The following is a 56088-nucleotide window of genomic DNA, read 5'->3' on the forward strand; positions in this document are numbered from 1 at the left end:
CGCATTCGGGCGCGACCAGGGCCGCAAGACCGGTATGCAGCCGTGTCCCGGTACGCCCGGCTAGCTCCAGCTCCATGCCGCCCTGGATGGGCAGCACCAGCTGCGCGAAGGCATGGGCGTGGGGCTGGTGTTCGCCCTGATAGCGCTTGATGGCGAGGCGAGGGGTCAAGGCACACCTCGTTGGAGAAACGGGAGGTCGAGAACCTTGATCCTAGCACGCCACATCGGACCTTTCGGACCTCAGCGCACCGGCTGCAACGGCAATTCCACCTCGCCACCGCTGCCGAGGTCCACGACCACGGGTTCCTGGGTCAGGTACAGCGGGCGACCGCCCAGCAGGATGCGGCCGCTGAGCAGATAGCGCTCGCCGCTCTTGACCTTGGCCGGGGCGTAGTCGAGGCGGAAGGGCACCTGATCCTGCTGCTTGACGAACAGGGTGCGCTGGGCCAGGCGGCCGCTCGGCGTGTCGCCGGCGCTGGCGCTGTACAGGCTGATGGTGAGCTTGGCGGTGGGCGGTACCGGCTCGCTGGCGGTAAAGGTGGCCTGGCCGCTGAGGCTGGTCATGCTTGGCTGGGCAGGCACGCCGGGAGTGGTGGTCTGCGGCTGCTCGGTAGGCGGCAGCGGCTGGCCGGCCGGGGACGGCGGTGTCGCGGGACCGGGGCGCAGCCCGCTACAGGCGCTGAGCAGCAGCGAGGTGGCGAGCAGGGTGACGATTCTTTTCATGGATGAATCCTAGGTTGAAATCGACTGCTGTGACCGGTGCCGGCGCGCTTAGTTGCTGGCAACGGGTAGGGTTTCAGGGTCCGGCAGGTCCGGGGCATCGGGTCTATCCAGGGCCACCTGGCGGATCGACAGGCGAATCTCCGCGGGCAGCACCCGCTTGCCTGCGCCCTCGGCCAGTTCACCCAGCAGTTCGTGGTGGCCCAGGGTGCCGTCGTCCGCCTTGCGCAGCACCCCCTCGGCCAGCAACGTCTGGATGAAATGGCGGAACAGCGACTTGTCGAAGAATTCCGGCGCATTGAGGCCATGCAGCACCGACAGCCGCTGGGCCATCACCGTGCAGAGCTCCTCCAGCTGCGGCGCGGTCAGGCTGTTCTGGCCATGGTTGAGGATGAGCGCGGTCGTCATGTAGTAGCGCTGCAGGGTCTGCAGGATGGCCCGCGCCAACAGGGTGAGGCGGACGAACTGCCGCGAGCTGGGCGCGGCGCGCACGAAGACGTCGTCTTCGATGCGCAGCAAGCCGCGCTCCACCATGGCCTCCAGCCAGCCGTCCAGCACCAGGGGTAGCTCGTCGCGCTCCCAGTGGATGAACAGCTCGGCCTGCAGGTAGGGATAGAGTGCCAGGGCGAAGCGGTGGATCAGCTCGCGGGTCATGCGCCCGGTGTTCTGGAAGAAGCTGGCGATCAGCGCGGGTATGGCGAAGAGGTGCAGGACGTTGTTGCGGTAATAGGTCATCAGGACCGCGTTCTGTTCGTCCAGGTAGAGGATGCGCCCCAGGGCGTCCTGCTGCTCGGCGAGGAATCCCAGGCCACGCACCTCCTCGATGATGGCCTGGCCGTCGCCCTCGGGCAGGGTGACACTGTTGGAGTAGGGCACCCGCCGCAAGAGGTCCAGATAGAGGTCGATGGCGCGCACCAGGGCGCCTTCGTCGAGGGCCTGGCGGTTGGTCGACAGCAGCGCCAGGGCCACCAGGTTGACCGGCGTGACCGCCGCGGCGGCATTGATGCGGCGCACCACCCGCTCGCCCAGTTCGTGGGTGACGGGGTTGAACCAGGCCGGTTTCAGGTCTTCGTCGAGGGGTTCGTCGCGCCAGCCGGGGCGCCGCGCATCGAGGAAACCCTGCAGCGGAATGGGTTCGCCGAAGTTGACCCAAACCCGGCCGAAGCGTTGGCGCAGGGCGCCAAACACCTTGACCAGATCGAAGAGGGATTCCTTCTTCTTGGTTGCGCCGCGCAATTCGCCCAGGTAGGTGCGGCCTTCGAAAACCTTTTCGTAGCCGATGTACACCGGTACGAAGACGATGGGTCGCCGGGAGTCGCGCAGGAAACTGCGCAAGGTCATGGCCAGCATGCCAGTGCGCGGCTGCAGGGTGCGCCCTGTGCGCGAGCGCCCCCCCTCGACGAAGTATTCGGTGGAGAAACCGCGGCTGAACAGGCTGTGCAGGTATTCGTTGAACACCGCCGCATAGAGGGCGTTGCCCTTGAAGCTGCGCCTCATGAAGAAGGCCCCGCCGCGGCGCAGGATATTGCCCACCACCGGCATGTCCAGGTTGATGCCGGCGGCGATGTGCGGCGGCGTCAGGCCGTTCTGGAAGAGCAGATAGGAGAGCAGCAGGTAGTCGATGTGGCTGCGATGGCAGGGCACGTAGACCACGGTGTGGCCGGGCGCCATCTCCTGGATCCGCTCGATGTGGCTGACCTTGACGCCGTCATAGATGCTGTTCCAGAACCAACGCAGGCCGACGTCCAGGCAGCGCACCACCGGATAGGAGAAGTCCGAGGCGATCTCCCGCGCATAGTGCGCCGCTTCGTCTTCGATACGTCCCGGCGTGGCCTTGCGCTGGGTGATCTCCCGGGCAATGGTCGCCCGCACCTGGGGCGCGCGGAGCAGCCCACGCAGCAGGGTGCGCCGGTGCGACAGGTCGGGGCCGATCACCGCCTGGCGTACGTTGCGGAAGTGGATGCGCAGCCGGCGCATCACCAGACGCTCCAGGCGCTGCGGATCAGGGCGCTGAGCGGCCAGCTCACCGAGCGACAACGGCTTGGAAAACTGCACCCGGGTCAGGCGGCCCAGCACCAGGATGCGCGCCAGCTTGCGCAGCCGTCCGGTCACCACCCAGTTGTCCGCCCAGAGCAGCTTCCAGGGACTGGTTTCGCGATCCGGCGACTGGCCCCAGAAGACGCTGACAGGTACCAGCTGGACGTCCGCCAGACCCTGTTCGGTTACCGCTGTCACCACTCGGCGCAGGGTGGGCGGTACCGAGCGCCGTGCCGGACGCCCGCGCCAGTTGGCTTTGCCGACGGCGTTGAAATAGGCCAGTGGCTCGGTGCGGCTACCCAGTACCAGCGGGCGCAACGGGCGCGGCAGTCCGGCCTTGCGGCATTCGCGGTCAAGCACCGCCAGATCGCTCAGCGAGGCCTCGGGGAGCACATAGAGCACCGGCTTGCTGGGGTCGATGCGGCTGAGCAGGCTGGCCGCCTGGGTCGTCTCGGAGCGAACCCAGAGATAGAGCAGGCGCTTGAGCAGCGAAAAGGCCAGAAGGCGCAGCGGCGAACGAGTCATGGAGGGCTACCGGATGGACGAGGCGGCAGTGTGCCGGATGGCCTGGTGGGCGTAAAACCACCCGCCTTGTTCTGACTTCGACCCGGCAGTCGGCACCTTGTCCCCGCCGTCGAAAAAATGCCGTCTAAATCGTCGAAAACCCGTCGCCAGTGCGGCTTTCAGCCATGATGGCACTTTGCGTAAAGAACGTTGCTTTTGCCGGGAAAGCCATGCTTCATAAGGTGTCGGCAGGTTCTTGCCGATGGTCGGAAACGGGCTGCCAGCCTGGCGACCGGTCCGGCGAGCGATCTGTACCGATATAACAAAGCAACCCGATCGCCCACCTTGTGGCGAGCGGGGATAGGAAATCCAGAAAGCTTCGGAGAGATGTGATGGGTGAGCAACGCGAAACCGGGACCGTCAAGTGGTTCAATGACGCCAAGGGATATGGATTCATTCAACGCGAGGGCGGTGCCGACGTGTTCGTTCACTACCGCGCCATCCGCGGTGAAGGTCACCGTTCCCTGATCGAAGGCCAGCAGGTGGAGTTCTCGGTGATCGAGGGCCAGAAGGGCCTGCAGGCCGAAGACGTCGCCCGGGTCTAAGACCCGTTTCGCGAGGGGCTCAAGGCTCCTCGCGCCTTCAGATCACTCGGTACGCCAGACGATTTCCTCGACACCCTCGTCCGTGACCTTCAGCCAGCGATCGGCGGCTTCGTCCTCTTCTTCCTCGCTCCAGCCACTCGGGGCACAGCGCACCTGCACCTGCAGGGCCGCCTGGGCGTCACGCGCGCAGGCCAGGTCGTCAACCCAGGGCGATACATCGCTTTCCAATAGCAGGCTGTGCCACTTGCCGACCGCCTTGGGCAGCCAGGTGACCGGAATAGGCTCGCCACCATAGCGCAGGGTGCACTTGAAGGTCTGCCCGCGGGCCTGCCAGGTACAAGGCATGGCGAACACCTGTTCGAGCCAGGCCGAGACGGCGTCCTGGTCGACGTCCTTGAGATAGATTTCGATATCGGGCTGGCGCATGGGGCTTAGGCTCCGGATTTGACGATCCAATCGTAACGTACTGCCACCCGCACCTCGAAGGGCTCGGCCAGGACCCGCTCGCGACGCTCGGCGTTGACGCGCCAACCGTGGGGCGTCATGGCCAGTAGGTCTTCGCGGGTCTGGCGCTCGGCCAGCGGCAGCACGAATTCGAGCCCTTCGCTGTGGGCCAGTTCCAGCCCGGGCGGCAGATCCTGCAGGTGCTTGTCTTCGGCATAGTCACGCACCTCGTCATAGAGCCGCTGGCGCAACTCCAGCAGGTGGGCGCTGGCCGGGCCCAGGCGCAGGATGCCGCCACCGGGTGCCAGCACGCGCAGGGCCTCGGCCCAGTCGATGGGGCTGAAGACACTGGCCAGCAGCTGGCAACTGGCGTCCGGCAGCGGCAGGCGCGCCATGCTCGCCACCAGCCAGGTCAGCGCCGGGGTACGTCGGCAGGCGCGGCGCACCGCTTCGCGGGAGATGTCCAGGGCATAGCCGTCAGCGGCGGGCAGGGCCTGGGCCAGGCGTGCGGTATAGAAGCCTTCGCCACAGCCCACGTCGATCCAGCGCTGGGGCGCGCGTTCGGCAGCCAGCTGCGCCAGGCGCTCGGCCAGGGGCGCATAGTGACCGGCATCGAGAAAGCGTCGGCGTGCCTCGACCATGGCGGCGTTGTCACCCGGATCCAGGCTCTTCTTATGCTGCACCGGCAGGAGATTCAGGTAGCCCTGACGGGCGCGGTCGAAGCGATGGCCGGCTGGGCAGCCGACGCCACCTTCGAGTTCGGCCAGCGGGGCCTGACAGAGCGGACAGATGAGCTTCATGCCAGCAACCGTACCAGGGTGCCGTAATAGACCTCGGTCAGGAGATCCAGGTCGCTGGCCAGCACGTGCTCGTCCACTTGGTGGATGGTGGCGTTGACCGGACCCAGTTCCACCACCTGGGCGCCCAGGGTAGCGATGAAGCGACCATCCGAGGTGCCGCCACTGGTTGAGGCCTCGGGGCGATAGCCGGTGACCGCCTCCACGCTGGCCGCGACGGCGTCGAGCAGGTCGCCCGGCTCGGTGAGGAAGGGCAGGCCGGACAGGGACCAGTCGATGTGCCAGTCCAGGCCATGGCGGTCGAGGATGGCCTCGACGCGGGCCTGCAGGCCTTCCACGGTGGATTCGGTGGAGAAGCGGAAGTTGAACAGCGCCTGCAGTTCGCCCGGCACCACATTACCGGCACCAGTGCCGGAGTTGAGATTGGAAATCTGGAAGCTGGTGGGCGGGAAGAAGGCGTTGCCGTCGTCCCATTGCTCGGCGGCGAGATCCGCCAGGGCCTGGGCCGCCAGGTGGATGGGATTGCGCGCCAGGTGCGGGTAGGCCACATGGCCCTGCTTGCCGCGCACGGTCAGGCGGCCATTGAGCGAACCGCGGCGACCGTTCTTGACCACATCGCCCAGCAACCGGGTGCTGGAGGGCTCACCGACGATGCACCAGTCCAACCGCTCGCCGCGCTCGCGCAGGCGCTCGACCACGGCGCGGGTGCCGTGCAGGGCGGGGCCTTCCTCGTCACTGGTGATCAGGAAGGCGATGGCGCCGTGATGATCCGGGTGGTCGGCGACAAAGCGCTCCACGGCGATGATCATGCTCGCCAGGCTGCCCTTCATGTCGGCGGCGCCGCGGCCGCGCAGCATGCCGTCGGCATCCACATGGGCATTGAAGGGCGCCTGCTGCCAGGCCTCCAGCGGTCCGGTGGGCACCACGTCGGTGTGGCCGGCGAAGCACAGCACCGGACCCTCGCCGCCACGTCGCGCCCAGAAGTTGTCCACCTCCTCGAAGCGCAGGGGTTCGAGGGCGAAGCCCAGGCGCTCCAGACGCTGCATCATCAGGGCCTGGCAGCCTTCGTCCAGCGGCGTGACCGACGCTCGGCCGATCAGGTCGCAGGCGAGTTCCAGGGTGGGGGTGAGGGCGGTGGTCATGGCGGGTCCCGGGAGGCAGCTAGGGTTCAGAGGGAGCGGTATGGTAAAGGAAAACCTATACTGTGGCTTTTGTGGAAAGCTTTCATGACGTTCGATGAACAACGCTTCGGCGGGATTGCCCGGCTCTATGGGCAGGAGGCCGTCGAGCGCCTGGCCGCCAGTCACGTCGCCGTGGTCGGCATCGGCGGGGTAGGTTCCTGGGCTGCCGAAGCCCTGGCTCGCAGTGGCGTCGGGCGCATCAGCCTGTTCGATCTGGACGACGTCTGCGTCAGCAACACCAATCGCCAGGTGCACGCCCTGGAAGGCCAGGTGGGCCGGCCCAAGGTCACGGTGATGGCCGAGCGCATCCAGGCCATCAACCCGGCCTGCGAAGTGAAGGCGGTGGCGGACTTCGTTACCCGCGAGACCATGGCCGACTACATCACCGAGGATCTCGACCTGGTGCTGGACTGTATCGACAGCGTGGCCTCCAAGGCGGCGCTGATCGCCTGGTGCAAGAGACGCAAGATCGCCATCGTCACCACTGGCGGCGCGGGCGGCCAGATCGACCCCACCCAGATCCAGGTGGTGGACCTCAATCGCACCTACAACGACCCCCTGGCCTCGCGGGTGCGTTCGCTGCTGCGTCGCGACTATGGCTTCTCGCGCAATCCCAGCCGCCACTACAGCGTGCCCTGCGTCTTTTCCACCGAGCAGCTGCGCTACCCCAAACCGGACGGCAGCGTTTGCCAGCAGAAGAGTTTCGTCGGCGAAGGCGTGCGCCTGGACTGCGCCGGCGGCTTCGGCGCGGTAATGATGGTCACCGCCACCTTTGGCATGGTCGCCGCGGCCCGGGCTGTGGACAAGCTGATCCAGAAGCCGAAGAAGTAGCGCTTTTCGCAGGTTAGGCTGAGCGCAGCGAAGCCCAGCGCTGCCCAGGTCGAGCCCACATGTTGGGCTTCGGCGATGGAGCTGCCTCAGCCCAACCTACGTCCTGAGGGCGAAGGGGCGCTTCGGTAGGTTGGGCTGAGCACGGCGAAGCCCAACGCTGCCCAGGTCGAGCCCGCATGTTGGGCTTCGGTGATGGAGCTGCCTCAGCCCAACCTACGTTCTGGAGGGCGAAGGGACGCTTCGGTAGGTTGGGTTGAGCGCAGCGAAGCCCAACGCTGCCCAGGTCGAGCCCGCATGTTGGGCTTCGGCGATGGAGCTGCCTCAGCCCAACCTGCGTTCTGGAGGGCGATAGCTGCGTAGGGTGGGCAACGGCGCAGCCTTGGCCACGCGGGGTGATGCCGGATGCCAGTGGAAAACGCTGCGCGGTTTTCCACGCTACGGGCTTCGTTTGGCTAGACCCTCACCCCAGCCCCCGAGGGAGAGGGGGCAGTATCGTGCCTCACATATCCTGCGGCGTTTCCCGGGCGGGTCGGTAGTCGGCGATGGCGGGGACGTGCAGCTGCGTAGGGTGGACAACGGCGCAGCCTTGTCCACGCGGGATGGTGCCGGATGCCAGTGGAAAACGCTGCGCGGTTTTCCACGCTACGGGCTTCGTTTGGCTAGATCCTCACCCCAGCCCTCTCCCCGAGGGAGAGGAGGCAGTGTCGTGCCTCACATATCCTGCGGCGTTTCCCGGGCGGGCCGGTCGTCGGCGATGGCGGGGACGTGCAGGCCGGTCTTGGCCAGTTGCTGGCCTTCCATCTGCGGCTGGGTGGTCCAGGTGAGGATGTCGTAGTAACGGCGCACGTTCTGCACGAATTCCACTGTCTCGCCGCCGCGGGCGTAGCCGTAGCGGGTCTTGCTGTACCACTGCTTTTGCGCCAGGCGCGGCAGCATCTTCTTCACGTCCAGCCAGCGATCCGGGTCCAGGCCCTGGGACTCGGCCAGGCGGCGGGCGTCGAGGATGTGGGCGATGCCGATGTTGTAGGTGGCCAGGGCGAACCAGGTACGATCCGGTTCCTTGATGCTGTCCGGCAGGTCGTCGCGGATCTGGTCGAAGTACTTGGCGCCGCCGGTGATGCTCTGCTCCGGGTCCAGGCGGTTGGATACCCCCATGGCCTGGGCCGTGTTGTTGGTCAGCATCATCAGTCCGCGCACCCCGGTCTTGGAGGTGGCGTCCGGCGTCCACAGCGATTCCTGGTAGCCCATGGCGGCGAGCAGGCGCCAGTCCAGCTGGTGCTTCTGCGCCACCTTGCGGAAGTGCTTCTCGTACTTGGGCAGGCGTTCCTGCAGGTGCTGGGCGAAGGTATAGGCACCGACGTAGCCAAGCACGTCGACATGGCCGTAGTAGCGCTCCTTGAGCTGCTGCAGGGTGCCGTCGCGGCGGACCTTGTCCAGGTAGGCGTTGACCGCATCGAGCAGGCTGTTGTCCTCACCGGGTTGCAGGGCCCAGGCCTGGCCCTGGTTGTCGCCCAGGTCGAAGGCCACCCGCACGTTGGGGAAATACACCTGGTTCATGGCCAGCTCGTTGGAATCCACCAGGGTCAGGTCGATCTGGCCCTCGTCGACCATGCGCAGCAGGTCGCTGACCTCCACCTGATCGGATTCGTCGAAGGCCAGCCCCGGCACCTGGGCCTGCAGCGCCTTGAGCTGCTGGGCCTGGCTGCTGCCCTTGAGCACCAGGATGCGCTTGCCGACCATGTCCTTGGGGGTGCTGGGACGAACGGTGCCGTTGCGATAGATGACCTGGGGCACCACGTCCAGATAGCTGCGGGAGAACTTGAGATTCTGTCGATTGACCGAGGGCGTGAGTCCGGCCGCGGCGATCACCGGTCCGTCCGGCGCGGTCAGGCGATTGAAGAGGTCGTCGAGGTTGTCGGCGGTGCTAATTTCCAGGCGCACCTTGAGGGATTCGGCGAAGCCCTTGACCAGTTCGTATTCGAAACCGGTCTCGCCGTTGCGGTCCTGGAAGTAGGTCGCCGGACTGTTGCGCGTCACCACGCGTAGCACACCCGCCTGCTGCACCTGCTCCAGCGCGGTCGGCTTGGGCGGCACAGGCACGTCGGCCTCCCCGCAGCTCATGAGCAAGGCGAGGAAGGGCAGGGTAAGCCAGGCGAATCGCTTGAAGGCTCTATTCAAATGGGCTAGCTCGGCCATACGGCATCAAAACGGCACTGGCGCCTTGCTGACGCGCCTCATCGGTCGGCCCCTCCGGGCACTCGTTATGGTCGGGACGCTCCGCGCCACCGGTCCGGCCAAAGGCTCTATCCTGAGCCCAATGGGGAGCCGCGTCCATGGGGCGCGGCAGGCCGTAACGGCGGGCAGTATACGCGAGAAGTGGCAAAGCGCCCATTTTATACATACAAGGGTGGTGGTAAGGCTGCATGAACCCTCGTCGCCGGAAGGTGTCCCCGGCGCGCCTTTAGTCTAGAATGCACGGCCCCAAAGTGACTTGGCCCCGAGGCTGTCCCCGATGCTGATCCTGCGCGGCGCTCCCGCTCTTTCTTCGTTCCGTCACGGCAAACTTCTCGACCAGCTGACTCGCCTGGTTCCCGGTGTTTCCGGGCTCTATGCCGAGTTCGTTCATTTCGCCGAAGTCGCCGGCACCCTGAGCGCGGAGGAAGAGGGCATCCTCGGCCGACTGCTGCAATACGGCCCCAGCGTCCCCCAGCAGGAACCCAGCGGCGCGCTGTTCCTGATAGTGCCCCGCCTGGGCACCATTTCGCCTTGGTCGAGCAAGGCCACCGACATCGCCCACAACTGTGGCCTGGCGCAGATCGAGCGCCTGGAGCGCGGCGTGGCCTACTACGTCGCCGGCGAACTGGACGCCGCTGCCCACGAGCAGCTGGCCGCGGCCCTGCATGACCGCATGACCCAGCGCGTGCTGCCGACCCTGGACGCCGCCGCCGACATCTTCAGCCATGCCGCGCCCAAGCCGCTCACCGCGGTAGACGTGCTCGGCGGTGGTCACGCTGCCCTGGAGCAGGCCAATCTGGAGCTGGGCCTGGCCCTGGCCGAGGACGAGATCGACTACCTGGTCAAGAGCTTCACCGCCCTGGGGCGCAATCCCCATGACATCGAACTCATGATGTTCGCTCAGGCCAACTCCGAGCACTGCCGGCACAAGATCTTCAATGCCAGCTGGGACCTCGACGGCGAAAGCCAGGAGAAGTCGCTGTTCGGCATGATCAAGAACACCTACGAGATGAACCGCACCGGCGTGCTGTCCGCCTACAAGGACAACGCGGCGGTCATGGAAGGCTTCACCGCCGGGCGCTTCTATCCCGACGCCGACTCCCGCGAGTACGGGGCGCACAGCCAGCCCGTGCACATCCTGATGAAGGTGGAGACCCACAACCACCCGACCGCCATCGCTCCCTTCCCCGGCGCCTCCACCGGCTCCGGCGGCGAGATCCGCGACGAAGGTGCCACCGGCCGTGGCTCCAAGCCCAAGGCCGGCCTGACCGGCTTCACCGTCTCCAACCTGAACATCCCCGGTTTCGAGCAGCCCTGGGAGCAGCCCTACGGCAAGCCCGAGCGCATCGTCACCCCACTGGACATCATGATCGAAGGCCCGCTGGGCGGCGCCGCCTTCAACAACGAATTCGGTCGTCCGGCCCTGGCCGGCTACTTCCGCACCTTCGAACAGCAGGTCGAGACCCCGCGTGGTCCCGAGGTGCGTGGCTACCACAAGCCGATCATGCTCGCCGGCGGCCTGGGCAACATCCGCGCCGACCACGTGCAGAAGGGCGACATCTCGGTGGGCGGCAAGCTCATCGTGCTGGGTGGTCCGGCCATGCTGATCGGTCTGGGCGGCGGCGCCGCCTCGTCCATGTCCACCGGTGCCAGCTCCGCCGACCTGGATTTCGCCTCGGTGCAGCGCGAGAACCCGGAAATGGAGCGCCGCTGCCAGGAGGTCATCGACCGCTGCTGGCAGCTGGGCGAAAACAACCCCATCACCTTCATCCATGACGTAGGCGCGGGCGGCCTGTCCAACGCCTTCCCCGAACTGGTCAACGATGCCGGTCGCGGCGGCCGCTTCGAATTGCGCAACGTGCCGAACGACGAGCCAGGCATGAGCCCGCTGGAGATCTGGTGCAACGAGTCCCAGGAGCGCTACGTGCTCTCCGTGGACGCCGAGAACTTCGAGACCTTCAAGGCCATCTGCGAACGCGAGCGCTGCCCCTTCGCCGTGGTCGGCGAGGCCACCGAGGAGCGCCAGCTGACCGTGGCCGACAGCCACTTCGGCAACAACGCCGTGGACATGCCGCTGGACGTCCTGCTCGGCAAGCCGCCGCGCATGCACCGCAGCGCGACCCGTGAAGCCGAACTGGGCGACGCCTTCGACGGCGCCGGCCTGGACCTGACCGAGTCGGTCGAGCGTGTGCTGCGTCACCCGGCGGTGGCCAGCAAGAGCTTCCTGATCACCATCGGCGACCGCACCATCACCGGCCTGGTCGCCCGCGACCAGATGGTCGGCCCCTGGCAGGTCCCGGTAGCCGACTGCGCCGTGACCGCCACCAGCTTCGACGTCCACACCGGCGAAGCCATGGCCATGGGCGAGCGCACCCCGCTGGCGCTGCTCGACGCGCCCGCTTCCGGCCGCATGGCCATCGGCGAGACCATCACCAACCTGGCCGCTGCGCGCATCGAGAAGCTCGGCGACATCAAGCTCTCCGCCAACTGGATGGCTGCCGCCGGCCACCCGGGCGAAGACGCGCGCCTCTATGAAACCGTCAAGGCGGTAGGCATGGAGCTGTGCCCGGAGCTGGGCATCACCATCCCGGTCGGCAAGGACTCCATGTCCATGAAGACCCGCTGGCAGGACGGCGGCGAAGACAAGAGCGTCACCGCACCGCTGTCGCTGGTGATTACCGGCTTCGCCCCGGTGCAGGACATCCGTCGCACCCTGACCCCCCAGCTGCGCCTGGACAAGGGCCAGACCGACCTGATCCTAATCGATTTGGGTCGTGGCCAGAATCGCCTGGGCGGCTCCATCCTCGCCCAGACCCATGGCAAGCTCGGCCAGCAGGCTCCCGATGTCGACGAAGCCGAAGACCTCAAGGCCTTCTTCGCGGTGATCCAGGGCCTCAACCAGGACGGGCTGCTGCTGGCCTACCACGACCGTTCCGATGGTGGCCTCATCACCACCGTGGTGGAAATGGCCTTCGCCGGTCACTGCGGCCTGGCCCTGCGCCTGGACGCCCTGGCCGCCGACCGTGACGAACTGACCCGTGCGCTGTTCGCCGAGGAGCTGGGCGCCGTCATCCAGGTGCCCCAGGACTTCACCCACGAGGTGCTGGCCCAGTTCAGCGCGGCCGGTCTGGAAGATTGCGTGGCGGTGATCGGTAATCCGGTCAACGGCTACGAGATCAACATCCACTACCACGACGAGCACCTGTACCGAGCCGAGCGGCGCATGCTGCAGCGCGTCTGGAGCGAGACCAGCTTCCAGATCCAGCGCCTGCGCGACAACGCCGACTGCGCCCAGCAGGAATTCGATGCCCTGCTGGAAGAGGATCATCCGGGTCTGTCCGCCAAGCTGGCCTATGATCCCAACGAGGACATCTGCGCCCCCTACATCAAGAAGGGCGTGCGGCCCCAGGTCGCCATCCTGCGCGAGCAGGGCGTCAACGGTCAGGTGGAGATGGGCGCGGCCTTCGATCGCGCCGGCTTCGCCGCCATCGACGTGCACATGAGCGACATCCTCTCCGGTCGCATCGACCTGGCGGACTTCAAGGGCGTGGTCGCCTGTGGCGGCTTCTCCTATGGCGACGTGCTCGGCGCCGGCGGTGGCTGGGCCAAGTCCATCCTGTTCAACGCCCGCGCCCGTGACGGCTTCCAGCAGTTCTTCGAGCGCACCGACACCTTTACCCTGGGCGTGTGCAACGGCTGCCAGATGGTCGCCAACCTGCGCGAGCTGGTGCCCGGCAGCGAATTCTGGCCGCGCTTCGTGCGCAACCGCTCCGAGCAGTTCGAGGCGCGGGTGGCCATGGTTCAGGTGCAGGATTCGCCCTCCCTGTTCCTCGCCGGGATGGCCGGGTCGCGGCTGCCCATCGCCATCGCCCACGGCGAAGGCTTCGCCGAGTACCCGAACCAGCAGGCGCTGGTTGCCGCCGATGTGTCTGGCACCGTGGCGCTGCGCTACGTGGACGGTCACAGCAAGGTCACCGAGGCCTATCCGGCCAACCCCAACGGTTCGCCGCTGGGCATCACCGGTCTGTCCAGCCAGGACGGTCGCGTGCTGTTGATGATGCCGCACCCAGAGCGCTGCTTCCGCGCCGTGCAGAACTCCTGGATCCCGGCCGACTGGCAGGGCGAGGACGGCGGCTGGATGCGCCTGTTCCGCAACGCCCGGGTCTGGGTGGACTGAGTCCACGGCTTGCGCCTGACGAAACCCGCGCCTCGGCGCGGGTTTCGTCTTTCTGGGAAGGGATTAAGCTGAAGGGACCGTCCAGCGTCTCCGGAGTCCTCGATGTTCAAGCTGTGTTTCTATGTTCCCGACTCGCACCTCGATGCCGTCAAGCAGGCGATCTTTGCTGTCGGCGGTGGCCGCCTCGGGCTCTATGACAGTTGCTGCTGGCAGGTCCAGGGCCTCGGTCAGTTCCGTCCACTGGCGGGCAGCCAGCCGCACCTGGGCGAGCAGGGCAGTCTCGAACAGCTAACGGAATGGCGAGTGGAGCTGGTACTGGGCGATGAGCAGGTCGCCCGCCAGGCCGTGGCGGCGCTAAAGGAGGTGCATCCCTATGAAACGCCGGCCTACGACGTGGTGCAGGTGCTGGATTTCTAGCTGTCAGGGATAGCCGAGAACGGTCTTGATCCGCGCAAGCTCACGCTCCACCCAGCGTGGATCCACCGCGCCCCAATCGCGGATCTCGTAGCCGCCCGCGTTGTTGCGCGCGCCGTCGCCCTGCACGAACTGGCAGTCGATATCCAGATCGGCCAGGGCCAGCAGGGTGTCCTGGGCCGTACGCCGCGGCATGCCGGTGGCGGCCATCAGCGCGGGTACGCTGGTGGCGGTGCCGCTGGCCACCAGCCAGGCCACATAGAGCCGGCGATAGAAGCTGGTCTTGGTCTTGCTTACGTCCATGAAAATCTTCCGGTCAAGAAAAAGCCCACCGCGAGGGTGGGCTTCAGGGGCATCAGAGGGTGGCGATGCGCTGCCGCTGTTCCACCATCTTGGCCAGGGCCTGCTCGGCTTCGGCCAGTTTGGCGCGCTCCTTCTCCAGCACCTCGGCCGGGGCCTTGGCGACGAAGCCTTCATTAGCCAGCTTGCCGCCGACGCGCTTGACCTCGCCTTCCAGGCGGCCGATCTCCTTGTCCAGGCGCGTAAGTTCCGCGTCCTTGTCGATCAGCCCGGCCATGGGCACCAGCACTTCCATCTCGCCCACCAGGGTGGTGGCGGACATCGGCGCTTCCTCGCCGGCGGCCAGGACACGGACCGATTCCAGCTTGGCCAGCTTGTTCAGCAGCGGCTCGAAGTCGGCCAGGCGACGCTGGTCCTCGGCGCTGGTGTTGGCGACGATGATGTCGATGCGCTTGGCCATGGAGATTTTCATCTCGCCACGGATCTGCCGCACGCCCAGCATCAGCGCCTTGACCCACTCGATGTCGCCTTCGGCGGCAGCATCGATGCGCGCCTCGTTGGCCACCGGCCAGGGTTGCAGCATCAGGGTCTCGCCCTGGACACCGGCCGGCGCCTTGAGGCGCTGCCAGATTTCCTCGGTGATGAAGGGCATGAAGGGATGCGCCAGGCGCAGCACCACTTCCAGGACCCGCGCCAGGGTGCGGCGGGTGCCACGCTGACGCTCGATGGAGGCGTTCTCGTCCCACAGCACCGGCTTGACCAGTTCCAGGTACCAGGCGCAGTACTCGTCCCAGACGAATTCGTAGAGGGCCTGGGTAGCCAGGTCAAAGCGGAAGGCGTCGAGCTGACGGGTCACCTCGGCCTCGGTGCGCTGCAGCTGGGAGATGATCCAGCGATCCACCGAGGAGAGCTCCACGGGTTCGTCATTGACGCCGGTGTCCTGGCCTTCGACGTTCTCCATGACGAAGTTCGCCGCGTTCCACAGTTTGTTGCAGAAGTTGCGATAGCCCTCGACGCGACCCATGTCGAACTTGACGTCGCGGCCGGTGGTGGCCAGGGAGCAGAAGGTGAATCTCAGGGCATCGGTGCCGTAGCTGGCGATGCCGTCCGGGAATTCAGCGCGGGTCTGCTTGGCGATCTTCTCGGCCAGCTTGGGCTGCATCAGGCCGCTGGTGCGCTTCTCCAGCAGGGTCTCCAGATCGATGCCGTCGACGATGTCCAGCGGATCGAGCACGTTGCCCTTGGACTTGGACATCTTCTGGCCCTGGCCATCGCGCACCAGGCCATGGACGTAGACGGTCTTGAACGGGATCTGCCCGGTCAGGTGGGTGGACAGCATGATCATCCGGGCGACCCAGAAGAAGATGATGTCGAAGCCGGTCACCAGCACGTCGGTGGGGTGGAAGGTCTTCAGCGCCTCGGTCTGCTCGGGCCAGCCCAGGGTGGAGAAGGTCCACAGGCCTGAGCTGAACCAGGTGTCCAGCACGTCGTCGTCCTGACGCAGGGCGATGTCACCGAGGTCGTGCTTGGCGCGTACCTCGGCCTCGTCGCGACCGACGTAGACGTTGCCGGCCTGGTCGTACCAGGCGGGAATGCGGTGGCCCCACCAGAGCTGGCGGCTGATGCACCAGTCCTGGATGTCGCGCATCCAGCTGAAGTACATGTTCTCGTACTGCTTGGGCACGAACTGCACTTCGCCGCTCTCGACCACGCCGATGGCCTTCTCGGCCAGGGGCTTGGTGGAGACGTACCACTGGTCGGTCAGCCAGGGCTCGATCACGGTGCCGGAACGGTCGCCCTTGGGCACCTTGAGGGCGTGGTCCTCGATCTTCTCCAGGCGGCCGGCGGCGTCCAGGTCGGCGACGATACGCTTGCGCGCCTCGAAGCGGTCCAGGCCGGCGTAGGCCTCGGGCAGGGTGGCGTCGAACATGCCGTTGACGCTGCCGTCCAGGTTGAACACCTGGGCACCGGGCAGGATGGCCGCGTCGGCATCGAAGACGTTGATCAGCGGCAGGTTGTGGCGCTTGCCGACTTCATAGTCGTTGAAATCGTGGGCCGGAGTGATCTTGACGCAGCCGGTGCCGAATTCGGGGTCGCAGTAGTCGTCGCCGACGATGGGGATGCGGCGGCCCACCAGGGGCAGTTCGACGTACTGGCCGATCAGATCCTTGTAGCGCGGATCTTCCGGATGCACGGCCACGGCGGCATCGCCCAGCAGGGTCTCGGGGCGGGTGGTGGCGACCACCAGGTGGTCCATGCCCTCGGCGGTGCGGGCGCCGTCCGCCAGGGGATAGCGCAGGTGCCAGAGGTGGCCCTTCTCGTCATGGCTTTCCACTTCCAGGTCGGAAATGGCGGTGTGCAGCTTGGTGTCCCAGTTGACCAGGCGCTTGCCGCGATAGATCAGGCCGTCCTCGTGCAGGCGTACGAAGGCTTCCTTGACCGCCTCGGAGAGGCCGTCGTCCATGGTGAAGCGTTCGCGCGACCAGTCCACCGAGGAGCCCAGACGGCGGATCTGCCGGCTGATGTTGCCACCCGATTCGTTCTTCCATTCCCAGACCTTTTCCAGGAATTTTTCCCGGCCCAGGTAATGGCGCGACAGGCCCTCGGCACCGATGCGGCGCTCCACCAGCATCTGGGTGGCGATGCCGGCGTGGTCGGTGCCCGGCTGCCAGAGGGTGTTGCGACCCTGCATGCGGCGGAAGCGGATCAGGGCATCCATGATGGCGTTGTTGAAGCCATGGCCCATGTGCAGGCTGCCGGTCACGTTCGGCGGCGGGATCATGATGGTGTAGGGCTCGCCCGACCCCTGGGGCGCGAAGTAGCCCTGGCGTTCCCAGGTCTGGTACCAGGAGGTTTCGATGGCGTGCGGCTGGTAGGTCTTGTCCATGGAGGGGGCTTTTGTCGCTGGAAGAGGAAAGCCTCCGAGTATAGCGACTCCAGCCCGCCGACGGCAGGGCGCCTTGCCCGTCGGCTCAGGAGCGTTGCAGGAGTTCTTCCAGGCGTTGTGCCAGGCGGCGCTGCAGTTCGGCTTCCAGGCGCGGCAGCTGCTCGTCGAGCAGTTCCTGCAGGATGGCCGGTGCCTCCTGGCGCAGGCGGACGTGGGCCAGGTCTTCGCGCGGCGCGCTGGGCGTCACGTCTTCGATGGACTCCGGCACGATCTGGTCGAGCAGTGGCGGAATGGCCTTGAGGCGCTCGGCGCTGGGGGCGATGACATCGGACAGGATGGGGATACCGTCGGCGCTGCTCGGCTGGACCGTGTTACGGCTCTTGTCGAGCACCTGGCGGATGGCTTCGAGGTCTTGCAGGACGTGCGCGGGAGGCTTGGTGCTGGTCATGGATATCAGACACGCGACAACTGATGGTCCTGTAGAGCATAGCCAAGCTTGCGGTAGAAGCGAAAACCTTCGCGCATCGCCTGGCGCACGTCGGGGGCCTCGACGACCACCTCGGCGATCCGGGCGAAACCCGCATGGCAGGGCGGTGGGGCCAGGGTCAGGTTGATCAGCAGTTCGCCCGTCTGCTCGGCGGGCGTGGTCAGGCCGAGTACCACCGGACTGTCACTGGCGGTTTCCGCCAAGTCGTGGGGAATGAAGCTGTCGGGGCGGAAGGCCCACAGCTGTTCGTCCAGGCGCTGACGCTGCTCGGTGTCGGCGCAATGCACATAGACCGGCATGCCCTGCTTCCAGGCCTTGTCCACCAGCCGGCAGGCGAAGGCCAGCCGCGCCGCGGGATCGGTGGAGGGCAGGACATAGAAGTCGACACGGGTCATGGAGGATCACGCAGAGAAGAGGGAAACGGCAAGGCCGCGACGTAGGGGCGTCGCGGCCTTGGGCAGAGGCTTAGGCCTCGTTGCTGCGGTCGAGCAGATACTGCACCAGCAGCGGGACCGGACGACCGGTGGCGGCCTTGTCCTTGCCGCCGCTGATCCAGGCGGTGCCGGCCACGTCCAGGTGGGCCCAGGGATAGGCCTTGGCATAGCGCGCCAGGAAGCAGCCCGCGGTGATGGTGCCCGCCTTGGGACCGCCGATGTTGGCCATGTCGGCGAAGGGGCTGTCCAGCTGCTCCTGGTACTCCTCGTGCAGCGGCAGTTGCCAGACACGGTCGTCGGCACGATCGCCGGCCTGCTTGACCTGGTCGATCAGGGCATCGTCGTTGCCCATCAGGCCGGAGACCAGCGAACCCAGTGCGGTGATGCAGGCGCCAGTCAGGGTGGCGATGTCGATCACGGCCTTGGGCTGGAAGCGTTCGGCATAGGTGAGGGTGTCGCACAGCACCAGCCGGCCTTCGGCGTCGGTGTTGAGGATCTCGATGGTCTGGCCGCTCATGCTGGTGACGATGTCACCCGGACGGGTGGCGGTACCGCTGGGCATGTTCTCGGCCAGGGCCAGCAGGCCCACCACGTTGATCGCGGGCTTGAGCTCCATGAGGGCGCGGAAGGTGCCCAGGACGCTGGCAGCGCCGCACATGTCGTACTTCATCTCGTCCATGCCGGCGCTGGGCTTGATGCTGATGCCGCCGGTGTCGAAGGTGATGCCCTTGCCGACCAGGGTGTAGGGCTGGGCATTCTTGGACCCGCCCTTGTATTGCAGCACCACCAGACGCGGCGGCTGGGCGCTGCCCTGGGCCACGGCGAGGAAGGAACCCATGCCCAATTCGCGCATCTTCTTCTCGTCGAGCACCTCGACGGAGAGGCCGGCGTCCTTGAACTGCTTGCCCAGGGCCTTGGCCTGATCGGCCACATAGACCGGATTGCAGACGTTTGGCGGCAGGTTGCCGAAGTCCTTGGCGTAGGCGGTGCCGTGGGTGATCGCCAGGGCGTGGGCCAGGGCACGCTCGGCCTCCGGCTGGGAGGCCTTGGTGGTGACCAGGGTCAGCTTCTTCAGCGGCCGCGGCTCGGCCTTCTTGCTCTTGAAGCGGTCGAAGACGTAATCGCCATCGGCCAGGGTCTCGGCCAGCAGGCGCAGGCGGGCATAGCCGTCGCGATTCTTGACCGGCACATCGCCCAGGGCGATGGCGGCGTCGCTGCCGCCCAGGCTCTTGAGCACGCCCAGGGCGCCACTGGCCAGCTTGCGGTACTGACGGTCGGAAAGGCCTTCGGTAGCGCCGCTACCCACCAGCAGCACGCGCTCGGCCTTGATACCGGAAAGATTGGTAAGCAGCAGGGTCTGGCCGGCCTTGCCGGCGATGTCACCACGCTTGACCGCCGCGCTCAGGGCGCCGGAGGTGGCAGCGTCCACGGCGCTGGCCGCTGCGTCGAGCGCGCCGCCTTCACCGACGGCCACGACCAGCGTGGCGGTTTTCAGGGTTTCCGGACGAGCGTTTTTGACGACGAATTCCATTAGGAGAAGCTCCCCAAGACAAACACATGAGTTCGCAGGATATAATGCGGGGCTTTCGCCAGGACCTTTCCCGGCGATCGGCCTTCAACGGGTGGGCCTTGCGACGCCAGCCTTGCAACCGAGCTAGTGTGAGCGTTCGCGCCAGAGCCTGACAACCCTGGAGAATCCTGTTTGATCGTCTTCCGCTATCTGTCTCGAGAAGTTCTCACCACCCTCGGTGCGGTCAGTGCCGTGCTGCTGGTGATCATCATGAGCGGCCGTTTCATCAAGTACCTGGCCCAGGCGGCCCAGGGCCTGCTGGATCCGGGCGTGCTCCTGCTCATCATGGCCTACCGGATTCCCGGCTTCCTGCAGTTGATCCTGCCGCTGGGCCTGTTCCTCGGTTTCCTGCTGGCCTACGGCCGGCTGTACCTGGACAGCGAGATGACCGTGCTCACCGCCACCGGCCTGAGCCCGCGCCGCCTGCTGGCCTACAGCATGGCCCCCGCGGCGGTGGTCGCCCTGGTGGTCGCCTGGCTGAGCCTGTCGCTGGCGCCCCTGGGCGTGCAGAAGGTCACCAGCATCCTCAACCAGCAGGATGCCATGACCGAGTTCGACACCCTTGAGCCGGGACGCTTCCAATCCTTGAGGGACAACTCGCGGGTCACCTACACCGAGCGCCTGTCGGCGGATCGCAGCCAACTGGGCGGTGTCTTCATTTCCGAGCGCAACACCTCCGCCGCGGGCGGCAAGGACCGCGGCGTAGGCGTGCTGGTAGCCGATACCGGGCGTCAGGAAATCCATCCCGATGGCAGTCGCTACCTGATCCTGCAGAACGGTTTCCGCTACGACGGCGTGCCGGGCCAGGCCGACTACCGTGCGGTGCAGTACGACACCTATGGCGTCCTGCTGCCCAAGCCGGAGGTGAGCGAAGACATCAGCGAGCGTGACGCCGTCACCACCGGCGAACTCATGCGCAGCAACGAGCTACAGTATCGCGGCGAGCTGCAATGGCGGCTGTCGCTGCCGATCCTGGTATTCGTAGTGACCCTCATCGCGGTGCCCCTGTCCAAGGTCAATCCGCGCCAGGGCCGCTTCCTCAAGCTGCTGCCGGCGATCCTGCTGTACATGGCCTACCTGTCGCTGCTGATCGCCGCTCGTGGTGCCCTGGACAAGGGCCGCCTGCCGCCGGCCATCGGTCTGTGGGGCGTGCACCTGCTGTTCCTGGTGCTGGGCCTGCTGCTGGCCTTCTGGGAACCGCTCACGGCGCGTCTGCGCGGTCGCAAGCCGGAGGTAGCGGCATGAACAAGCTCGACTGGTACATAGGTCGCACCGTCTTCGTCAGCATCCTCGCGGTGCTGGGCGTGATCGTCGGTCTGGCCCTGCTGTTCGCCTTCATCGACCAGCTCGGCGACTTCGATGACAACTACGGCGTCGCCGAGGCCCTCAAGTTCGTCCTGCTCACCACGCCGCGGCGGGCCTACGAGATGCTGCCCATGGCTGCGCTCATCGGCTGCCTGATCGGCCTGGGCACCCTGGCCAGCAGCAGCGAGCTGATCGTGATGCGCGCCGCCGGCGTTTCCCTGGGGCGCATCGTCTGGGCAGTGATGAAGCCGATGTTCGTGCTGCTCATCGCCGGCATCCTGGTCGGCGAGTACGTGGCGCCCTGGTCGGAGAACCTGGCCCAGAGCGGTCGCGCCCTGGCGCAAAGCGCCGGCAAGGCGCAGAGCTCGCGGCACGGCCTCTGGCATCGCCAGGGCCACGAATACACCCACGTCAACGCCGTGCAACCCAACGGCCTGCTCCTGGGCGTGACCCGCTACGAATTCGACGACAATCGCCACCTGCTGCAATCCAGCTTCGCCCAGCGCGGTATCTATCGCGGCGATCACTGGGAGCTGGAAAACGTCAGCATCACCGACTTCGGCAATCGCCAGACCAGCGTCCGCCAGGAGCCCAAGGTGATCTGGAACGTCGAGCTGACCCCACAGGTGCTCGACACCGTGATCATGGAACCGGATGCGCTGTCGATCTCCGGGCTGTGGTGGTACATCCACTACCTGGCCGATCAGGGCCTGAGCAACAAGAGCTACTGGCTGGCGTTCTGGTCGAAGATCTTCCAGCCGCTGGTGACCGCCGCCCTAGTGCTGATGGCGATCTCCTTCATCTTCGGCCCGCTGCGCTCGGTGACCCTGGGTCAGCGGATCTTCACCGGCGTGATCATCGGCTTCGCCCTGCGGATCTTCCAGGACCTGCTGGGACCGTCCAGCCTGGTATTCGGCTTTTCGCCGCTGCTGGCCGTACTGGCACCGGCGCTGCTCTGCGCCGTGGCCGGGGTGCTGCTGCTGCGACGGGCCGGCTAGGGCCCGTCGGCGGCGTCGCTCAGGCGGCGCCCTTGCGCGCCACTGGCTGCAGCTGCAGCCAGCCGGCGTGCTCCTCGCAGAAGCTCAGGATCCGTTGCACGCGACGGATCTGGTCGCGATCACGGCATTCGCCCACCACGGTCCGCACCAGCAGATCGACGTTCTGCATGTGGATCAGTCGCAGATCCGGACTCATGTCGGCAAAGTCTTCCATCTCGCCCATGCGCGTCTCGCAACGTGAAAGCAAGCGCTCGATGAAGTCGGGGGAGAGGCGGGTCGGAGGCTGGGCTGTTTCCAGGTCCTTGACCGCCACCTGGGAAAGGGGGGAGAGCGTTTCCATGTGCAAGATCTCGCGTCCATATCGAAGTCTTACTATTGCACGCTTTGCCCTGCGGATTCAGCTGCCGATTGTCAGCTGGCTCAGCGGTCGTCCTCCAGGCTAGGGACCAGTACCCGCTTCTTTCGTCGCCACGTCCAGCAACATCGATCGCGCCTTGAGATATGACTGTTTGCGCTGCAGGTCGGCTGGATGATCGATGGTCAGCGTCGCCAGATAGGTCTGCCAGGCGGCCAGATAGGCCTTCTGCGCATTGCGCAGCAGCCGATCCTGGCCCGCTGGCAACTCACCGGTAGCCTTCTCCTCCTGAGCATCAGCCTCAGCCTGACAGCGGCTCAGCCGCTGACGAAAGTCCGCCAGGCGCTCCTGCTCGCCTGCTAGGCGAGCGTTGTTGCCATGCAACACCAGCAATTCGCAGCCATAGAGCGCGCTGTGCAACCGGGCCTGCAGGGTCCAGCTGGGCGAACGGCTCAGCTCAGTACCTGCGTCAGCTGGATTGGCTGGTTGCTGCACGGCGCAGCCGCCCAGGGGCAGCAGCAGGGCGAGTAACAGGGCAGGGGAGCGGTGCATGGTCTGATCTCGGCAAATCTCAGGCAAACGGCAGCCTACTGGTAACGTTGCCATTCCCGATACTTGTCCACCAGGTAGTTGCCAACCGGTTGAGACTTCTTGCAGTCCTCGCCACTCAGAGGGCTGGGCTCGCACACGGGGTCGGCATAGCTGTAGTGGTTGCAGCCGGCTAGTAGCAGGGCGAGGCCCAGAAGCAGAGTTTTCAACGTACGTACTTTCGTAGGTTCAGGGAATGGACGCTAGGCTTCCAAAATTTTGGAGTCACGTTTTGATAGTACCTGAGCTGTACCTTTTGAAGGCGGCGAGGCATCACCGGCTGCTCATTGTAGAAGGGGCTCTAGCAAGCTCATCGGGTCTGTCGTTATCGCCTGTTGAGACGACAGACGGTCGTACGGATATAGTCGGAGGATTGTGACGTAATTCTCATAAGGTAAAATGCTGCCCGCTGTGCAACGCAGTTTGCCAATGAAGGCACTGGAAGTCTGCCAAGGGAGTCAGCATGAAAGCCTTTCGTACCACCATCTCTGTTTTGTCCGCCGCCTGTCTTCTCACCCTGAGTGGCTGCGCGAGCATCGTCGGTAATAGCCAGTATCCCGTCGCTGTGAAAAGCACGCCCGTTGGGGCCAGCTTCACCATCAAGAACCGTTCGGGTGAGGTTGTTCATACTGGCACCACGCCCGGAACCGTGACACTCAAGTCGGGCAGTGGCTACTTCAAGGGTGAAGCCTATACCGTTACCTTCCACAAGGACGGCTACGCTGACACCACGACCCAGCTCAGCAGCAGCATGAGCGGCTGGTATTGGGGCAATATCCTGTTCGGCGGGCTGATCGGCATGCTGATCGTCGATCCGCTGACGGGTGCCATGTACAAACTGCCGGACTCTTCGAGCGGTGATCTGGGCGCACCTGTCATGGCCAAGACCTCCGGGCAGGACCTGACGATGCTGACCATCGATCAGGTGCCAGTCGACCAGCGATTGAAGCTGATTCGAGTGAACTGAAAAAAGGCCCGTCTTGAACGGGCCTTTCTGTCTGTCTGCACGCTGGGTAGGGCGGAACGGCTTGTTGGTCCGACTGATATTCGCAAGCGGAAGTTACAGGCACAAAAAAACCGCCTCAAGGGCGGTTTTTTCGGCTTCCAAGAATCGCAAGGGATGCCTGGAAGATGCTGCTTGGTGCCCCGGGGGAGACTCGAACTCCCACTCCTTTCGGAAACGGATTTTGAATCCGCCGCGTCTACCGGTTCCGCCACCGGGGCAATGGCGGCGGAGTATAGGGATGGTCGCAGGTCCGGTCAATCCAAAGTGCGTTGGTGAAAAAGGCCGCTTCCGGTAAGCTGTGCGGCCTTTCGAGATCTACCTGCCATGCACGTCGCCGACTTCCATTTCGACCTTCCCGAATCCCTCATCGCCCGTCATCCGCTGGCCGAGCGCCGCGGCAGTCGATTGCTGGTGCTCGACGGTCCCACCGGTGAGCTGAATCATCGCCACTTCGGCGATCTGCTGGGCTATCTGCAGCCGGGCGACCTGATGGTGTTCAACGACACCCGGGTGATACCCGCGCGGCTGTTTGGCCAGAAGGCCAGTGGCGGCAAGCTGGAGATCCTGGTGGAGCGGGTGCTGGACGAGGAGCGGGTGCTGGCCCATGTGCGTTCCAGCAAGTCGCCCAAGCCGGGCAGCCGCATCCTCATCGACGGCGGCGCCGAGGCCGAGATGGTGGCGCGTCACGAGGCGCTGTTCGAGTTGAAATTCGCCGAGCCCGTGCTGCCGCTGCTGGAGCGGGTCGGGCACATGCCGCTGCCGCCCTATATCGACCGGCCCGACGAGGCCGAGGATCGCGAGCGCTACCAGACCGTCTATGCGCGCAATGCCGGCGCCGTGGCCGCGCCCACCGCCGGACTGCACTTCGACGAGCCGCTGCTGGACGCCATCCGCGCCAAGGGCGTGGCGACCGCCTTCGTCACCCTGCACGTCGGCGCCGGCACCTTCCAGCCGGTGCGGGTCGAGCGCATCGAAGACCACCACATGCACCGCGAGTGGCTGCAGGTCGACCAGGCCGTGGTGGACGCCGTGGCCGCCTGCCGTGCTCGTGGCGGTCGGGTGATCGCCGTCGGCACCACCAGCGTGCGTTCGCTGGAAAGCGCCTCTCGCGATGGCCAGCTCAAGGCCTTCTCCGGCGAGACGGACATCTTTCTCTATCCCGGTCGCCCCTTCCATGTCGTCGATGCGCTGGTGACCAACTTCCACCTGCCCGAATCGACCCTGCTGATGCTGGTGTCGGCCTTTGCCGGTTACCGCGAGACCATGGCCGCCTATGCGACGGCCGTGGCCGAGGGCTATCGCTTCTTCAGTTATGGCGACGCCATGTTCATCACCCGCAATCCCGGGGCCCAGGGCCCGGAGAGCTGATATGAGTTTCATGAAATTCGAATTGCTGGCCACCGAAGGCAAGGCCCGTCGCGGTCGCCTGACCTTTCCCCGTGGCGTGGTCGAGACCCCGGCCTTCATGCCGGTCGGTACCTATGGCACGGTCAAGGGCATGTTTCCCGACAGCGTCGCCGACATCGGTGCCCAGATCATCCTCGGCAACACCTTCCATCTCTGGCTGCGGCCCGGGACCGAGGTGATCCAGCGCCACGGCGACCTGCACGATTTCATGCAGTGGCAGGGGCCGATCCTCACCGATTCCGGCGGCTTCCAGGTGTTCAGCCTGGGCGCGCTGCGCAAGATCAAGGAGGAGGGCGTCTACTTCGCTTCGCCGGTGGACGGCGCCAAGGTGTTCATGGGGCCCGAGGAATCCATGGCCGTGCAGCGCGCCCTGGGCTCGGACATCGTGATGATCTTCGACGAGTGCACCCCCTATCCGGCGGACTTCGACACCGCGCGCCGCTCCATGGAGCTGTCGCTGCGCTGGGCCAAGCGCTCCCGCGAAGCCCACGGCGACAACCCCTCGGCGCTGTTCGGCATCGTCCAGGGCGGCATGCACGAAGAGTTGCGCCTGAGATCCCTGGACGGGCTGGAGCAGATCGGCTTCGACGGCTACGCCATCGGCGGCCTGTCGGTAGGCGAGCCCAAGGAAGAGATGATTCGCGTGCTGGACTTCCTGCCGCCGCACCTGCCGGCGGACAAGCCGCGCTACCTGATGGGCGTGGGCAAGCCGGAAGACCTGGTGGAGGGCGTGCGCCGTGGCGTCGACATGTTCGACTGCGTGATGCCTACCCGCAACGCGCGCAACGGCCATCTGTTCATCGACACCGGTGTGCTCAAGCTGCGCAACGCCGTGCACCGTCACGACGAGACGTCGCTGGATCCCGCCTGCGACTGTTACACCTGCAAACATTTCTCCCGTGCCTATCTGCACCATCTGGATAAATGCGGGGAAATGCTGGGGAGTATGCTGAATACGATCCACAACCTGCGGTACTACCAGCGGGTGATGGCCGGTTTGCGCCAGGCTATCCAAGAGGGTAAATTGGCCGACTTTGTGGACGCCTTCTATGCTCGGCGCGGCCTGCCTACGCCGCCGCTCGACAGCTGAAAGCCCCTGTCCGATCGTCAAGGCGAAACGGCGTTTGCGCGTCGTTCGCCGGCTTCGCGAATGGGGTCCTGAAGCGGTCGGACCGGCTGCGAGCGACCCCCGGCATCTCTTCTTTTTCCGTCATCCAACTCTGCAAGGAGTAGTGCAATGAGTTTTCTGATTTCCACGGCCCAGGCCCAGGAAGCTGCCGCGCCGGCCGCCAACGCTGCACCAGGAGGTGAATACATTCAGTTCATCTTCCTGATCGGCTTCGTGGTGATCTTCTATTTCCTGATTTGGCGTCCCCAGGCCAAGCGCACCAAGGATCACAAGAACCTGATCGGCGGCCTGCAGAAGGGTGACGAAGTGGTGACCACCGGTGGCATCGCCGGCCGCATCAACAAGGTCACCGATGAGTTCGTGGTGCTGGAAGTGTCCGACAACGTCGAGCTGAAATTCCAGAAGGGCGCCATTGCCGCGACCCTGCCGAAGGGCACCCTGAAGGCCCTCTGAGCCTTCCTAAATCTAGCTAACACCGGGGCGCGCAAGGCGCCCCGCCTTTATCTCGGGCGGTGTCATGCTCAACAAATATCCCCTCTGGAAGTACCTGCTGATCCTGGCCGTACTGGTCGTGGGCGCCATCTATTCGGTTCCTAATCTGTACCCCGACGATCCGGCCGTGCAGGTCAGCGCTTCCAGCACCGAACGTACGGTGACGCCGGCCGAGGTGCAGCGTGTGAACGCCGCCCTGGCCGAGGCTCATCTGGCCGTGAAGTCCAGTGATCTCAATGCGAACGGCAGCCGGGTGCTGATCCGCCTGATGCGCGCCGATGATCAGCTGCCGGCCCAGGAAGTGGTCCGTCGTACCCTCGGCGACGACTTCGTGGTGGCGCTGAACCTGGCGCCCACCACCCCGCAGTGGTTGCGCAAGCTTGGCGCCAGCCCCATGAAACTGGGCCTGGACCTCTCCGGTGGGGTGCATTTCCTGCTGGCGGTGGACATGGACAAGGCCGTGGACGCGCGCCTGAAGGTCTATGACAACGAGGTCAAGACCCTGCTGCGCCGCGAGAAGGTGCGCTATCGCAGCATGCCCGAGCAGAACGGCGCCCTGCAGCTCGGCTTCACCGATGCCGCCGACCTGCAGCAGGCCCAGGGCCTGATCCGCAAGAACTACACCGATTTCGAGCTGACCACCGACACCCGGGGCGACCTGCAGGTGCTGCGCCTGCAGCTGACCGAGGCCAAGCTGCGCGAGATCCGCAACTATGCCGTCACCCAGAACCTGACCACGGTGCGCAACCGGGTCAACGAACTGGGCGTGGCCGAGCCGCTGGTACAGCGCCAGGGCGCCGACCGCATCGTGGTCGAGCTGCCGGGCGTGCAGGACACCGCCGAAGCCAAGCGCATCCTCGGTAAGACCGCCAACCTGGAATTCCGCCTGGCCGCCACCGCGGACACGCCGCGTGCCTCCACCGAGAGCTTCGAGTTCCGCGAGCCCGGTCGTCCCGCGGTACCCCTGGAACGTAACGTCATCATCACCGGTGACCAGGTCACCGACGCCTCGGCCAGCTTCGACGAGAACGGCCGGCCCCAGGTCAACATCCGCCTGGATGGCCATGGTGGCGATCTGATCAACCGCGCTACCCGGAGCAACGTCGGCCGCAGCATGGCCGTGGTGTTCATCGAGCAGCGTCCGGTCACTCGCTACACCACCCAGACCGTCGATGGCGTGCAGAAGGAAGTGGCGGTGCCCGGCTTCGAAGAAGAGCGGCGCATCATCAGCCTGGCGACCATTCAGTCGGCTCTGGGCAACAGCTTCCGCATCACTGGCCTGAACGGCTCGGGCGAGGCGTCGGAACTGGCGCTGCTGCTGCGCGCCGGCGGCCTGGCCGCGCCCATGTACTTCGCCGAAGAACGCACCCTCGGCCCAAGCCTGGGCGCCGACAACATCGCCAAGGGCATCGATGCCTCGCTGTGGGGCATGGTCTTCGTCTCGCTGTTCCTGATCGCCATTTACCGCTTCTTCGGGGTGCTGGCGACCATCGCCCTGGGCTTCAACATGGTGCTGCTGATGGCCTTGATGTCCATCCTGCATGCCACCCTGACCTTGCCGGGTATCGCCGGTATCGTCTTGACCATGGGCCAGGCGGTGGACGCCAACGTGCTGATCTTCTCGCGGATCCGTGAAGAGATCGCCAACGGCATGCCGGTCCAGCGCGCCATCCATGAAGGCTTCAGTCGTGCCTTCACGGCGATCGTCGACTCCAACCTGACGACCCTGCTGGTGGGCGCCATCCTGTTCGCCATGGGCACCGGGCCGGTCAAGGGCTTCGCCGTGACCATGTCGCTGGGTATCTTCACCTCCCTGTTCACCGCCATCTTCGTGACCCGTGCCATGGTCAACCTGATTTATGGCGGCCGGAACGTCAAGAAGCTGTGGATTTGAGGACGCGGCGATGAAAAAGACCATCAACTTCATGGGCGTCCGCAATATCGCGTTCGCCATCACCGCCCTCCTGACCGTCCTGGCACTGGTCAGCTGGTTCTACAAAGGGCTGAACTTCGGCCTGGATTTCACCGGCGGTACCCTGATCGAGCTGCGCTACGAGCAGCCGGCCGACCTCGGCAAGATTCGCCAGGAGCTGGTCGGTGCCGGTTTCGAAGAGGCTGTGGTGCAGAGTTTCGGCGCCACCACCGACGTGCTGGTACGGATGCCGGGTGACAATCCCCAGCTGGGTCAGCAGGTGACCACCGCGCTGCAACAGGCGAGCACCGAACGCTTTTCCCTGACCCGTACCGAATTCGTCGGTCCGCAGGTGGGCGAGGAATTGCGTGACCAGGGTGGCCTGGGCATGCTGCTGGCCTTGGGTAGCGTGCTGGTCTACGTGGCCTTCCGCTTCCAGTGGAAGTTCGCGGTGGGCGCCATCCTGTCATTGATTCACGACGTGGTGGTGACCCTGGGTCTGTTGTCGTTCTTCCAGATCACCTTCGATCTGACGGTGCTGGCGGCGGTCCTGGCCATCATCGGCTACTCGCTCAACGACACCATCGTGGTGTTCGACCGGGTCCGGGAAAACTTCCGGGTGCTGCGCAAGGCCGACCTGATCGAGAACATCAACGTCTCGACCACCCAGACCCTGCTGCGGACCCTGGCGACCTCGATCTCGACCCTGCTGGCCGTGGCGGCGCTGCTGTTCTTTGGCGGTGACAACCTGTTCGGCTTCTCCCTGGCATTGTTCATCGGTGTGCTGGCCGGTACCTACTCGTCGATCTATATCGCCAACGTGGTGCTGATCTGGCTGGACCTGAAGAGTGAAGACTTAATTCCTCCGCAAGCCAAGGAACTAGACGACCGCCCCTGATGTCCCAGGCATGGCAAAGGGCCATGTGCCCGCTATGACAGTAGTCAGGAGGTTGTAGTGAACAAGTCTATGCTCGTAGGTACGGTTCTGGGAGCCATCGTCGCCACCGCAGGTGGCGCCGTGGCGTACAGCTTCGTCGACCGCGGGCCTCAGTACGCCGAGGTCGTTGCCGTCCAGCCGGTCAAGGAAACGGTCAAGACCCCGCGCGAGGTCTGCAAGGAGGTCGCGGTGACGCACCGCCGGCCGGTTCAGGACCAGCACCAGATCGCCGGTACCGCCGTAGGCGCGGTCGTCGGCGGTCTGCTGGGCAACCAGGTTGGTAACGGCAGCGGCAAGACCCTGGCCACCATCGCTGGCGCCGTTGGCGGTGGTTATGCCGGCAACAAGGGTCAGGAATACATGCAGAACCGCGACACCTACACCACCACCCAGACCCGCTGCAGCACGGTTACCGACAGCAGCGACAAGGTGGTCGGCTATGACGTCAAATACCTGCTGGACGGCAAGCTCGGCCAGGTCCGCATGGATCATGAGCCAGGCAAGCAGCTGGAAGTGAAGAACGGCCAGGTGCTGGCCAGCCAGTGATCCGCGTTAGCGGCTGAGGCCCAGGGCTTCAGCCAACAAAAAGCCCGCTACCAGGTGACTGGTAGCGGGCTTTTTGTTGGGGCTTCACTGGGACGAGAGCGGAGCCTTCAGATCAGGCCAGGGCGAAGCGCCCTGGCCGTGGCCGTCACTCAGAGGGCGGGGCGGGGCGTTTCAGCTTTGGGCCGAAGCCACCGCCGGGCGGAGATCCACGCCGGCGCCTCGAACAGACCGTTGATGCCGCGGGCTTCCAGCAGCTTGGCGATGGCCACCGGCACCAGGATGCCGAAGGCGCAGCCGGCGACGATGTGCAGCAGACCGTCGTTGATGTGCAGGCCCTTGCTTAGGACGATGCGGGCGCCGCTGCCGCTCAGTACGTGCATCACATAGATGGGCATGGACAGCGCACCCAAGGTCAGCACCCACTGCAGCGGCCGCTGCGCCAATACCATGCAGGTGGCGCTGACGAAGACGATGCCGTTCAGCGCCAGTACCAGGGTGGCCAGGCCGCGATCGGTGTAGACCAGGCCCAGCAGGCCGTGGAACCAGTACTCGAGCACCACGAACAGCAGACCCGAGCCCAGCATCACCCGGCCGGCCTGTTCTTCGATGGCCTGCTTGAAGTTGTTGAACCAGACACCGAAGGCGAAAAACACGAAGTTCTGCGCGGTGAAGGTAAAGAAGAAGTCTTCCGGGCCGGCGTTCTGGAACAGATAGACGAGGGCGCCAAAGGCGAACACGGCAAAGAAGGCCAGCGGCTTGGCCCAGCGATAGGCGAGCATGGCCAGGCAGAACACCAGGAACAGCGCATAGAGGAACCAGAACTGCTGGCGTGGCTCCCAGACCGTCAGGACTTCGCTGAAGCTCACGCCGCCGTTGGTGTAGCGCGACATCAGCGCCTCGACCGAACCCTGCAGCAGTGACCAGACCAGGAAGGGATAGACGATGGTGTCGATCTTGTTCACCAGCAGGCCGCCGGTACCGCGCTTGACGAAGGAGCTGTAGAAGAAGAGGCCGGAGAGGAAGAAGAACAGCGGCATGTGGAAGCTGTAGATGACGCTGTCCACCAGGCCGTGGAATTGGGCGTCCTGGAGGATGCCCGCGTTGAGCAGGCCACGCACGACATGGCCATAGACGACCAGCACGATGCCAATGGCCTTGGCATAGTCGACCCAGAGATTGCGAGTGTTCATTGAATGATCCTTTTCAGAAGAGAACCTGTGCAGCTGGAGCCAAGCGCTGGGGCAAACGAAAGCGTGAGCGTTGCGACGCCGGGGCGCGCATCGCGACAGGTTCGGTCATGGTAGGACTCCCGAAGGAACGACGTCCGTAAGTAGCCGGTGACAGGATGGGGCTCCTTGCCCGCGTTCTGACCATGGCTATCTGCCATTGTTCATGGCTTGTTTCCGAACAGGCGTGAACGGGGCGACACTTTCACCGCTCGGTAGGCAATTGTCCGACGAACTGTAACCGGATGTTTAGAGGGAATCTTTGACGAACTGCAGCTGCTTCTCCTTGAGCAGGGGCTCGTAGCGCGGCGAGGTATAGATCAGCAGGACCTGTTTCCTGCGTGCCGCCTGGGCGCTGAACTTGTAGACCACGGTGTCGTGATCGAAGGCCAGATAGGCCTGGGCGTCGTCGGCCTGGTTCAGGCGCTCGAAGGCGGCGGCCGACGACTGGGAGGAGGGTTTGCCATACTTTTGAGTGAGTCCTTCGGCGATCAGAAAGGACTGGGCCAGGGGCGTGACGATCGACAGGCGCAGGAAGCGGCCCTCGATGAAGAAGGCGCCCGCCTCGACCTTTTCGCCAGCGAAGGCAAGGTCATTGCATTCGAAATACTCGACGCCAACTACGTCGATCTTGCGCGGCTGGAAGGTACAGAGCTTTTTCGCCAGAAAGGTTTTCTGGTCGGTGCCGAAGGCGATGCCCGCATAGCCATCCACGGCCTGGGCCCACGCCGGGAACAGCACCAGCAGCGCCAACAGGGGCGCAAGGAGAGGCGACAGGTAGGACCTGACGGTCATGGTGATCTGGATTCCCTTCACGAAGGCCCTGGGGCCCACTCAACCCGACGGATGCTAGAAGCTCCGCCGGGGCTTTGCCACCGCTGTCGACGGCTTTTGTCGAGGGGTTCAGGGTTGGCGTCAGGCGATGCCGGGCGGAATCTGGTCCTTGCCGTAGTCCTTGAGCTTTTCCAGGTTCTCCGGCTTCTGGTGCTCGGGTACGTCGTCGCCTTCGGCGGGGGTGTCCTGGGGTTCCTGGTCTCGGGTGTCTTCGCTCATGGCAGCGCTCTCGGCAGGGGGTGTCCGACTTTGAGGGGGGCGCCTGGCCGGCGGTTCCGCAGGATCAGGCGTTGACGCCATCGGTGAGCCAACCCTCGCGCCGGGCCAGGCGCCAGGCGAGGAGGGCGGAAATCAGTCCGCGCAGGGCCATGAAGGTGAGAAAGGCCAGCCACAGACCGTGATTGCCCCAGCCGCGCAGCAGCCAGCCGAGTGGCAGGGCCAGGAGCAGGGCCAGCAGCATGGCATTGCGCATCTCCCGGGCGCGAGTGGCGCCGATGAAGAGGCCGTCCAGTAGATAGCTGGCCATGGCGATCAAGGGCAGCACAGCGAGATAGGGCAGATAGGCATGGGCCTCCTGGCGCACCGCGGCGATGTCGCTCTGCAGGGCGACGAAGAGGTCGCCACAGAGGGCGAAGGCCAGGGCGAAGCCGAGGCTGGCCAGCAGCGACCAGCCGCCGGCAATCACCAGCACCCGGCGCAGGGTGGCGCCTTCGTGCGCGCCCAGGGCATGGCCGGCCAGGGCTTCCACCGCATGGGCGAGGCCGTCGAGGGCGAAGGCGGTGACCAGCAGGCCGTTGAGCAGCAGGGCGTTGACCGCGACGGTGGTCTCGCCCAGCTGGGCGCCCTGGGCAGCGAAGAGCAGGAACACCGCCTGCAGTGCCAGGGAGCGGATGAAGATGTCGCGATTGACCGCCAGCAGGGGGCGCCAGCTGACGAGGCGCTGCAGGGCCTGGCGGTCGATCCGGCCCGGCCACCGCTGCAGGCGGCGCACCACCAGCCAGAGGCCGAGCAGCATGCCGCTCCACTCCGCCAGGACCGAGGCCAGGGCGATGCCCTGCACCCCGCTGCCGAGGCCGAGCACGAAGCCGGTCACCAGCAGCAGATTTAGGGCATTGGTGGTGAGCAGCAGCACCAGCGGCGTGCGTGCATCCTGGGTACCGAGCAGCCAGCCGATCACGGCGTAGCTGAGCAGCGCCGCGGGTAGGCCGAGCAGCCGCAGGTGCAGGAAGCGCGCGGCCAGTTCGGCGAAGGCGGGGTCCAGGCCGAGCCAGGCGAGCAGGGGATCGAGCGCCAGGCTGGCCGCCAGCAGCAGGACCAGCGACAGGCCCAGCCCCAGCAGGCCGGCTTGCAAGAGGATCTGGCGCAGGGCGGCGCCGTCGCAGCGCCCGCTGGCCTGGGCGGCGAAGCCGGTGGTGCCCATGCGCAGAAACCCGAGGATGCCGAGCAGCGCGGTATAGAAGGCGCCGCCCATGGCCACCGCGGCGAGCTGGCGGGCTTCCGGCAGGTGGCCGGCGATGGCGCTATCGACCAGGGTCACCAGCGGTACGCTGAGATTGGACAGGATCATCGGCGCGGCCAGCGCCCAGACGCGGCGGTGCAGCAGGGGGTGGCGCCAGTCGGCAAGCAGGGTGGGCATTGGGCTGATCGCAGCGGCGGCGGAGGAGGCATTGTAAGCCAGCCGGTGCGGCCGGTCCTCCGCCTGAATGCCAGGCTGACGCTAGTCCAGCTGCCCGCCGCCCTCGCGCAGGTCCTCGCCAGTGGTCGCCGCGCAGGTCAGCGCCAGGCGCAGCCCGGCGACCAGGGTCTCCAGGGCCATGGACGGCGCCCCGGGCTGGGCGGCGGCCTGGGCCGGCAGATAGGGGATATGGATGAAGCCGCCGCGCACTCCGGTGCCCTGCAACCGATGCTGCAGGCCGTAGAAGACATGGTTGCAGACGAAGGTGCCTGCGGTCTGGGACACCGCCGCGGGAATGCCGGCGGCGCGCAGGGCATGGACCATGGCCTTGATCGGCAGGGTACTGAAGTAGGCGGCCGGACCGCCGGCCACCACTGGTTCGTCGATGGGCTGGTGCCCGGCGTTGTCAGGGATGCGGGCATCGTCGACATTGATGGCGATGCGTTCCAGCGACAGCTCGGCCCGCCCGCCAGCCTGGCCGACCGCTACCACCAGGGTGGGACGATGGCGGTCGAGCAGGTCATCCAGCATCTTTAGCGCAGTGCCGAATTCGGTCGGCAGCTGAGCCGCCACTACGGTCAGGTCGCCGAGGCGTTCTCCATCAAGCCGGCGCACGGCCTCCCAGGAGGGGTTGAGATCCTCGCCGCCAAAGGGGGCGAAGCCGGTGAGCAGCAGGGTCATGGGATACCTCACATCAGCAGATAGAGCAGCACCACGTTGCAGGCCAGCACCGCCAGTGCCGTGGGGATCTGGGCCTTGATCACGGCGTTCTTGTCATCGAGTTCCAGCAGGGCGGCCGGGACGATGTTGAAGTTGGCCGCCATGGGCGTCATCAGGGTGCCGCAGTAGCCGGAGAACATGCCGATGGCGGCCATCACCGCCGGATCGGCGTGGTAGACACCCACCAGCACCGGCACCCCGATGCCGCCGGTCATCACCGGGAAGGCGGCGAAGCCGTTGCCCATGATGACGGTGAAGGCGGCCATGCCCACTACATAGACCACCACCGCCACCAGGCGCAGGTCGAGGGCCACATAGGCAGTGGCCAGGTGCGCCACCGCCTTGCCGACGCCGGCATCGGTGAATACCAGACCGAGCATGGCCAGGGCCTGGGGCAGCACCAGCGACCAGCCCAGGGCGTCGGTCAGGCGGCGCGACTCGCGCATCGCCTGGATCGGAGTGTCACGGGTCAGCCAGCAGGCCAGCGCCAGGGCCGCCAGGGCGCCCAGACCCAGGGAGACGAAGGTGACGTTCTTCGGGTCGAGCAGCGGCAGGCCGGCAATCTGCACGTCCTTGAGCAGCACGCTGCCGATCACCGTCACCACGGGAATGGCCAGGGCTGGAATGAACAGGCGATTGCCCAGCCGCCCGGCGCTGGCGCGCGTCTCCCGCTCGGGACGGCTCTCGTGGTGTCCGCTACCCACCGCACCGCAGCCGGCCAGCACCGCCATCAGCAGCACGCCGGCGCCGACCCAGGCCGGTGGCAGGCGATCGCCGACCAGGAAGACCAGGCTGAACAGGCCCCAGAACAGGCCACTGGTCCAGCGCTTGGGGTGGTGGCGGTCGGCCATGGTCATGACCGCGGTCAGGGCCAGGATGGCGCCGGCCAGCCAGAACAGGTATTGGATCGACAGGATCATGGCTGCACCTCCTTGGCCGCGGTCAGCTCGCGATAGAGCTGGCGGTCGAAGCGGTGCAGGCGCAGGGCGTGGATGAAAAAGGCGCAGAGGGCCGTGGGAATGCCCCAGAGGGCGATGTGCAGGGGTTCGACATCGAGGCCGGCACCCAGCAGGAAGGTGTGCATCAGGGCGATGGCGCCAAAGGCGACGAAGATGTCTTCGCCAAAGAACAGCCCGACGTTGTCGGTGGCCGCGCAAAAGGCCAGCAGGCGCTGGCGCAGGGCTTCGGGCAGGCGGCCATGGCGTTTCTCCGCGGTGCCTTCGGCCATGGGCGCGAGTAGCGGCCGGACCATCTGCGGATGGCCGCCGAGGCTGGTCAGGCCCAGGGCGGCGGTGGTCTCGCGGACGAACAGGTAGAAGATCAGCAGGCGGCCGACGGTGGCGTTGCGAAAGCGGGCGATCCAGTTCTGCGCGTGCAGGCGCAGGCCGTGGCGTTCGAGCAGGCCGATCACCGCCAGGGGTAGCAGGATGATCAGCGGCAGGGCCCGCGCCTTGATGAAGCCGGTGCCAATGGCCGCAAGCAGCGCCTCGGGGCTGAACTGGGCGGCCAGGCCGGTGGCCACGGCGGCCAGGGCGACGACCAATAGCGGATTGAACCTCAGCACGAAGCCGACCACGATGACCAGCACGCCCAGCAGCGGCCAGAGGTTGACGGTGGTTTGCATAGGTGGATGTCTCCAGCGGATCCACCGCGCTCCGGGCAGACGGTGCGGCGGACGGTAGGAAGCCGCAGGCGGCTTCGGCTGATCCAGGCAGTGCCCGTGGCACGGCTCGTTATTGTTGTCGGACGTCATTTGGCGTGGCGCCGGCTGGCATCTTTTGCCGTCGGTGGAGCTGGCGTCCAGCAAATAAAACTGTTCGCCGCCGATAGGGAAAAGCGGGGCAGACAAGCCCGCTGGTGGGGGTAAAGTGACGGGATAGCCTTGTCGAGGTCCCCATGAACCTGCGCTTTCTCGATACCTTCGTCTGGGTCGCCCGCCTGGGCAGTTTCCGACTGACGGCAGAAAAGCTCTCCACCACCCAGGCCGCCATCTCCAGTCGCATCGCCGTGCTGGAAAGCGAACTGGGCGTGCAACTGTTCCTGCGCGACTCCCGCGGCGTGAGTCTGACCGCCGAGGGGCATCGGGTGCTGGGCTACGCCGAGCGGATGCTGGCGACCCAGCGTGAGCTGCACGAGGCCCTGGGGCATGGCCAGACCCTGGAGGGCCGCCTGCGCATCGGCGTCATGGATACCGTGATCCACAGCTGGCTGGACCAGCTGATCGCCGCGGTCACCCAGAGCTATCCGGCCATCGAGCTGGAGCTGACCGCCGACACCGCGCTGAATCTGGCCGAGCAGCTGGCGCGGGGACAGCTCGACCTGATCTTCCAGACCGATCTATTGCGCGCCGAAGGCATTCGCAACCTGCACCTGGCCAGCTATCCGGTGCGCTGGCTGGTCGCCACCGACAGCCATCTGGCGCGGCCCTATGCCAATCTGGCCGAGCTGGCCGGCGAGCGGCTGATCACCTTTTCCCGCCATTCCAGGCCACACCAGGACATCCTCGGCCTGCTGCAGCGCGAGGGCATCGCCGAACCGCGGGTCTGCTGCATCAATTCGGTGGCGGCCATCATCAAGCTGATGGGCGAGGGCTTCGGCATCGGCGCCCTGCCGCCGGCACTGGTGATAGAGGAGTTGGCCCGTGGCAGCCTGATGCCTGTGCCGCTGGCCGGACCGCCGCCCTTCGATGTCCAGGCCAGCTGGCACGGCGGTGCCGGCCTGGCGCTGAGCGAGGCGGTGGTGGCGTTGAGCCAGACGGTAGTGGCCGACTGGTGTACGCGCCTGGGTCCGGAGCGCGCCTTGCCGGTGCTGGTCTAGCCCGGGTGTTTCAACGCCTTCTTATCGCCAGCGCCTGGAATCTTTTGTTGGACAGCGGCGCCCCGTCTTTCCGACACTCGAAGCTCTTCCTCAGAGGATCCTGTCATGCCCGCTCGCCTGCTGCTCAATTGCGATTCCGGTGAAAGCTACGGTGCCTGGTCCATGGGCGACGATGCCCATGCCATTCCCCTGGTCGACCAGGCCAATCTGGCTTGCGGCTTCCATGCCGCCGATCCCCTGATCATGCAGCGCGCCGTCACCCTGGCGGTGACCAATGGCGTGCAGATCGGTGCCCATCCGGCCTATCCCGACCTGGTGGGCTTCGGGCGCCGGCCCATGGCCTGCACCCCGGCCGAGGTGGAAGCCATGATCCTCTACCAGATCGGCGCCCTGGACGCCTTCTGCCGCGCCGCAGGCGTACGCGTCGAGTACGTAAAGCCCCATGGCGCCCTCTATAACGCCCTAGTCAAGGATGATGCCCTGCTGACCGCCGCACTCTCCGCCTGCGCCCGTTATCGCCAGGGACTGCCGCTGATGGTGCTGGCCAAGGCCGACAACGCCCGCGAGCATCGGCTGGCGGAAGTCGCTGGCGTACCACTGCTGCTGGAGGCCTTCGCCGACCGCGCCTATCTGGCCGACGGCTCCCTGGCGCCACGTGGCCAGGTTGGCGCCGTTCACCATGACCCCGAGCGCATCCTGGCCCAGGCCATCGCCATCGCCCGCGGTGAGGACTTCCCCGGTTTCGACGGCCAACCCATGCGGCTGCAGGCTGACAGCCTCTGCGTGCATGGCGACAATGCCGAGTCCCTGGTAGTGCTGCGTCGGCTGCGCGCGGCGCTGGACGCCCTATGATCACCTTCAAGCCCTTTGGCGTCGCGGCGCTGCTGCTCGAACTGGCCGAGCACCCCGATACCGAACTGCCCTCGCGCATCGCGCGCCTGGGCGAGCGGATTCGCCAGCGCTTCGGCGCGGCGGTGACCGATCTGGTAGCGGGCTGGACCAGTCTGCTGGTGCACTACGATCCCCTGCAGCTGACCTTGGCCGAGGTACAGGCCGGCCTCGAACCCTTGCTGGCCGACTGGCCGGGCGCTGCGCAGGCGGGCGAGGGCGGGCGCCTGCACGAGGTGCCGACCCTCTATGCCGGCCCGGACCTCGCCGAGGTGGCTGAGCGCTGCGGCCTGAGCGAGGCCGAGGTCATCGCCCGGCACTGTGGTCGTGACTATCAGGTAGGCGCCATCGGCTTCATGCCTGGTTTCGCCTTTCTCGGTGAGCTGGACGAGCGCCTTGCCCTGCCCCGGCGCAGTACGCCCCGTACCGCCGTACCCGCCGGCAGCCTGGCCATCGCCGAACGCCAGACTGCCGTCTATCCCCAGGCTTCGCCCGGGGGCTGGAATCTCATCGGCCGTTGCCTGTGGACCGTCTTCGATGCCCGGGCCGAGCCGCCGTGCCTCCTGACGCCAGGAGACCGGGTGCGCTTCGTGCCGGTCGACGAAGCCGCCTTTCGCGCCCAAGGAGGTCAGCCATGAGCGGTCTCAAGGTCATCAAGCCCGGTCCCCTGACCCTGCTGCAGGATCTCGGACGCCAGGGCTGGCAGCATCTGGGCGTGGCCCCCTCAGGGCCCATGGACGGTCATGCCGCGCGTTGGGCCAATCGCCTGGTGGATAATCCGATGACGGCGCCGCTGCTGGAGATCGCTCTGGGCGGTGCCGAATTCGAGATCGAGACCGACACCTGGCTGGCGCTGACCGGCGCGCCTCTGGAAGCCCGCCTGGAGGGTGAGCCCCTGCCGCCCTGGTCGTGTTTTCCAGTAAGAGCCGGCATGCGCCTGCGGCTGGGATTCGCCCAGGCCGGGCAGCGTGCCTACCTGGCTGCGGCCGGCGGAGGCTTCCAGGTGCCTGCGACCCTAGGCAGCATGGCCAGCAACAGACGCGAAGGCCTGGGCGGTCCGGATGGCAATGGCGCCGCGCTGGTGGCGAGGCAGCAGCTGGCCTGCGCTGCCGTGACCGAACTGCATGCGCGCGGTTGTGGGCCGGCGGCGCGCTTCGTGCCGGACTATCGCGAGGTGCCAACGTTGAGGGTGATCTTTGGCGGTGACGCCGAGGCCTTCGGTCCGGCGGCGCAGCAGGCGCTCTGCGATCAACCGTGGCAGATCAGCCCGCAGTCCGACCGCATGGGCATTCGCCTGGCCGGACGCACGCCCCTGGCGCCACCACGCCGCCAGTGGTCGCTGGGGGTGGTGACCGGTGCCATCCAGGTGCCACCCGATGGCCAGCCCATCGTGCTCATGGCCGATCGCCAGACCATGGGCGGTTATCCACTGCTGGGCTTCATCCATCCCCTGGACCTGGCGCGCCTGGCCCAGTGCCCGGCCCACCACGAGGTGCGTTTCGCCCCGGTGGAACTGGCCGTCGCCCAGGACGAATGGCGCTGTTTTCTCGCGTTTTTCTCCGGTTGAAGGCGCAGCCGGTCACGGCCGAGGAATCTTGTCCGCTTCGATGAGTCGCACGCTCAGGGGCGACGCCGACTTCCCTTTCTCGGCGTCTGGCTTGAAACTTGCCTCACACGTCCCCCTGTGACGACCGACAAGAAGGAGCTGGAACCGGCGATGAAAACTCCCAAACGCATCGAGCCGCTGATCGAGGACGGCTTGGTCGATGAGGTGATACGGCCCCTGATGAGTGGCAAGGAGGCGGCGGTCTACGTGGTGCGCTGCGGCAGCCAGGTGCGCTGCGCCAAGGTCTACAAGGAGGCTGACAAGCGCAGCTTCCGTCAGGCCGCCGAATACCAGGAGGGGCGCAAGGTGCGTGGCAGCCGGGAAAATCGCGCCATGGCCAAGGGCTCCAAGTTCGGTCGCCGCGAGCGCGAGGACAATTGGCAGAACGCCGAGGTGACGGCGCTCTATCGCCTGGCCGATGCCGGGGTCCGGGTACCCAAGCCCCACGACTTCCTCGATGGCGTGCTGCTGATGGACCTGGTCACCGACGGTAATGGCGAGGCCGCGCCCCGTCTCAACGACGTGACCCTCACCGCCGAGGAAGCGCTGCGCTATCACGACCTGATGATTGGCCAGATCGTGCGCATGCTCTGCGCCGGGCTGGTCCACGGCGACCTGTCCGAATTCAACGTGCTGCTGGCCGAGGATGGCCCGGTCATCATCGACCTGCCCCAGGCGGTGGATGCCGCTGGCAACAACCACGCCTTCCGTCTTCTGGCGCGGGACGTGGAGAACATGGCGCTGTACTTCGGTCGCTTCGCCCCTGAGTTGCGCACCACCCGCTATGCGCCGGAGATGTGGGCCCTGTTCGAGAAGGGCGAGTTGTTCGCCAACACGCGCCTGACTGGCGAATTCGCCGAGCGTGAAGACCAGGCTGACGTCCATGCGGTGATGCGCGAGATCGAGGCGGCGCGGCGTGACGAAGAGCGCCGGCAGGCGGCGCGTCGCGAACAGGACGAGCCGAGCGTGCGCGAAGAGCCGCCACCGCCTTGGCTAAGCTGATCGTGAAGCAGAACGATTAGCGCTGCGATGAGACGAACGGCCCCAGTGGTCGGGCGATGAACGGCGCCTCCCAGGCGCCAGCGCGCTAAACTGGGCACTGAACAGCACAGGACTCTTTTCATGCAAGGCCATCCGGACGTCATCAACTACCTCAACCAGCTGCTGCGTGGCGAGCTGGCGGCGCGCGACCAGTACTTCATCCATTCGCGGATGTACGAGGACTGGGGCCTGATGCGGCTGTACGAGCGGATCGGCCACGAGATGGAAGAGGAAACCCAGCACGCCGATGCCCTGCTGCGCCGCATCCTCTTCCTCGAAGGCACGCCGGACATGCGTCCCAACGCCATCACCGTGGGCCAGACCGTGCCCGAGATGCTGCGTGCCGATCTTGCCCTGGAGTACGAGGTGCGCGAAGCCCTGGCCCAGGGCGTGGCCCTGTGCAACCAGCACAAGGACTTCGTCACTCGCGAGATCCTGGTGGTCCAGCTGGAAGATACCGAGGAAGACCATGCCTACTGGCTGGAGCAGCAGCTGGGGCTGATCGACAAGATCGGTCTGCAGAACTACCTGCAGTCGCAGATGAAAGGCGGTACTACGCCCCACGGCGCCGGCCTGTAAGACCGGCTGCTCGGCGCCACCCGGCGCTAATCAGGACCTGCTGGCGTCACCTTCTGGCGCCCGCGGCAGATAGAGCGAAATGCAGGTACCCACGCCCGTCGTGCTGTCTACCTGGATCTGCCCGCCCGATTGGTGCACGAAGCCGTGCACCATGGACAGCCCCAGTCCGGTGCCCTGGCCTGGCGGCTTGGTGGTGAAGAAGGGATCGAAGATCCGCTCCCGGATCTCCGGCGCGATGCCGGTACCGGTATCGCTTACCTTGACCCTCACGTAATCGCCCGTGGGCAGCCCTTCCGGCCGGTCAGCGGCTGCCTCGGGCAGATTCGCCGTGGACAGTAGCAGCTGGCCGCCTTGGGGCATGGCGTCACGGGCGTTGATCGCCAGATTCAACAGGGCGCTTTCCAGCTGCACCGCATCGATCACTGTGAGCCACAACGGCTCCGCGGGCTGTGCCTGGACCTCGATCGCCGGGCCGACGCTGCGGCGGATCAGTTCTTCCATGGCCAGCATCAGCTCGTTCACGTCGGTGGGCTTGGGTTCCAGCGTCTGCCGGCGGGAAAAGGCCAGCAGCCGCTGGGTCAGGGAGGCGGCGCGCGCAGCGTAGGCCTGGGCGCCGCCAAGCAGCCGGTCGAGCTGATCGGTGCGATTCTGCTGCAGGCGGCGCTCGATCAATTCCAGACTGCCGATGATGCCGGCCAGCAGATTGTTGAAGTCGTGGGCGATGCCGCCGGTCAACTGGCCGATGGCTTCCATCTTCTGCGCCTGGTGCAGGGCCTGCTGCGCCTGGGTCAATTCGGCGGTGCGTTCGACGACCCGCTGTTCGAGCGTTTCGTTGGCGGTGCGTACCGCCTGGAACAGTTGAGCCTGCTCGATGGCGAGGGCGGCGCGGGCGGCCAGCGCGGCCATCAGCCGTTCGTGACGGAGGTTGAAGCGACCCGGTTCGGGATGTCCGAAGAAGAGTCCACCCAGCACCGTTCCGTTGCGGGCGACCACCGAGACGGCCAGGTAGCTGCGTACTGACAGGGGCCCGACCAGCAGGCCCTGATGCGGTTCGGAGCGGGACGGGTGCGAATCGCTGGCCACGTCGTCGACGCGAATCACGCCTTCGCCGCCCAAGGGTGGGGCGAACAGGGCGGTGGCATCCGGATCGCCCTGGTGTTCGAAAGCGGCACGCTCGGCGCCAGACAGGGTGAGGCGCTGCAGATGCCCGCTGTTTTCCTCATGCTGCTGATTGAGGTAGGCGCCAAGGCGCGCCCCGGTCAGCTCTACCCCGGCATCGGTCACCGTCTGCACCAGGTACGCCAGATCCAGCTGGCTGGCCAGCTCCGTATCGATGCGTTTGAGGGCTTCCAGGGTACGGGTTTCTTCGCGCAACTCGGCTTCGGCCTGCTTGCGGTCGCTGATGTCGACGACGAATTCGAAGGCGCTGCCATCGGGCAGGCGCTTGGCCGCCACCAGGGCCCAGCCGACGGAGCCGTCACGCCGCCGGTAGCTGCGTTCGTCGGGCGGCAGCTGATCGCCAGCCTGGCTCAGGGTTGGCGCCGGCCAGCGGATATGCCCAGCCAGGAGGTCCTGACGAGCGTGACCGCTCATGCGCAGGAAGGCATCGTTGGCATCGATGAGATGGCCTTCGGCGTCGAAGCAGAGGGCGCCCACCGTCTCGATTTCCAGGGCGGTGCGAAAACGTCGCTCGCTGGCTTCGAGGGCGGCGCGGGCCAGATGGGCTTCGGTGACGTCCTGCCCCTGGCAGAAGATGCCGATCACCTGGCCGGCTTCGTCGGTCAGGGGCTCGTAGATGAAGTCGAGATAGAGGGTACGAACCGGCTCGCCTTCGGTCTCCAGGCGCATCGGCATATGTTCGGCGACGAAGCGGCGGCCACTCCGGTACACCTGTTCGAGCCACTCGAAGTAGCCCTGATTCTGCAATTCGGGAAAGACGTCGCGTACTTTGAGGCCTTCACAGGGACGGTCGTCGAACAACCGGCGGAAGGCGACATTGACGAAGTCGAAGACGTGATCCGGGCCGCGCACGATGGCGACGAAGCCAGGCGCCTGCTCGAACATCCGCCGCTGGCGTGCGGCGTCGGCGGCGCGGCGTCGTTCTTCGAGGATACGCTGGGTGGTCTCGTGCCCCTGGTTGAACAGCCCGGCGATCTCACCGCCCTCGCCGCGGATGGGCGTGAAGCTGTAGTTCCAGTAGGTCTCGGTGACCACGCCCTGGCGCACCATCGGCAGCAGCTGATCGAAGACGGAAAAGCCCTGGCCGGTGGTCAGCACCTGCTCGAACTGAGGACCGACCACCGGCCAGATGTCCTGCCAGACCTCCTGGGCGGGACGCCCCAGGGCCCAGGGATGGCGCTCGGCGGGGATCGGTGACCAGGCGTCGTTGTAGAGCAGCAGCAGGTCAGGGCCCCAGTAGATGGCCGTGGGAAAGCTGGAATTCAGACAGATACTGAGGGCGGATCGGAGGGACTGCGGCCACTGGGACGGCGGGCCCAGCGGCGAGTCCGACCAATCGTGGGTGCGCAGCCGGGCGCCCATGTCACCGCCGCCGGCGAGAAAATCCAGTTCGTTCCAGTCGGCAATCTGCGCTGCCATCGGTTATGTCTCCCCAGCCACTTCTGCAGTTCCAGGCGTTCTGACCACAATCGCACCGGAACTGCAGGACCGCGACGAGTTTTTTTAGTTCGCGTCTGCCTTACAGCCGCGGCGTGTAGCGCTCTACGGCTTCCGGCAGGGCCCAGCCGGCGGCGAAGGCGAAGATCAGCAGGATCAGCGGCAGCAGCACCAGCCAGGTCCGGGTCGGGATCGGCTCCAGACGATTGCCGCCGGTCTTCTGCAGCAGGGCGAGACTCAGGCCGCAGAAGCCGCCGGCGAGCAGGGCGCCGGCGAGGACATCGGTGGGCCAGTGTACCCCCAGATAGACGCGGCTCAGGGCGATGAGCACCGCCGGTAGCGCAGCGATCACCAGCCAGGCGAGGCGCCCGCGTGGGCCGTAGCGACGCCCGACCAGGATGCCGAGGGTCAGGAAGAAGGCGAAGGAGGCCGAGCTGTGGCCGCTGGGCAGACTGTAGGTGGTGAGCGGCTCGGCGAGCACGTCCGGCCGGGCGCGGGCCAGCAGATTCTTCAGCTGGCCATTGGCGAGGGCGGTACCCAGGGTGGTACCCACGGCGAACAGCAGCGGACGCCACTGGCGGAAGCCGGCCAGCACCAGGGTGAGCACTGCCGCGACGATCAGCTGGGTGCGAAAGTCGCCCATGCGGGTGACGACCACGGCGACCAGGTTGAGCCAGTTCTCGCGATGCGCCTGGACCAGCGCCATCAGGCCTTCGTCGAAGGCGCGCAGATGATGCCAGCCAAACAGCAGCGCCAGCAGGCCGGCCAGGCAGAGGGCGCCACTGAGCAGGGTGGTGCCGGCCCGCTCGCGCCAGGCGCCATGGGCGATGACGCTCGCCAGCAGGACGATCCCGCCCGCCACGACGCCCGCCTGATACCAGAACCCCTCGGGTAGCGGCAGGCGCAAGGCTGCCCCGGCTACCCAGCCTGGTCCCAGTGCGGCGATCGACCAGCCAGCCGCTGCCACCAGGCTGACGGCGGCGAACTTCACCAAGGGCATGTCGAGCATGCCGGCGATCAGCGGCAGCAGCGGGCGCAAGGGGCCGATGAAGCGGCCGACCAGCAGACTGGCCACGCCGTACTTGTGGATGAAGTCCTCCGCGCGGCTGATCCATTCGGGATGGGTGCGCAGGCCCGGCAGGCGGCGAATGCGCTCGTGGAAATGGCGGCCGAGGAAATACGACACGGCATCGCCGAGGATGCCACCCAGGAAGCCGAGCAGAAGGGTATCGAGGAGGTTCATGGCGCCGTTGCCGGCGGCGATGGAAATGGCGAACAGCACCACCGTGCCAGGCACCACCAGACCGGCCAGGGCCAGGCATTCGAGAAAGGCTACGACGAAGATGGCAACGCCGAGCCACTCATTGTGATGGGTGATCCACTGGGTGAGGCCGGCGAACAGTTCCGTCATCGAAAGGCTTCCTGGGGGCTAAGGGCTGCGTCCTCAGACCCGTAGGAAAAGCCTTTGGTTGCCTCAAGGACGCGGATCGAGACGTAACGCCTCGGGGCCCGGGGATTGTAAATCGCGCTCGGGAATTTCCCAGACCAATAACTGTGGCGGGGTTTGTCGGAAGGCGGGGCTGGCAAAGTAGTCCCGCGCCGCACCGGCGAAGTGGCCGCCGTCCTTGGCGAAGCGCCCGACGCTGGCGCCCAGGGCCTGCTCCAGGAAGGGCAGGAAGTTGGAGTTGCGCGAGAAGGAGGTACCGATCACCGCGACATTGGGCAGGTCGCCATCGCCGAAGAGGTCGTCGCTGGCACTGGGGGGCACGCGGCTGTCGACCTGGGTCAGGCTCGGCTGCTCGGGGGTGGGTTGCAGGCGCGGAGGCAGCCAGTCCAGGCCGGCCAGGCGGACCAGGTCGCCAGGGCGGGTCGTTGGCGGCTGCGCCGTGCGGCTGAACTCCCGCGCCGGGGTGGCCTGGAAGGGCAAGGCCTGGAGGTAGGCAGCCAGGGCGCGGGCGGCGGCCTCGGCACCGGTTTCGTTCCAGTGGGTGTCGGTACGCAGGAAGGCATTACTGCCCAGGGGGGCGAGCACCGCAGTGAGGTCGAGCACCGGCACCCGCGCCGCGCTGAGCATCCGCGTCCAGTCGGCGATGCGACTGGCGAAGGCGGCTGGCCGGCGCAGCCCGCAGAGCTGATCGGCGGCGATACGGCTCTTGTCCGGAACCACCGCGACCAGCAGCTGGATGTGCCGGGCGGCCAGCTGTTGCCGCAACTCGATCACCGTCTGGGCGCGGGCCCGGGCATTGGCGGCAGCCTGGCGCGGGACGTCGAGCTCCTCGGCGAGAAATAGCCAGTCGGGACAGCCCTGGCGTACCCGCGGACCGGTATCGCCAAGCAGTAACCAGCTGGCGCCCCGTTCCAGGCGGGCGGCTGCTTCCGGCAGCGGTGCCTTGGCCAGCTCCTTGGCGATGTGGTGGGTGATCTCACCTTCGAGCAGGGCATGCCGATCCACCTGCTCCGGCCAGAGCGAGAGCCGGTCGGTCAGCAGCGCCCAGGCGCAGGAGCCGAGGCCGATCGCCAGAAACAGGGCGAAGACGCCTCCGGCCAGGGGCGCCAGGCGCGTGCTGGCGGCACTGGGCGGCTGCGGGGCGGGCGAGGGCGGCAGGGCGGGAGCGCTCATGACGGCGGCCTCAGAACTGGAAATAGAGGAAGGGCACGGCTTCGCGGCTGGCGATCAGCGCAAAACAGAGCAGGAAGCCGGCTATCGGCCAAAGGGCACCGACACCCCGCAGCAGGGCGCTGCCGGACAGACGCGCCTCGATGCGCGCCTGCCACAGCGGGGCGAGGATGCAGGCCACCCCCAGGGCGGCGGCCAGGCCGTGCACGGGTCTCAGGGTTACGGCCAGGGCATCGCCCAGGGCGAAGCCGTGCAGGCCGAACTGGCCGGCGTACATGGACAGCGCCGTGGCGAAGTCCGGCGCGCGGAACAGTGTCCAGGCCAGGGCCACGAACAGCAGGGTCAGGCCATGGGCCAGGGCACGCGGCAGCGGGCGACCACCGAGTTCGTCCCAGAGTCGGTCCAGGCACAGCGCCAGGCCGTGCAGCATGCCCCAGAGCAGGTAATTCCAGCTGTCGCCGCCATGCCAGAGGCCGGCGATGGCCATGGTCAGGAAGAGATTGCGGTAGGTGCGCCAGCGGCCGCCGCGGTTGCCACCCAGGGAGATATAGAGGTAGTCGCGCAGCCAGCTGGACAGCGACAGGTGCCAGCGCCGCCAGAAGTCCTGGATGCTGCGGGCGAGATAGGGCCGGTTGAAGTTTTCCGGGAAGTGGAAGCCCAGCATCAGGCCCAGGCCGATGGCCATGGCGCTGTAGCCGGCGAAGTCGAAGAACAGTTGCAGCGAATAGGCCAGGCAGCCGATCCAGGCGTCAGCGAAGGACGGCTGGTCGAGGTGGAAGGCCACGTCCACCAGCGGCGACAGGGTGTCGGCCACCAGTACCTTCATGCACAGGCCGATCATGAACCGGCGCGCGCCGAGGGCGAAATTCTCGCGATTGAACCAGCGCTGGTTGAGTTCGCGACGGACCCAGTCGTAGCGGATGATCGGCCCGGCGATGGAGTGGCCGAACATGGAGATGTAGGTGGCGTAGTTGACGAAGCTGCGCTCCACCGGCACCACGTGGCGATGGACATCTACCAGGTAGGAAATCGCCTGCAGCACGATAAAGGACAGTCCGGCCGGCAGGGCCACCTTCTGCCAGTCCAGTGGCAGGGCGCCGGTCGTCACCAGCACCTGACTCCAGGTGGCGGCGACGATGTTGGCGTACTTGTACCAGCAGAGCACCGCCAGGTTGATCACGATCAGCCCGGCAAGCAGCCGCAGCCGCGTCTTCGAGCCTTCGCGCGCGCGATCCACCAGCAACCCGCCGACCCAGGCCAACAACGCCAGGGCCATGTGCAGCAGCAGGAACAGCGGACTCAGCCAGCCGTAGAACAGCCAGCTGCCCACCAGCAGCACCCCGTTGCGCCCGCCGGGCCGCGCCAGGGCGTAGACCAGCAGGAACAGCGGCAGGAAGAGGGTGAGGAATTCCAGCGAGGCGAAGACCATCGAGGGGCTGTCCTTAGTGGGCGATAGCGTCCTGGGTGGCGAGCAGACGCGGACCCGCGGCGCCGGGGAGCAGCAGCACGCTATAGCGCTCGCCGGCCTTGAGTTCGCCCAGATCCAGCGGCGCGCCTTGCGGCTGACCGGCGCAGGTCAGTTGCACCTTGAGCGCCACGGCGTTGAGGCTGCGGCGCTGCAGGGTGCCGTCGGTGACGTCCTTGAAGATCTCGGCGTTGCGCCCCGCGGCCTGCAGCCCAGGTGCTGCGCACTGCGGATCCAGGCTGTAGAAGGCCAGGGAAGCCTTGAGGGCATTGAAATCGTCGGCTTGCTCGCGCACTAGGCGCTGCACCAGCGGCGTGCCGGGCAGGACCACCAGGGTGGCGAATTCACCGGCCGCCACGGTCAGCTCCAGCGGAGCCTTGGCCGCGCCCTGGACCAGTTCGCCCTTGATGGCCTTGGCCGCCGGCACCGTCAGGTAGTCGGAGACCGGCTTGGCGGCTTCCAGCTGCAGGCGCGCGGCGGAGCCGGAGGCCTGCAGCGCCAGGGGCTCGCTGCCGGCATTGACGAATCTCAGGAAGGCCGAGTCCTCGCTGGGTCCGGTGGGGTAGAGGGAGACTTCCGCCTGGGCGACTCCGGTCGCCAGCAGGCCGAGCAGCAGCAGGGCCTTCACTGGGCGGCTCCCTTGAGCTTGTCGGCGGGCAGCTTGTTCAGGGCGTCGACGATCGCCGAGCTCCAAGACTTGTAGCCCTGGCCGGTGAGGTGCTGGCCGTCGATGGTGGCCCACTGACCGGGCTTGGCGAAGCTCAGGGAGTCGATGTAGCTGCAGGGCGCGACGTTGTTGGCGAGGAAGCCGGACATCAGCTTGACCCGGTCGAAGGTCTTGCCGTACTTGCCGCCCTCGGTGCCCCAGGTCGGGCCGACCCAGGCGCAATGGGTCTTGGTCGCGGCGATGGCCTTGGTCAGGCTGGTGGTCTGCTGCCAGACCCAGGTCTTGGGAAAGCTGGGATTGGTGTAGCTGGCCATGGTGTCGCCCATGACGATCAGCACCAGGTCGGGCTTGTCGGCGGCGATGAGTTCGTTGATCGGCTGGGTGGCGGCCTTGCCGCCGAGCACCACGGCCTTGTCGCCGTTACGCCGCTCGGCGCCGCCACAGGTGCCGGGGGTGACCTTGAGCCAGTCGCCGGCGTTGCTCCCGCAGATACCCAGGGTATGCACCTTGGCGCCTTGCTGCACCAGGCTGTCCTGCAGCGCGCCGATCAGGTAGTCGGGGGTGGCCAGGTGGCTGTCGCCGATCATGAGAATGGTAAGGCCGGTAAGGAGGCTGGCTGCCATGGGAGCTCCGTGAATCAGTTGTCGTAAGGGGAACGATAGGGACTGACCGGCAGGGCGAGTGCGCGGTCCTGGGGTTCCAGCGCATAGCGCAGATAGACGGCGCCATTGAGCTGTTGGAAATCGCGGCCGTTGTCGACGCCGAGGTTGCCGCCGACGAACAGCTGGCGCCCGAGCTGGTACTCGGTGGCGCCATGAAGGCTGTAGCCGAGACTGGTCTTGCTCTGGCCGCCATAGGCCGCCGGGGCGCCGAGCGCCTGGCTCGCCGCGGCCTGCAGCCGGGCGTCGGTCGGATAGAAATCGGCGCCGTCCTGCACGATGCGCTGCACGCCCACCGCGCCACGTAGCTGCCAGGTCCAGCGGTCGGTGCGCTGCGACCAGGTCAGGGGCACGCCCAGGGCGTAGAAGCGCTGGGGGCTGAAGTAGCCGCCATGGCCATAGGTGAAGAAGGCCTGGTTGTTGTCATAGGCGATGCCCGTGAGGGACAGACCCAGCGTCAGGCGGCTGTCTTCGCTGTTGATCAGATAGCGGTACAGCCCGGCACCCAGTTCGCCGCGGCTGTTGTCGGCGACATGATTGCCCAGCAGCCGGTACCAGGAGGCATAGGCATAGGCACCGAACTGGCTGTCGTCGTAGCCGAGCTGGCCGCGTACGCCATTGGCGGTCACGCCGCCCCATTGCTGGCCGGTACGGGCGTCCTCGCTGCCGGCGAAGGAGGTCAGGCTGTCGATCACCGCGCGGCGCGAGGCCGAGAGGGTATAGCGGCTGTTATCGGTCAGCGGCCGGTCCAGGCTCACCCCACCCACTGGCGTCGAATAGAGAAAGCCCAGGGGCGTGGTGCCGGCGTCGGCCTTGAGGCCGAGCTGCGGATCGCTGTAGGCCACCGCGAGGCCTACGCCGCTGTCGCTCTGGCTGCCCGGCGAGACATCCGGCGCGGCCTGGGTGGCGGCCGGACCGCCCCCGAAGCGACTGCGGGCATCGCGGCCGACGCTACCGGCGTTCAGGCTGACCGGGGTCACCCGCACGGCCAGGCGCACGTCGCCCAGCGGGAAGTCGATCTCCAGTGGCGCTTCCACGTCGGTGAGCTTGCCGAGGCCGCGCTCGTTATCGTTGCTGCGCACGGTCAGGCCCTGGGTGATCCGCGCGCTGCGCGTCTGCAGCAGGTCGTCGAGGGCGCGTTCGGCGGCGCTGTCGCGCGGGGCCTCGGCTACGTCCGCTGGCGGGGCGGTCTTGGCCGCCGCCAGCAACTGGTCGGCGGTCGGCGGAATGGCCTGGCTGGCGAGCGTGGCGCTACCGCGTCGTGGACCGAAGGGATTGGCGGGTGCATCCGCCAGGGGGCGTGCGGTTTCGGCATCCCGGCGCTGCACGGCAACCACCTGACGCAGCAGCTCGGTGGCCCGGCCTTCCCGGCCCAGCTGGCGATAGAGGCGGGCGGCATCGGTCAGTACCGCCACGTCGTCGGCGCCCAGGGCGACAGCGCGATCCAGGGCGCGATCGGCAAAGGCGGTGTCTCGTGCGCGCACGGCGGCATCGGCCGCGCCCAGTTGCAGGCGGGGATTGTCGGGCGCGCGGCGCAGCAGCGGTTCATAGAGCCGTAGCGCCTTGTCGGCGTCGCCATTGGCGAGGTAGAGCCGCGCCAGGGCGGTGTTGACCAGATCGTCGTCCGGGCGCTGGGCAAGGGCCGGCGCCAGGGTGTCGTAGGCGGTCACCAGATCGCCACGCTCGCGCAGCTGGTCGGCCTGACGCACCCGGTAGCGATAGAGCAGGTCTTCATAGCCCTGGCGCTGCGTGGCGCTCAGGCGCTGCCCCTGAAGGTCATGCAGCAGGGCGTTGACCTCGTCGTCGGCGCCACTGCGCAGCAGCACCTCGCCATATTGCAGGCGCAAGGCGGGATCGGGCGTGCGCTCGCGGGCCAGGACATCGCGCAGCAGGCGCAGACCGCGCTCGACGTCGCCTGCTTCGGCATAGGCCGCCGCCAGGCCGCCCAGGGCCGCGGCGCGTTCGCCGGCCTGCGGTTCCAGGGTTGCCAGCTGGCGGCGCGCGGCCTGCTGCTGGCCGCGGCGGGCCAGGTCGCGGGCGGCGCTGACCTTGGCGTCGAAGTCGAGATCGGCGGCCAGGCCGTTCATGGCCGGGCTGCGCTTGGCCGACGGGATGCGATCGAGCAGCTCGCGCGCCGCCGCGGGATCGTTCTGCTCCAGGGCGAACAGGGCGCGTACATAGAGCGCCTCGGGGCGCTGGGGATCCTTGGCCAGGCCGCTGTCCAGGGTCTGGCGGGCGGCCTGGGCCTGGCCCTGACGCAGCTGCAGACGGGCCAGGGCAAGCAAGGTCCAGACATCGTCCGGATCGGCACGCCGGGCGTCTTCCAGGGCGCGCCGGGCGCCCTGGAGATCGCCACGGCCTTCGGCCAGTTTGGCTTCCTGCAGGGCCTGGGTGGCCTTGAGCCGATCCAGGTTGCCGAGCTTGGCGCGCTCGGCTGGCGTCAGGGTGTCGAGCAGGCGCAGGGCCTCGGCGGGACGATCGCTTTCGGCGAGCAGGTCGATCAGGCCCCGACGGGCTTCGAGATTGCGCGGATCCTGCTGCAGGATTCGCCGATAACCGGCCTCGGCGGCATCCAGTTGGCCGGTCTGGGCCTGCAGCCCGGCCAGGGCCAGCGGTGCCTCCGGACGCTTGGCATCCAGCCGCAGCGCCTGCTCCACCCGGGCGTGGGCGGTAGTGAAGTCGTTGGCTTGCTGGGCCTTGCGAGCCTGGGCGAGCAGGGCCCAGTAGCGCACCTCCGCCAAGGGCGCCTGCCAGCGCGCACCGCCCGGTTGGCGGCTGGCGCGGCTCAAGAGATCCTCGGCGTCGCTGAAGCGCTCCTGGCGCTGGCGGACGATACCCAGTCCGCCCAGGGCGTTGGCATCGTTAGGGGCCGTCTTGAGGCGTGCCTGGAAGGCGCTTTCGGCCTCGCCCAGCTCATTGCGGCGCAAGGCTTCGATGCCGCGCGCCAGTTGCGGATCAAGGCCGCCGCTACGGCTCAGGGCACGGCCCTTGTCCAGCTGGGCGCGCAACTCGGCGTCATCCGGATGCTGGCGCAGGTAGGCCTCGAACAGCGGTGTCTCGGCCGGACCGGGCGGACCGCTCCAGACCAGCGCCTGACGCCAGTATTCGGCGGCCTCGCCACCGATGTCCTTGCGCGAACTGAGATCGGCCAGGGCCTGGATGCCGCGACTGCGACTGGCCGGGAAGCGCGCCAGGTGCTTGGCTTGGATCAGCATCAATGCCGGATCCTGGGGCCGCAGCTTGCGCAGGCGTTCGATACCCGGACCGGCTTCCTGCCACCCATTGGGGGTATAGGCGAGGATGTCGTAGTACTCCCGCGCCAGATCGCCCTGGGGCGGCCGACCGGCGAACAGCTGGCGATAGAGCGCCAGTGCCTGTACAGGCTTGTCTTCGCTGACGAGCTGGCGGGCATCCACCAGGCGCTGGGAGTTGTCGCCACTGGCCAGGGCGATGTCCTGTTCCAGTTGCAAGGCCTGCTGGGGCAGGGGTTTGAGCGCCTGCAGGCGACGCAGATAGGCCTGGGCCGCTGGCAGACGCGCAGCCTGTACCTCGATCAGCCCCAGGCCGTACAGCGCCTCGGGCTGCTGCGCATCCAGTTCGAGCAGCTTGTTCCAGGTCTCCTGGGCACGAGGCGCGTTCTTGCGCGCCTGCCAGAAATGCCCCTGCTCGATGAGCAGGTCTTCGGGCGTGCTGGCCGCCAGGGCCAGCGGCGGCGTCAGGAGACCGGTCAGCAGGGTGGCCAGCAGCGGTGCACGGATCATGGTCTAGCGCTCCAGTCGCTGGCGAGCGCGGGCGCGCAACGCCGTGTAGACCAGGCCGGCGAGCAGGGCGACGCCCATGGCGCTCAGCAGCAGCATCAGCAGCGGGTGGCGAGCCAGTTGCCAGCGTGCGTAGAGCAGTGGTCCCAGGCTGCCGACATGATAGGTCTCATCGGCCACAAGGCTCTCCACCTGCTCGCCACGCACCGTGGCCAGGCTGCCCTGCAGTGCCTGGGCATAGTCTTCCCGGGTAGTGAGGGCGCGGCTGATGTCGGCCAGGCCTTCGGGGCGGGCGGCGACCAGGGCCACCACGCTGCGGCCGCTCCTGAGCGGTGACTCGAAACCGGCCACATAGGCGCCGGCGGTGCCACCGCTAGTGCTCAGCGCCGCGCGACTGCGCTGCAGGCTGGCCTCGTTGTCGGAGCTGAACCACTGCCGCACCCGGAACGCCAGGTCCGAGACCTCGAAGCGCTGGGTGTTGCCGGCGAAGCCGGCGGGGAGATGGGTCGCCCAACGTTGCAGCAGTGGCTGGTCGGCGCTGCCGGCGATCAGCAGCAGGTCCTTGTCGGCGAGCCCCTCGACCTCACTGGCGCGGGCCACGGTGACCGCCGTGGCGGGATAGCCGGTGGAACTGCCGAAGCGGCCGAGCACGTTCAGGTAGGTGTCGATTTCCGCCGCGCTGGGGGTGTCGGGCAGGATCACCGCGGTTTCGCTCAGATCGGCCAGGCGGGTGAAGGGAAAGCCGCTGTCCTTGAACACGCCCAGGTTGGGCAGGGCGATGAAGTGCCGATAGCCGGACAGGTCCAGGGTGGAATCCGGTTCCAGGGTGCCGCGCATGTTGTCGATGATGACGTCGCGGCATTCACCCTGTTTGAGATAGTCGTACATGAAGCGGAATTGCAGGCGCGCCTGCAGAGCTTCGCCATCCAGCGGCAACCGCACCTCGGCTTCGCGGGGCAACTCCTCGTCCTTGATCAGACCCAGCAGGCCCTGGCTCAGGTGCTCCTGGGACGGCAGGGGAATGGACTGCACGAAACGGTCGTTGAAGCTCACCAGCAGCGAGGAATTGGTCGCTACCGGCTGAGGGGTGTAGCGGTATCTGAGGTGCAGCGGCAGGCCTTGGTTGCGCCAGAGGAACAGGTCCGGCGGCAGCCTCAACGGCACGGACACGGTACCCGGAGCGTAGCCGGAGACGGCGAGCTCCTTGGGCGTCGCCAGCTCGCCCAGGCGCACCGGACGATCGCTGGGCAGCCAGTTTGGGGCATCGTAGGGCTTGCGCGGCTGCAGCATCTGCAGGGTGTCGATGGTCATGCTCTGGCCGGCGAGGGTCTGATGACCGAGCGCCACGGCGGCGGCCGCGCGTTTGAGTTCGTTGGCATCGCGTCCCGAGATGACCAGCAGCTGGCCCTGGGGATCGAAGGGATTGACCAGGATATCGACCCGCGCCGCCGCCGGTGCCGGCAGGCTCAGGCCCAGGGTCTTGGCGCGTTCCTCGCTGGTGACCAGCACCACGGCATTGCCCTTGGCTGGCAGGGCGGTCTGGCTGCTGGGAAAGCGCGCGCCGCGATAGCTGGCCAGGGCACTGAACCAGGACGACAGGGTACCGGCGGCTTCCAGGGTGCCATTGTCGGCCGCGCCGGCGATGACGAAGGGCAGCTCCAGCTGGCGGGCATCGCGGCGATCGAAGAACGGCTGCGGCAGGCGTGCCAGGTCCGGTGCCAGGTCTAGATGGCTGACCTGGATATCCAAGCGGCTGCCGTTGCTCACCTTGGCCCAGAGACTGGAATGCAGCGGATCTTCGCACTGCATGGTGTAGTGGCCGATCAGCTGGATGCTCAGCCGATTGAATTCGGTGATCAGTCGCGGCGGGATGTCCACCACCCGGGTCTGGGGCGTGCCGGCGGTTTCCTTGGGCAAGGGAATGCTGGCCGCGACCTCGTCGTTGACCAGCACATTGAGCTGGGACAACTCCGGCAACAGCGCCGGGGAATAGGTGTAGTTCAGCGTCACCTTGGCGGCGCTGACGATCTCGTCGGCGCGGACGTCGAAGCTGACCCCGTCGCGGCTGTCGATGCCGCGCAGGTTGAAGGGATAGACCGCGCCGAGCTGCTTGAAGCTGTTGTCGTAGCCGGTGCCGGCCACCGCTACCGGGGCGGCAGTCTGGGCCAGGGCAAGGGTGGGCGCGCCGGCCAGGGCGACAAGCAGGAGCGGGGCGAAGCGGAGCGACACGGTCATGGGCGATCCAGGGGAGCGGTAGAAGGGGGTGTCTTGCGCCAGGAACGGCTGCTCACCCGCCAGAGGTTGCGGTTGAGGTCGGCGACGCCGCGCAGGCCGATCAGACTGACCTCGCGCAGCGAGCCCAGCAGGGAATCCGGGCGGTGATTGCCCCAGGCCTCGGCCCAGAGGTCGGCGCGGGAAAAGGTCATGCGCACCAGCTCGCGCTGCTCGGTGACGCTGAGTTCGGCGAAGCGGGTGCCCACCGCGCCGGCGCGGCTGAAGGCCACGGTGGCGGGAAAGCGTCGGCTGCGGCCATTGCGACTGAGCTCGACCTGGACCGCACAGCCCTCGGGCAGCTGGACACCCTCGGGCAGCTTCAGCCCCAGGCCGCTCTGGGAAAAGTCC

The 56088-nt window shown here is 66.6% G+C and carries 50 protein-coding genes and 1 tRNA gene (2 of these 51 only partly in view); 19 read left to right on the forward strand and 32 right to left on the reverse strand.

The genetic code is table 11. The features are described 5' to 3' along the window. The 3 genes from APT59_RS04980 to plsB form a co-directional block, all read right to left on the reverse strand. A protein-coding gene (locus APT59_RS04980) for an AraC family transcriptional regulator (RefSeq protein WP_059313840.1) crosses the window boundary here: on the reverse strand, nucleotides 1–169 show its beginning. The gene continues 557 nt to the left of window position 1, outside the view; 169 of the gene's 726 nt are visible here — the first part of the coding sequence; the start codon lies at nucleotides 167–169; its stop codon lies off the left edge, out of view. A gap of 71 nt (nucleotides 170–240) precedes the next feature. After that, nucleotides 241–723 carry a YbaY family lipoprotein gene (locus APT59_RS04985; RefSeq protein WP_059313841.1) on the reverse strand — a complete coding sequence of 161 codons (483 nt, stop codon included), beginning with the start codon at nucleotides 721–723 and terminating at the stop codon, nucleotides 241–243. 48 nt (nucleotides 724–771) lie between these two features. Further along, complete coding sequence (gene plsB / locus APT59_RS04990) at nucleotides 772–3282, reverse strand: glycerol-3-phosphate 1-O-acyltransferase PlsB (protein WP_059313842.1); 2511 nt, start codon at nucleotides 3280–3282, stop codon at nucleotides 772–774. 371 nt (nucleotides 3283–3653) lie between these two features. Between plsB and APT59_RS04995 the strand changes: the two genes are divergently transcribed. Next, nucleotides 3654–3866, forward strand: a complete 213-nt coding sequence (locus APT59_RS04995; protein ID WP_059313843.1) for a cold-shock protein — start codon at nucleotides 3654–3656, stop codon at nucleotides 3864–3866. A 42-nt stretch (nucleotides 3867–3908) separates the two neighbouring features. On the opposite strand, the gene APT59_RS05000 is transcribed toward APT59_RS04995, so the two are convergent. From APT59_RS05000 to dapE, 3 genes are read right to left on the reverse strand one after another with little or no spacing between them, the layout of a single operon-like run. Then, complete coding sequence (locus APT59_RS05000; RefSeq protein WP_059313844.1) at nucleotides 3909–4292, reverse strand: hypothetical protein; 384 nt, start codon at nucleotides 4290–4292, stop codon at nucleotides 3909–3911. A 5-nt stretch (nucleotides 4293–4297) separates the two neighbouring features. Further along, nucleotides 4298–5110: a putative RNA methyltransferase gene (locus APT59_RS05005; RefSeq protein ID WP_059313845.1), complete on the reverse strand. Its 813-nt coding sequence runs from the start codon at nucleotides 5108–5110 to the stop codon at nucleotides 4298–4300. Then, nucleotides 5107–6249, reverse strand: a complete 1143-nt coding sequence (gene dapE / locus APT59_RS05010; RefSeq protein ID WP_059313846.1) for a succinyl-diaminopimelate desuccinylase — start codon at nucleotides 6247–6249, stop codon at nucleotides 5107–5109. The genes APT59_RS05005 and dapE overlap by 4 nt, the downstream gene beginning before the upstream one ends. 84 nt (nucleotides 6250–6333) lie before the next feature. Between dapE and tcdA the strand changes: the two genes are divergently transcribed. Beyond that, nucleotides 6334–7119 carry a tRNA cyclic N6-threonylcarbamoyladenosine(37) synthase TcdA gene (gene tcdA, locus APT59_RS05015; protein WP_059313847.1) on the forward strand — a complete coding sequence of 262 codons (786 nt, stop codon included), beginning with the start codon at nucleotides 6334–6336 and terminating at the stop codon, nucleotides 7117–7119. Nucleotides 7120–7830: 711 nt separating this feature from the next. Here tcdA and mltF read toward each other — a convergent pair. Then, nucleotides 7831–9315, reverse strand: coding sequence for a membrane-bound lytic murein transglycosylase MltF (gene mltF / locus APT59_RS05020; protein WP_059313848.1), 1485 nt, complete (start codon nucleotides 9313–9315; stop codon nucleotides 7831–7833). A 316-nt stretch (nucleotides 9316–9631) separates the two neighbouring features. Here mltF and purL point away from each other — a divergent pair, with 316 nt between their 5' ends. Together purL and APT59_RS05030 are read left to right on the forward strand one after the other, a co-directional pair. Then, nucleotides 9632–13531 (forward strand): phosphoribosylformylglycinamidine synthase, encoded by a 3900-nt coding sequence (gene purL, locus APT59_RS05025; RefSeq protein ID WP_059313849.1) that lies wholly within the window; start codon nucleotides 9632–9634, stop codon nucleotides 13529–13531. 102 nt (nucleotides 13532–13633) lie between these two features. After that, entirely contained in the window at nucleotides 13634–13948 is a 315-nt protein-coding gene (locus APT59_RS05030; protein WP_059313850.1) for a hypothetical protein, read from the forward strand. 3 nt (nucleotides 13949–13951) lie between these two features. Here the strand turns inward: APT59_RS05030 and APT59_RS05035 are convergent, their stop codons facing one another. The 5 genes from APT59_RS05035 to APT59_RS05055 all read right to left on the reverse strand — a co-directional run bounded on the left by APT59_RS05035 (nucleotide 13952) and on the right by APT59_RS05055 (nucleotide 19584). Beyond that, nucleotides 13952–14248, reverse strand: coding sequence for a winged helix-turn-helix domain-containing protein (locus APT59_RS05035; RefSeq protein WP_059313851.1), 297 nt, complete (start codon nucleotides 14246–14248; stop codon nucleotides 13952–13954). Between the two features lie 52 nt (nucleotides 14249–14300). Next, the gene (locus APT59_RS05040) at nucleotides 14301–17132 is read right to left on the reverse strand and encodes a valine--tRNA ligase (RefSeq protein ID WP_059313852.1); all 2832 of its coding nucleotides are present in this window, start codon (nucleotides 17130–17132) and stop codon (nucleotides 14301–14303) included. An 85-nt stretch (nucleotides 17133–17217) separates the two neighbouring features. Continuing rightward, nucleotides 17218–17580 (reverse strand): hypothetical protein, encoded by a 363-nt coding sequence (locus tag APT59_RS05045; protein ID WP_059313853.1) that lies wholly within the window; start codon nucleotides 17578–17580, stop codon nucleotides 17218–17220. Nucleotides 17581–17585: 5 nt separating this feature from the next. Next, on the reverse strand, nucleotides 17586–18014 hold the full coding sequence (locus tag APT59_RS05050) for a DNA polymerase III subunit chi (RefSeq protein WP_059313854.1): 429 nt from the start codon (nucleotides 18012–18014) through the stop codon (nucleotides 17586–17588). 70 nt (nucleotides 18015–18084) lie between these two features. Next, a complete protein-coding gene (locus APT59_RS05055) occupies nucleotides 18085–19584 on the reverse strand; it encodes a leucyl aminopeptidase (protein ID WP_059313855.1) in 1500 nt (499 codons plus the stop codon). A 171-nt stretch (nucleotides 19585–19755) separates the two neighbouring features. On the opposite strand from APT59_RS05055, the gene lptF reads away from it, so the two are divergent. Beyond that, nucleotides 19756–20868 carry an LPS export ABC transporter permease LptF gene (lptF, locus tag APT59_RS05060; RefSeq protein WP_059313856.1) on the forward strand — a complete coding sequence of 371 codons (1113 nt, stop codon included), beginning with the start codon at nucleotides 19756–19758 and terminating at the stop codon, nucleotides 20866–20868. Next, the gene (gene lptG / locus APT59_RS05065) at nucleotides 20865–21926 is read left to right on the forward strand and encodes an LPS export ABC transporter permease LptG (protein ID WP_059313857.1); all 1062 of its coding nucleotides are present in this window, start codon (nucleotides 20865–20867) and stop codon (nucleotides 21924–21926) included. Before lptF ends, lptG begins: the two co-directional genes overlap by 4 nt. Nucleotides 21927–21945: 19 nt before the next feature. On the opposite strand, the gene APT59_RS05070 is transcribed toward lptG, so the two are convergent. From APT59_RS05070 to APT59_RS22375, 3 genes are all read right to left on the reverse strand, one after another. Beyond that, nucleotides 21946–22266 carry a hypothetical protein gene (locus APT59_RS05070; RefSeq protein ID WP_059313858.1) on the reverse strand — a complete coding sequence of 107 codons (321 nt, stop codon included), beginning with the start codon at nucleotides 22264–22266 and terminating at the stop codon, nucleotides 21946–21948. 99 nt (nucleotides 22267–22365) lie between these two features. Continuing rightward, nucleotides 22366–22833: a hypothetical protein gene (locus APT59_RS05075; protein WP_059313859.1), complete on the reverse strand. Its 468-nt coding sequence runs from the start codon at nucleotides 22831–22833 to the stop codon at nucleotides 22366–22368. A 35-nt stretch (nucleotides 22834–22868) separates the two neighbouring features. Next, entirely contained in the window at nucleotides 22869–23039 is a 171-nt protein-coding gene (locus APT59_RS22375) for a hypothetical protein (protein ID WP_156428932.1), read from the reverse strand. A gap of 293 nt (nucleotides 23040–23332) precedes the next feature. Here APT59_RS22375 and APT59_RS05080 point away from each other — a divergent pair, with 293 nt between their 5' ends. Next, complete coding sequence (locus tag APT59_RS05080) at nucleotides 23333–23836, forward strand: hypothetical protein (RefSeq protein WP_059313860.1); 504 nt, start codon at nucleotides 23333–23335, stop codon at nucleotides 23834–23836. A 172-nt stretch (nucleotides 23837–24008) separates the two neighbouring features. Here the strand turns inward: APT59_RS05080 and APT59_RS05085 are convergent. Next, nucleotides 24009–24093, reverse strand: a tRNA-Leu gene (locus tag APT59_RS05085). Between the two features lie 106 nt (nucleotides 24094–24199). On the opposite strand from APT59_RS05085, the gene queA reads away from it, so the two are divergent. The 6 genes from queA (at nucleotide 24200) to APT59_RS05115 (ending at nucleotide 30298) form a co-directional block, all read left to right on the forward strand. Beyond that, nucleotides 24200–25243 carry a tRNA preQ1(34) S-adenosylmethionine ribosyltransferase-isomerase QueA gene (gene queA / locus APT59_RS05090; protein WP_059313861.1) on the forward strand — a complete coding sequence of 348 codons (1044 nt, stop codon included), beginning with the start codon at nucleotides 24200–24202 and terminating at the stop codon, nucleotides 25241–25243. A 10-nt stretch (nucleotides 25244–25253) separates the two neighbouring features. After that, nucleotides 25254–26372, forward strand: a complete 1119-nt coding sequence (gene tgt / locus APT59_RS05095; protein ID WP_059316826.1) for a tRNA guanosine(34) transglycosylase Tgt — start codon at nucleotides 25254–25256, stop codon at nucleotides 26370–26372. A 147-nt stretch (nucleotides 26373–26519) separates the two neighbouring features. Beyond that, nucleotides 26520–26864, forward strand: coding sequence for a preprotein translocase subunit YajC (gene yajC / locus APT59_RS05100; protein WP_007162951.1), 345 nt, complete (start codon nucleotides 26520–26522; stop codon nucleotides 26862–26864). A gap of 64 nt (nucleotides 26865–26928) precedes the next feature. Continuing rightward, nucleotides 26929–28797, forward strand: a complete 1869-nt coding sequence (secD, locus tag APT59_RS05105; protein WP_059313862.1) for a protein translocase subunit SecD — start codon at nucleotides 26929–26931, stop codon at nucleotides 28795–28797. 10 nt (nucleotides 28798–28807) lie between these two features. Then, nucleotides 28808–29713: a protein translocase subunit SecF gene (gene secF / locus APT59_RS05110; RefSeq protein WP_059313863.1), complete on the forward strand. Its 906-nt coding sequence runs from the start codon at nucleotides 28808–28810 to the stop codon at nucleotides 29711–29713. Nucleotides 29714–29770: 57 nt separating this feature from the next. Beyond that, nucleotides 29771–30298 carry a glycine zipper 2TM domain-containing protein gene (locus tag APT59_RS05115; RefSeq protein WP_059313864.1) on the forward strand — a complete coding sequence of 176 codons (528 nt, stop codon included), beginning with the start codon at nucleotides 29771–29773 and terminating at the stop codon, nucleotides 30296–30298. 149 nt (nucleotides 30299–30447) lie between these two features. Here APT59_RS05115 and APT59_RS05120 read toward each other — a convergent pair whose 3' ends face one another. The 7 genes from APT59_RS05120 to APT59_RS05145 all read right to left on the reverse strand — a co-directional run bounded on the left by APT59_RS05120 (nucleotide 30448) and on the right by APT59_RS05145 (nucleotide 36377). After that, entirely contained in the window at nucleotides 30448–31488 is a 1041-nt protein-coding gene (locus APT59_RS05120; RefSeq protein WP_059313865.1) for an acyltransferase family protein, read from the reverse strand. Between the two features lie 285 nt (nucleotides 31489–31773). Next, nucleotides 31774–32319, reverse strand: coding sequence for a hypothetical protein (locus APT59_RS05125; RefSeq protein ID WP_059313866.1), 546 nt, complete (start codon nucleotides 32317–32319; stop codon nucleotides 31774–31776). Nucleotides 32320–32439: 120 nt separating this feature from the next. Continuing rightward, on the reverse strand, nucleotides 32440–32577 hold the full coding sequence (locus APT59_RS22525; protein ID WP_167348556.1) for a hypothetical protein: 138 nt from the start codon (nucleotides 32575–32577) through the stop codon (nucleotides 32440–32442). Nucleotides 32578–32641: 64 nt separating this feature from the next. Beyond that, nucleotides 32642–33994, reverse strand: a complete 1353-nt coding sequence (locus APT59_RS05130) for an MATE family efflux transporter (RefSeq protein ID WP_059313867.1) — start codon at nucleotides 33992–33994, stop codon at nucleotides 32642–32644. An 81-nt stretch (nucleotides 33995–34075) separates the two neighbouring features. Beyond that, on the reverse strand, nucleotides 34076–34714 hold the full coding sequence (pcp, locus tag APT59_RS05135) for a pyroglutamyl-peptidase I (protein ID WP_059313868.1): 639 nt from the start codon (nucleotides 34712–34714) through the stop codon (nucleotides 34076–34078). An 8-nt stretch (nucleotides 34715–34722) separates the two neighbouring features. Further along, nucleotides 34723–35673 (reverse strand): DUF979 domain-containing protein, encoded by a 951-nt coding sequence (locus APT59_RS05140; RefSeq protein ID WP_059313869.1) that lies wholly within the window; start codon nucleotides 35671–35673, stop codon nucleotides 34723–34725. Continuing rightward, nucleotides 35670–36377 carry a DUF969 domain-containing protein gene (locus APT59_RS05145; protein ID WP_059313870.1) on the reverse strand — a complete coding sequence of 236 codons (708 nt, stop codon included), beginning with the start codon at nucleotides 36375–36377 and terminating at the stop codon, nucleotides 35670–35672. Before APT59_RS05145 ends, APT59_RS05140 begins: the two co-directional genes overlap by 4 nt. Before the next feature lie 272 nt (nucleotides 36378–36649). Between APT59_RS05145 and APT59_RS05150 the strand changes: the two genes are divergently transcribed. The 6 genes from APT59_RS05150 to bfr all read left to right on the forward strand — a co-directional run bounded on the left by APT59_RS05150 (nucleotide 36650) and on the right by bfr (nucleotide 41684). Beyond that, complete coding sequence (locus APT59_RS05150; RefSeq protein WP_059313871.1) at nucleotides 36650–37570, forward strand: LysR family transcriptional regulator; 921 nt, start codon at nucleotides 36650–36652, stop codon at nucleotides 37568–37570. A 105-nt stretch (nucleotides 37571–37675) separates the two neighbouring features. Continuing rightward, complete coding sequence (locus APT59_RS05155; protein WP_059313872.1) at nucleotides 37676–38422, forward strand: 5-oxoprolinase subunit PxpA; 747 nt, start codon at nucleotides 37676–37678, stop codon at nucleotides 38420–38422. Continuing rightward, nucleotides 38419–39096 (forward strand): 5-oxoprolinase subunit PxpB, encoded by a 678-nt coding sequence (gene pxpB / locus APT59_RS05160; RefSeq protein WP_059313873.1) that lies wholly within the window; start codon nucleotides 38419–38421, stop codon nucleotides 39094–39096. Before APT59_RS05155 ends, pxpB begins: the two co-directional genes overlap by 4 nt. Next, a complete protein-coding gene (locus APT59_RS05165) occupies nucleotides 39093–40025 on the forward strand; it encodes a biotin-dependent carboxyltransferase family protein (RefSeq protein ID WP_059313874.1) in 933 nt (310 codons plus the stop codon). Before pxpB ends, APT59_RS05165 begins: the two co-directional genes overlap by 4 nt. 150 nt (nucleotides 40026–40175) lie before the next feature. Next, nucleotides 40176–41066 carry a PA4780 family RIO1-like protein kinase gene (locus tag APT59_RS05170; protein ID WP_059313875.1) on the forward strand — a complete coding sequence of 297 codons (891 nt, stop codon included), beginning with the start codon at nucleotides 40176–40178 and terminating at the stop codon, nucleotides 41064–41066. 120 nt (nucleotides 41067–41186) lie between these two features. Continuing rightward, nucleotides 41187–41684: a bacterioferritin gene (gene bfr, locus APT59_RS05175; protein WP_007159675.1), complete on the forward strand. Its 498-nt coding sequence runs from the start codon at nucleotides 41187–41189 to the stop codon at nucleotides 41682–41684. Between the two features lie 30 nt (nucleotides 41685–41714). Here bfr and APT59_RS05180 read toward each other — a convergent pair whose 3' ends face one another. From APT59_RS05180 to bcsA, 9 genes are all read right to left on the reverse strand, one after another. Continuing rightward, the gene (locus tag APT59_RS05180) at nucleotides 41715–44282 is read right to left on the reverse strand and encodes an ATP-binding protein (RefSeq protein WP_059313876.1); all 2568 of its coding nucleotides are present in this window, start codon (nucleotides 44280–44282) and stop codon (nucleotides 41715–41717) included. Nucleotides 44283–44382: 100 nt separating this feature from the next. Beyond that, nucleotides 44383–45711, reverse strand: coding sequence for a bifunctional DedA family/phosphatase PAP2 family protein (locus tag APT59_RS05185; RefSeq protein ID WP_059313877.1), 1329 nt, complete (start codon nucleotides 45709–45711; stop codon nucleotides 44383–44385). 63 nt (nucleotides 45712–45774) lie between these two features. After that, the gene (locus APT59_RS05190; RefSeq protein ID WP_059313878.1) at nucleotides 45775–46920 is read right to left on the reverse strand and encodes an alginate O-acetyltransferase AlgX-related protein; all 1146 of its coding nucleotides are present in this window, start codon (nucleotides 46918–46920) and stop codon (nucleotides 45775–45777) included. A 10-nt stretch (nucleotides 46921–46930) separates the two neighbouring features. After that, nucleotides 46931–48346, reverse strand: a complete 1416-nt coding sequence (locus tag APT59_RS05195) for an MBOAT family O-acyltransferase (RefSeq protein ID WP_059313879.1) — start codon at nucleotides 48344–48346, stop codon at nucleotides 46931–46933. Nucleotides 48347–48359: 13 nt separating this feature from the next. Continuing rightward, complete coding sequence (locus APT59_RS05200; protein WP_059313880.1) at nucleotides 48360–49010, reverse strand: alginate O-acetyltransferase AlgF; 651 nt, start codon at nucleotides 49008–49010, stop codon at nucleotides 48360–48362. Next, nucleotides 49007–49672 carry an SGNH/GDSL hydrolase family protein gene (locus APT59_RS05205; RefSeq protein ID WP_059313881.1) on the reverse strand — a complete coding sequence of 222 codons (666 nt, stop codon included), beginning with the start codon at nucleotides 49670–49672 and terminating at the stop codon, nucleotides 49007–49009. The genes APT59_RS05200 and APT59_RS05205 overlap by 4 nt, the downstream gene beginning before the upstream one ends. Before the next feature lie 14 nt (nucleotides 49673–49686). Next, nucleotides 49687–53469: a cellulose biosynthesis protein BcsC gene (locus APT59_RS05210; protein ID WP_059313882.1), complete on the reverse strand. Its 3783-nt coding sequence runs from the start codon at nucleotides 53467–53469 to the stop codon at nucleotides 49687–49689. A gap of 3 nt (nucleotides 53470–53472) precedes the next feature. Then, nucleotides 53473–55701 carry a cellulose biosynthesis cyclic di-GMP-binding regulatory protein BcsB gene (bcsB, locus tag APT59_RS05215; protein ID WP_082696289.1) on the reverse strand — a complete coding sequence of 743 codons (2229 nt, stop codon included), beginning with the start codon at nucleotides 55699–55701 and terminating at the stop codon, nucleotides 53473–53475. Beyond that, nucleotides 55698–56088, reverse strand: partial view of a UDP-forming cellulose synthase catalytic subunit gene (bcsA, locus tag APT59_RS05220; protein WP_059313883.1) — the 3' end only. The gene runs 1808 nt beyond the window's last position; only the last 391 of its 2199 coding nucleotides appear in the window; its start codon lies off the right edge, out of view — the gene reads right to left on this strand; it ends in the stop codon at nucleotides 55698–55700. Before bcsA ends, bcsB begins: the two co-directional genes overlap by 4 nt.

Source organism: Pseudomonas oryzihabitans (genome assembly GCF_001518815.1).
GTDB lineage: Bacteria > Pseudomonadota > Gammaproteobacteria > Pseudomonadales > Pseudomonadaceae > Chryseomonas > Chryseomonas oryzihabitans_E.

What these genes read in the sequence shown, in the direction of transcription:
- APT59_RS04985 (WP_059313841.1), bottom strand. Translation starts at nt 723, where the DNA reads ATGAAAAGAATCGTCACCCTGCTCGCCACCTCGCTGCTGCTCAGCGCC.
- plsB (WP_059313842.1), bottom strand. Translation starts at nt 3,282, where the DNA reads ATGACTCGTTCGCCGCTGCGCCTTCTGGCCTTTTCGCTGCTCAAGCGC.
- APT59_RS04995 (WP_059313843.1), top strand. Translation starts at nt 3,654, where the DNA reads ATGGGTGAGCAACGCGAAACCGGGACCGTCAAGTGGTTCAATGACGCC.
- APT59_RS05000 (WP_059313844.1), bottom strand. Translation starts at nt 4,292, where the DNA reads ATGCGCCAGCCCGATATCGAAATCTATCTCAAGGACGTCGACCAGGAC.
- APT59_RS05005 (WP_059313845.1), bottom strand. Translation starts at nt 5,110, where the DNA reads ATGAAGCTCATCTGTCCGCTCTGTCAGGCCCCGCTGGCCGAACTCGAA.
- dapE (WP_059313846.1), bottom strand. Translation starts at nt 6,249, where the DNA reads ATGACCACCGCCCTCACCCCCACCCTGGAACTCGCCTGCGACCTGATC.
- tcdA (WP_059313847.1), top strand. Translation starts at nt 6,334, where the DNA reads ATGACGTTCGATGAACAACGCTTCGGCGGGATTGCCCGGCTCTATGGG.
- mltF (WP_059313848.1), bottom strand. Translation starts at nt 9,315, where the DNA reads ATGGCCGAGCTAGCCCATTTGAATAGAGCCTTCAAGCGATTCGCCTGG.
- purL (WP_059313849.1), top strand. Translation starts at nt 9,632, where the DNA reads ATGCTGATCCTGCGCGGCGCTCCCGCTCTTTCTTCGTTCCGTCACGGC.
- APT59_RS05030 (WP_059313850.1), top strand. Translation starts at nt 13,634, where the DNA reads ATGTTCAAGCTGTGTTTCTATGTTCCCGACTCGCACCTCGATGCCGTC.
- APT59_RS05035 (WP_059313851.1), bottom strand. Translation starts at nt 14,248, where the DNA reads ATGGACGTAAGCAAGACCAAGACCAGCTTCTATCGCCGGCTCTATGTG.
- APT59_RS05040 (WP_059313852.1), bottom strand. Translation starts at nt 17,132, where the DNA reads ATGGACAAGACCTACCAGCCGCACGCCATCGAAACCTCCTGGTACCAG.
- APT59_RS05045 (WP_059313853.1), bottom strand. Translation starts at nt 17,580, where the DNA reads ATGACCAGCACCAAGCCTCCCGCGCACGTCCTGCAAGACCTCGAAGCC.
- APT59_RS05050 (WP_059313854.1), bottom strand. Translation starts at nt 18,014, where the DNA reads ATGACCCGTGTCGACTTCTATGTCCTGCCCTCCACCGATCCCGCGGCG.
- APT59_RS05055 (WP_059313855.1), bottom strand. Translation starts at nt 19,584, where the DNA reads ATGGAATTCGTCGTCAAAAACGCTCGTCCGGAAACCCTGAAAACCGCC.
- lptG (WP_059313857.1), top strand. Translation starts at nt 20,865, where the DNA reads ATGAACAAGCTCGACTGGTACATAGGTCGCACCGTCTTCGTCAGCATC.
- APT59_RS05070 (WP_059313858.1), bottom strand. Translation starts at nt 22,266, where the DNA reads ATGGAAACGCTCTCCCCCCTTTCCCAGGTGGCGGTCAAGGACCTGGAA.
- APT59_RS05075 (WP_059313859.1), bottom strand. Translation starts at nt 22,833, where the DNA reads ATGCACCGCTCCCCTGCCCTGTTACTCGCCCTGCTGCTGCCCCTGGGC.
- APT59_RS05080 (WP_059313860.1), top strand. Translation starts at nt 23,333, where the DNA reads ATGAAAGCCTTTCGTACCACCATCTCTGTTTTGTCCGCCGCCTGTCTT.
- queA (WP_059313861.1), top strand. Translation starts at nt 24,200, where the DNA reads ATGCACGTCGCCGACTTCCATTTCGACCTTCCCGAATCCCTCATCGCC.
- tgt (WP_059316826.1), top strand. Translation starts at nt 25,254, where the DNA reads ATGAAATTCGAATTGCTGGCCACCGAAGGCAAGGCCCGTCGCGGTCGC.
- yajC (WP_007162951.1), top strand. Translation starts at nt 26,520, where the DNA reads ATGAGTTTTCTGATTTCCACGGCCCAGGCCCAGGAAGCTGCCGCGCCG.
- secD (WP_059313862.1), top strand. Translation starts at nt 26,929, where the DNA reads ATGCTCAACAAATATCCCCTCTGGAAGTACCTGCTGATCCTGGCCGTA.
- secF (WP_059313863.1), top strand. Translation starts at nt 28,808, where the DNA reads ATGAAAAAGACCATCAACTTCATGGGCGTCCGCAATATCGCGTTCGCC.
- APT59_RS05120 (WP_059313865.1), bottom strand. Translation starts at nt 31,488, where the DNA reads ATGAACACTCGCAATCTCTGGGTCGACTATGCCAAGGCCATTGGCATC.
- APT59_RS05125 (WP_059313866.1), bottom strand. Translation starts at nt 32,319, where the DNA reads ATGACCGTCAGGTCCTACCTGTCGCCTCTCCTTGCGCCCCTGTTGGCG.
- APT59_RS22525 (WP_167348556.1), bottom strand. Translation starts at nt 32,577, where the DNA reads ATGAGCGAAGACACCCGAGACCAGGAACCCCAGGACACCCCCGCCGAA.
- APT59_RS05130 (WP_059313867.1), bottom strand. Translation starts at nt 33,994, where the DNA reads ATGCCCACCCTGCTTGCCGACTGGCGCCACCCCCTGCTGCACCGCCGC.
- pcp (WP_059313868.1), bottom strand. Translation starts at nt 34,714, where the DNA reads ATGACCCTGCTGCTCACCGGCTTCGCCCCCTTTGGCGGCGAGGATCTC.
- APT59_RS05140 (WP_059313869.1), bottom strand. Translation starts at nt 35,673, where the DNA reads ATGATCCTGTCGATCCAATACCTGTTCTGGCTGGCCGGCGCCATCCTG.
- APT59_RS05145 (WP_059313870.1), bottom strand. Translation starts at nt 36,377, where the DNA reads ATGCAAACCACCGTCAACCTCTGGCCGCTGCTGGGCGTGCTGGTCATC.
- APT59_RS05150 (WP_059313871.1), top strand. Translation starts at nt 36,650, where the DNA reads ATGAACCTGCGCTTTCTCGATACCTTCGTCTGGGTCGCCCGCCTGGGC.
- APT59_RS05155 (WP_059313872.1), top strand. Translation starts at nt 37,676, where the DNA reads ATGCCCGCTCGCCTGCTGCTCAATTGCGATTCCGGTGAAAGCTACGGT.
- pxpB (WP_059313873.1), top strand. Translation starts at nt 38,419, where the DNA reads ATGATCACCTTCAAGCCCTTTGGCGTCGCGGCGCTGCTGCTCGAACTG.
- APT59_RS05165 (WP_059313874.1), top strand. Translation starts at nt 39,093, where the DNA reads ATGAGCGGTCTCAAGGTCATCAAGCCCGGTCCCCTGACCCTGCTGCAG.
- APT59_RS05170 (WP_059313875.1), top strand. Translation starts at nt 40,176, where the DNA reads ATGAAAACTCCCAAACGCATCGAGCCGCTGATCGAGGACGGCTTGGTC.
- bfr (WP_007159675.1), top strand. Translation starts at nt 41,187, where the DNA reads ATGCAAGGCCATCCGGACGTCATCAACTACCTCAACCAGCTGCTGCGT.
- APT59_RS05180 (WP_059313876.1), bottom strand. Translation starts at nt 44,282, where the DNA reads ATGGCAGCGCAGATTGCCGACTGGAACGAACTGGATTTTCTCGCCGGC.
- APT59_RS05185 (WP_059313877.1), bottom strand. Translation starts at nt 45,711, where the DNA reads ATGACGGAACTGTTCGCCGGCCTCACCCAGTGGATCACCCATCACAAT.
- APT59_RS05190 (WP_059313878.1), bottom strand. Translation starts at nt 46,920, where the DNA reads ATGAGCGCTCCCGCCCTGCCGCCCTCGCCCGCCCCGCAGCCGCCCAGT.
- APT59_RS05195 (WP_059313879.1), bottom strand. Translation starts at nt 48,346, where the DNA reads ATGGTCTTCGCCTCGCTGGAATTCCTCACCCTCTTCCTGCCGCTGTTC.
- APT59_RS05205 (WP_059313881.1), bottom strand. Translation starts at nt 49,672, where the DNA reads ATGGCAGCCAGCCTCCTTACCGGCCTTACCATTCTCATGATCGGCGAC.
- APT59_RS05210 (WP_059313882.1), bottom strand. Translation starts at nt 53,469, where the DNA reads ATGATCCGTGCACCGCTGCTGGCCACCCTGCTGACCGGTCTCCTGACG.
- bcsB (WP_082696289.1), bottom strand. Translation starts at nt 55,701, where the DNA reads ATGACCGTGTCGCTCCGCTTCGCCCCGCTCCTGCTTGTCGCCCTGGCC.